Source organism: Caballeronia sordidicola (genome assembly GCF_000729995.1).
Taxonomy (GTDB): Bacteria; Pseudomonadota; Gammaproteobacteria; order Burkholderiales; family Burkholderiaceae; genus Caballeronia; species Caballeronia sordidicola_A.
Genome location: NZ_JNFG01000045.1, coordinates 1 through 51,950 on the forward strand (window position 1 = coordinate 1; position 51,950 = coordinate 51,950).

At 60.8% G+C, this 51,950-nt stretch carries 48 protein-coding genes; 31 read left to right on the forward strand and 17 right to left on the reverse strand.

What is annotated here, in order from left to right; genetic code table 11:
* Window positions 1–586: 586 nt before the first annotated feature.
* From FH08_RS0130535 to FH08_RS0130560, 6 genes are all read left to right on the forward strand, one after another.
* Complete coding sequence (locus FH08_RS0130535; RefSeq protein WP_063771244.1) at window positions 587–964, forward strand: hypothetical protein; 378 nt, start codon at window positions 587–589, stop codon at window positions 962–964.
* Window positions 965–1,058: 94 nt separating this feature from the next.
* Window positions 1,059–1,343: a hypothetical protein gene (locus FH08_RS0130540; RefSeq protein WP_031361998.1), complete on the forward strand. Its 285-nt coding sequence runs from the start codon at window positions 1,059–1,061 to the stop codon at window positions 1,341–1,343.
* Window positions 1,340–1,624 (forward strand): DUF6723 family protein, encoded by a 285-nt coding sequence (locus tag FH08_RS0130545; RefSeq protein WP_031361999.1) that lies wholly within the window; start codon window positions 1,340–1,342, stop codon window positions 1,622–1,624. The genes FH08_RS0130540 and FH08_RS0130545 overlap by 4 nt, the downstream gene beginning before the upstream one ends.
* 290 nt (window positions 1,625–1,914) lie before the next feature.
* The gene (locus FH08_RS0130550) at window positions 1,915–2,118 is read left to right on the forward strand and encodes a cold-shock protein (protein ID WP_031362000.1); all 204 of its coding nucleotides are present in this window, start codon (window positions 1,915–1,917) and stop codon (window positions 2,116–2,118) included.
* A gap of 414 nt (window positions 2,119–2,532) precedes the next feature.
* The gene (locus FH08_RS0130555; protein WP_031362001.1) at window positions 2,533–2,757 is read left to right on the forward strand and encodes a hypothetical protein; all 225 of its coding nucleotides are present in this window, start codon (window positions 2,533–2,535) and stop codon (window positions 2,755–2,757) included.
* Between the two features lie 563 nt (window positions 2,758–3,320).
* Entirely contained in the window at window positions 3,321–5,039 is a 1,719-nt protein-coding gene (locus FH08_RS0130560) for a methyl-accepting chemotaxis protein (protein ID WP_081889628.1), read from the forward strand.
* 371 nt (window positions 5,040–5,410) lie between these two features.
* Here the strand turns inward: FH08_RS0130560 and FH08_RS0130565 are convergent, their stop codons facing one another.
* A complete protein-coding gene (locus FH08_RS0130565) occupies window positions 5,411–5,872 on the reverse strand; it encodes a response regulator (RefSeq protein ID WP_031362003.1) in 462 nt (153 codons plus the stop codon).
* A gap of 278 nt (window positions 5,873–6,150) precedes the next feature.
* Between FH08_RS0130565 and FH08_RS0130570 the strand changes: the two genes are divergently transcribed.
* The gene (locus FH08_RS0130570; protein WP_031362004.1) at window positions 6,151–6,855 is read left to right on the forward strand and encodes a response regulator; all 705 of its coding nucleotides are present in this window, start codon (window positions 6,151–6,153) and stop codon (window positions 6,853–6,855) included.
* A 109-nt stretch (window positions 6,856–6,964) separates the two neighbouring features.
* On the forward strand, window positions 6,965–7,162 hold the full coding sequence (locus FH08_RS53020) for a hypothetical protein (RefSeq protein WP_031362005.1): 198 nt from the start codon (window positions 6,965–6,967) through the stop codon (window positions 7,160–7,162).
* Between the two features lie 75 nt (window positions 7,163–7,237).
* Here the strand turns inward: FH08_RS53020 and FH08_RS0130580 are convergent, their stop codons facing one another.
* Window positions 7,238–9,268, reverse strand: a complete 2,031-nt coding sequence (locus FH08_RS0130580) for a hybrid sensor histidine kinase/response regulator (RefSeq protein WP_031362006.1) — start codon at window positions 9,266–9,268, stop codon at window positions 7,238–7,240.
* A 233-nt stretch (window positions 9,269–9,501) separates the two neighbouring features.
* Here FH08_RS0130580 and FH08_RS0130585 point away from each other — a divergent pair, with 233 nt between their 5' ends.
* A complete protein-coding gene (locus tag FH08_RS0130585) occupies window positions 9,502–10,275 on the forward strand; it encodes an SDR family NAD(P)-dependent oxidoreductase (RefSeq protein WP_031362007.1) in 774 nt (257 codons plus the stop codon).
* 141 nt (window positions 10,276–10,416) lie between these two features.
* Here FH08_RS0130585 and FH08_RS0130590 read toward each other — a convergent pair whose 3' ends face one another.
* Window positions 10,417–10,800 carry a VOC family protein gene (locus FH08_RS0130590; RefSeq protein WP_031362008.1) on the reverse strand — a complete coding sequence of 128 codons (384 nt, stop codon included), beginning with the start codon at window positions 10,798–10,800 and terminating at the stop codon, window positions 10,417–10,419.
* Window positions 10,801–10,810: 10 nt separating this feature from the next.
* Window positions 10,811–11,776, reverse strand: coding sequence for a hydroxymethylglutaryl-CoA lyase (locus FH08_RS0130595; RefSeq protein ID WP_031362009.1), 966 nt, complete (start codon window positions 11,774–11,776; stop codon window positions 10,811–10,813).
* Between the two features lie 189 nt (window positions 11,777–11,965).
* On the opposite strand from FH08_RS0130595, the gene FH08_RS0130600 reads away from it, so the two are divergent.
* Both FH08_RS0130600 and FH08_RS0130610 read left to right on the forward strand, forming a co-directional pair.
* Window positions 11,966–12,370 carry a PaaI family thioesterase gene (locus FH08_RS0130600; protein ID WP_031362010.1) on the forward strand — a complete coding sequence of 135 codons (405 nt, stop codon included), beginning with the start codon at window positions 11,966–11,968 and terminating at the stop codon, window positions 12,368–12,370.
* Between the two features lie 467 nt (window positions 12,371–12,837).
* Complete coding sequence (locus FH08_RS0130610) at window positions 12,838–14,208, forward strand: MFS transporter (RefSeq protein ID WP_031362011.1); 1,371 nt, start codon at window positions 12,838–12,840, stop codon at window positions 14,206–14,208.
* Here the strand turns inward: FH08_RS0130610 and FH08_RS0130615 are convergent.
* The 8 genes from FH08_RS0130615 to FH08_RS0130650 form a co-directional block, all read right to left on the reverse strand.
* Window positions 14,205–15,323, reverse strand: coding sequence for a zinc-binding metallopeptidase family protein (locus FH08_RS0130615; protein WP_063771245.1), 1,119 nt, complete (start codon window positions 15,321–15,323; stop codon window positions 14,205–14,207). The genes FH08_RS0130610 and FH08_RS0130615 overlap by 4 nt on opposite strands.
* Before the next feature lie 285 nt (window positions 15,324–15,608).
* Window positions 15,609–17,111: an efflux transporter outer membrane subunit gene (locus FH08_RS0130620; protein ID WP_031362013.1), complete on the reverse strand. Its 1,503-nt coding sequence runs from the start codon at window positions 17,109–17,111 to the stop codon at window positions 15,609–15,611.
* Window positions 17,108–18,139: an efflux RND transporter periplasmic adaptor subunit gene (locus FH08_RS0130625; RefSeq protein WP_031362014.1), complete on the reverse strand. Its 1,032-nt coding sequence runs from the start codon at window positions 18,137–18,139 to the stop codon at window positions 17,108–17,110. The genes FH08_RS0130620 and FH08_RS0130625 overlap by 4 nt, the downstream gene beginning before the upstream one ends.
* A gap of 7 nt (window positions 18,140–18,146) precedes the next feature.
* Window positions 18,147–18,356: a DUF1656 domain-containing protein gene (locus tag FH08_RS0130630; RefSeq protein WP_031362015.1), complete on the reverse strand. Its 210-nt coding sequence runs from the start codon at window positions 18,354–18,356 to the stop codon at window positions 18,147–18,149.
* A gap of 39 nt (window positions 18,357–18,395) precedes the next feature.
* Window positions 18,396–20,543, reverse strand: a complete 2,148-nt coding sequence (locus tag FH08_RS0130635; RefSeq protein ID WP_031362016.1) for an FUSC family protein — start codon at window positions 20,541–20,543, stop codon at window positions 18,396–18,398.
* A 6-nt stretch (window positions 20,544–20,549) separates the two neighbouring features.
* Window positions 20,550–21,068 (reverse strand): MarR family winged helix-turn-helix transcriptional regulator, encoded by a 519-nt coding sequence (locus FH08_RS0130640; RefSeq protein ID WP_075583401.1) that lies wholly within the window; start codon window positions 21,066–21,068, stop codon window positions 20,550–20,552.
* 107 nt (window positions 21,069–21,175) lie between these two features.
* Window positions 21,176–22,885, reverse strand: a complete 1,710-nt coding sequence (locus tag FH08_RS0130645; RefSeq protein WP_326928988.1) for a cobaltochelatase CobT-related protein — start codon at window positions 22,883–22,885, stop codon at window positions 21,176–21,178.
* Window positions 22,886–23,012: 127 nt separating this feature from the next.
* The gene (locus FH08_RS0130650; RefSeq protein WP_031362019.1) at window positions 23,013–24,224 is read right to left on the reverse strand and encodes an AAA family ATPase; all 1,212 of its coding nucleotides are present in this window, start codon (window positions 24,222–24,224) and stop codon (window positions 23,013–23,015) included.
* A 596-nt stretch (window positions 24,225–24,820) separates the two neighbouring features.
* Between FH08_RS0130650 and ltaE the strand changes: the two genes are divergently transcribed.
* Window positions 24,821–25,852 carry a low-specificity L-threonine aldolase gene (gene ltaE / locus FH08_RS0130655; RefSeq protein WP_031362020.1) on the forward strand — a complete coding sequence of 344 codons (1,032 nt, stop codon included), beginning with the start codon at window positions 24,821–24,823 and terminating at the stop codon, window positions 25,850–25,852.
* Between the two features lie 15 nt (window positions 25,853–25,867).
* On the opposite strand, the gene FH08_RS0130660 is transcribed toward ltaE, so the two are convergent.
* The gene (locus FH08_RS0130660; protein WP_031362021.1) at window positions 25,868–26,758 is read right to left on the reverse strand and encodes a LysR family transcriptional regulator; all 891 of its coding nucleotides are present in this window, start codon (window positions 26,756–26,758) and stop codon (window positions 25,868–25,870) included.
* Between the two features lie 116 nt (window positions 26,759–26,874).
* Here FH08_RS0130660 and FH08_RS0130665 point away from each other — a divergent pair, with 116 nt between their 5' ends.
* From FH08_RS0130665 to FH08_RS0130675, 3 genes are all read left to right on the forward strand, one after another.
* Window positions 26,875–27,879: an aldo/keto reductase gene (locus tag FH08_RS0130665; protein ID WP_031362022.1), complete on the forward strand. Its 1,005-nt coding sequence runs from the start codon at window positions 26,875–26,877 to the stop codon at window positions 27,877–27,879.
* A 137-nt stretch (window positions 27,880–28,016) separates the two neighbouring features.
* Window positions 28,017–28,901 carry an oxidoreductase gene (locus FH08_RS0130670; RefSeq protein WP_035567484.1) on the forward strand — a complete coding sequence of 295 codons (885 nt, stop codon included), beginning with the start codon at window positions 28,017–28,019 and terminating at the stop codon, window positions 28,899–28,901.
* Between the two features lie 6 nt (window positions 28,902–28,907).
* Entirely contained in the window at window positions 28,908–29,948 is a 1,041-nt protein-coding gene (locus FH08_RS0130675; protein WP_051888668.1) for an AraC family transcriptional regulator, read from the forward strand.
* A gap of 95 nt (window positions 29,949–30,043) precedes the next feature.
* On the opposite strand, the gene FH08_RS0130680 is transcribed toward FH08_RS0130675, so the two are convergent.
* A complete protein-coding gene (locus tag FH08_RS0130680; protein ID WP_031362025.1) occupies window positions 30,044–30,790 on the reverse strand; it encodes an alpha/beta fold hydrolase in 747 nt (248 codons plus the stop codon).
* 371 nt (window positions 30,791–31,161) lie between these two features.
* Between FH08_RS0130680 and FH08_RS0130685 the strand changes: the two genes are divergently transcribed.
* Window positions 31,162–32,070 carry a pyridoxal-phosphate dependent enzyme gene (locus FH08_RS0130685; protein ID WP_031362026.1) on the forward strand — a complete coding sequence of 303 codons (909 nt, stop codon included), beginning with the start codon at window positions 31,162–31,164 and terminating at the stop codon, window positions 32,068–32,070.
* 57 nt (window positions 32,071–32,127) lie between these two features.
* Here FH08_RS0130685 and FH08_RS0130690 read toward each other — a convergent pair whose 3' ends face one another.
* Window positions 32,128–33,192 (reverse strand): LacI family DNA-binding transcriptional regulator, encoded by a 1,065-nt coding sequence (locus tag FH08_RS0130690; protein WP_031362027.1) that lies wholly within the window; start codon window positions 33,190–33,192, stop codon window positions 32,128–32,130.
* Between the two features lie 239 nt (window positions 33,193–33,431).
* Here FH08_RS0130690 and FH08_RS0130695 point away from each other — a divergent pair, with 239 nt between their 5' ends.
* The 10 genes from FH08_RS0130695 (at window position 33,432) to FH08_RS0130740 (ending at window position 45,530) form a co-directional block, all read left to right on the forward strand.
* A complete protein-coding gene (locus tag FH08_RS0130695; RefSeq protein ID WP_031362028.1) occupies window positions 33,432–34,424 on the forward strand; it encodes a substrate-binding domain-containing protein in 993 nt (330 codons plus the stop codon).
* Between the two features lie 96 nt (window positions 34,425–34,520).
* Window positions 34,521–36,116, forward strand: a complete 1,596-nt coding sequence (locus FH08_RS0130700) for a sugar ABC transporter ATP-binding protein (protein WP_035567486.1) — start codon at window positions 34,521–34,523, stop codon at window positions 36,114–36,116.
* A complete protein-coding gene (locus FH08_RS0130705) occupies window positions 36,109–37,122 on the forward strand; it encodes an ABC transporter permease (RefSeq protein WP_031362030.1) in 1,014 nt (337 codons plus the stop codon). The genes FH08_RS0130700 and FH08_RS0130705 overlap by 8 nt, the downstream gene beginning before the upstream one ends.
* Window positions 37,119–38,150, forward strand: coding sequence for an ABC transporter permease (locus FH08_RS0130710; RefSeq protein WP_031362031.1), 1,032 nt, complete (start codon window positions 37,119–37,121; stop codon window positions 38,148–38,150). The genes FH08_RS0130705 and FH08_RS0130710 overlap by 4 nt, the downstream gene beginning before the upstream one ends.
* Window positions 38,147–39,022, forward strand: a complete 876-nt coding sequence (locus FH08_RS0130715; protein ID WP_031362032.1) for a sugar phosphate isomerase/epimerase family protein — start codon at window positions 38,147–38,149, stop codon at window positions 39,020–39,022. Before FH08_RS0130710 ends, FH08_RS0130715 begins: the two co-directional genes overlap by 4 nt.
* A 179-nt stretch (window positions 39,023–39,201) precedes the next feature.
* Window positions 39,202–39,822 carry a nucleoside/nucleotide kinase family protein gene (locus tag FH08_RS0130720; RefSeq protein WP_031362033.1) on the forward strand — a complete coding sequence of 207 codons (621 nt, stop codon included), beginning with the start codon at window positions 39,202–39,204 and terminating at the stop codon, window positions 39,820–39,822.
* A gap of 543 nt (window positions 39,823–40,365) precedes the next feature.
* Entirely contained in the window at window positions 40,366–42,120 is a 1,755-nt protein-coding gene (gene oxc, locus FH08_RS0130725; RefSeq protein WP_031362034.1) for an oxalyl-CoA decarboxylase, read from the forward strand.
* A gap of 111 nt (window positions 42,121–42,231) precedes the next feature.
* Window positions 42,232–43,482 (forward strand): formyl-CoA transferase, encoded by a 1,251-nt coding sequence (gene frc, locus FH08_RS0130730; RefSeq protein ID WP_031362035.1) that lies wholly within the window; start codon window positions 42,232–42,234, stop codon window positions 43,480–43,482.
* An 88-nt stretch (window positions 43,483–43,570) separates the two neighbouring features.
* Window positions 43,571–44,026, forward strand: a complete 456-nt coding sequence (locus FH08_RS0130735; protein ID WP_031362036.1) for a PAS domain S-box protein — start codon at window positions 43,571–43,573, stop codon at window positions 44,024–44,026.
* Between the two features lie 52 nt (window positions 44,027–44,078).
* Entirely contained in the window at window positions 44,079–45,530 is a 1,452-nt protein-coding gene (locus FH08_RS0130740) for an aldehyde dehydrogenase family protein (protein WP_031362037.1), read from the forward strand.
* 98 nt (window positions 45,531–45,628) lie between these two features.
* Here the strand turns inward: FH08_RS0130740 and FH08_RS0130745 are convergent, their stop codons facing one another.
* Entirely contained in the window at window positions 45,629–45,979 is a 351-nt protein-coding gene (locus tag FH08_RS0130745; RefSeq protein WP_031362038.1) for a hypothetical protein, read from the reverse strand.
* A 138-nt stretch (window positions 45,980–46,117) separates the two neighbouring features.
* Window positions 46,118–47,038 carry a LysR family transcriptional regulator gene (locus FH08_RS0130750; protein ID WP_031362039.1) on the reverse strand — a complete coding sequence of 307 codons (921 nt, stop codon included), beginning with the start codon at window positions 47,036–47,038 and terminating at the stop codon, window positions 46,118–46,120.
* A gap of 377 nt (window positions 47,039–47,415) precedes the next feature.
* Between FH08_RS0130750 and oxlT the strand changes: the two genes are divergently transcribed.
* The 5 genes from oxlT to FH08_RS0130775 all read left to right on the forward strand — a co-directional run.
* Window positions 47,416–48,768, forward strand: coding sequence for an oxalate/formate MFS antiporter (gene oxlT, locus FH08_RS0130755; protein ID WP_031362040.1), 1,353 nt, complete (start codon window positions 47,416–47,418; stop codon window positions 48,766–48,768).
* Window positions 48,765–49,742 (forward strand): LysR family transcriptional regulator, encoded by a 978-nt coding sequence (locus FH08_RS0130760; RefSeq protein ID WP_051888669.1) that lies wholly within the window; start codon window positions 48,765–48,767, stop codon window positions 49,740–49,742. The genes oxlT and FH08_RS0130760 overlap by 4 nt, the downstream gene beginning before the upstream one ends.
* Window positions 49,743–49,877: 135 nt before the next feature.
* Entirely contained in the window at window positions 49,878–50,906 is a 1,029-nt protein-coding gene (locus FH08_RS0130765; protein ID WP_051888670.1) for a 2-dehydropantoate 2-reductase, read from the forward strand.
* A 114-nt stretch (window positions 50,907–51,020) separates the two neighbouring features.
* Entirely contained in the window at window positions 51,021–51,242 is a 222-nt protein-coding gene (locus tag FH08_RS48705; RefSeq protein WP_035567489.1) for a hypothetical protein, read from the forward strand.
* Window positions 51,243–51,306: 64 nt separating this feature from the next.
* On the forward strand, window positions 51,307–51,950 hold a 644-nt coding region (locus tag FH08_RS0130775; RefSeq protein WP_031362044.1), incomplete at its 3' end, for an FCD domain-containing protein.

Genomic DNA, 51,950 nt, shown 5'->3' on the forward strand with positions numbered 1-51,950 from the left:
TTGGCGACCACTCCAAAACTCCCAGAATCTTTATCAGATCGATATTCGTTCTGGGAGTTCTATTGCCCTCCAACAAACTGCATCGCCAAGCCAGACGGGGCCTTACGCACTTCTGCAAGGCCGACTAAATATAGACAGGGTTTGTTGCAATGGGCCAATATAAATAAGTCGAAATGCCCGCGACGAGTATTCCTGAACGCTTTATTCAGTCGATTGGCCCGGTAGGGCAATTGGGTAGGCTTTCGCCTGAAAGCCTTGCTTCCGTTCGGTTTTTTACGCAGTAAAACACCCTTAGCCGGTCATCCCAATTTGGATCCGGCCAAAAATACCGTCTGTGGCGGAAGGTATGCAAACGCAGGAAAATGCGACCGGCTCACTTCATCCAATGCTTTAAAAACCATCATGGCACCGCCACTGGTCAAGCCCTTGCGTTATCCGCCAAATGCCGGGCAAACTCCGATTTGCCTTGCCTCACGCCACGATTCGGCGCATTCTTAATCGTTCCGATGCTAATGACCGTCAGTTTGCATATCGGTCTTCAGCAAATTTCCACGACGGTCAGCGCAGTGTGTCCAGCGAGTGCGTTATGACCATCCATACCATCGAATATCGCGGCTATGCATTGCGCGCTTATTCGCAGCAGATTTTCCCGCCGCATGGCGATCCGTTTGCAAAAGGTCCCAAGCGGTTTTCTGCGATTGTTCAGATAGATACAGTACCGACCGACAGCGCAACGTCCAAGCGCTATTCGCCAGCGATCAAGGGCGCCGAGCCGGCCAATGCCGACGACGCTATCGAGCTGGCCATGCAATATGGTCGAGATATCATCGACGGCAAGGTTCAGGCAGGTGCACTCTACAACGCGCGAAGCGGGCGCTTTTCCCGCTCGGTGCGGCGGTTTCAGCCATCGGCGGCTGCACCGTCCGCGCCTTTGCAGCCAGGCGGCGCTGACAACGCCACATGAGCGGCAACGCTCGAAGTACGCAATACATAATACGCAGTAGCCACGCGTGACAAGATCTCGGGGCGTCGCGCAATAACTGAAATTGAAGAAAATCATGAACGACACTGTAAGAAGCTATCGCGGCCTCGAAATTTATCCGCTGATCTATCCGCACAAGCCGCGCGGTGCAGACGGCTCCCGCCATTACGACTCGGGTTTCGACGCCGCCGTGAAGATCTCTCGCCGCGGCGTTGACGACAGCACGACCACCAGCCGCGTGTATCGCGTGCCGGGCACCGGCCCATTCAGCGGCTCGGGTGAAGCGCGGCTGGCGTCCACGCGTTATGCAGAACGGCTGATCGACGGCAACGTCGCCGGCGAATCGATTGCCGATCTATGAGTTATTCGCTCGATCATCCGCCCATGGGCTCTTCGCTCGATAACCGGACGGCCGACAAGCCGGCCGGATGGGCCAATTACAACGTGGCGGCCTCGTCAAGGCGCGCAACGGGCGGCACCATGCCCACGCTGCGTGTGACGCGGCTGAGCGACAAACGCGTGATCTATCCGTTTGTCGGCTGTGCGGATATGCCGCTTTTCCCCGACGCACAAGGAGCACGCGATTACGCAGAGCACTATGGCGCAAGCCTGGTGGACGGTGATATCGCCGTGCCTGAGTGACGACAGGGTGACCAGACAGGGTGCCAAACAGCACTTGCCGGGCTCGCGAAGCGGCGGCAATCATGGCAATTCGTCTATGATCGTTTCATTGTGTGACTAGGCGCGGTCCGAAATAGCTTGACACGTTACCCCGCGCCACGTAATCTGAGCGTCGAAGTATTCAAGAAGCTCGATTGCTGTTCATCATTCTGCCTCGTTATCTCCGCGGTATTTGTTGTCCTCTCACTTCCTTGAAGCTTCTCTCGCCTCAATACGGGGTTGCATCATTTTTATATTTTCAAGGATTTATCATGGATACCGGTATCGTCAAGTGGTTCAACGACAGCAAGGGCTTCGGCTTTATTACGCCTGACGCAGGCGGCGACGACCTCTTCGCCCACTTTTCGGAAATTCGTAGCGACGGCTTCAAGACGCTCGCCGAAAACCAAAAGGTTAGCTTCGAAACCAAGCAAGGCCCGAAGGGTCTGCAAGCTTCGAACATTACCCCGCTGTAATTAGTGGTGTAGTCGATTTATCGCGTAAATTGGCACGAGCCGATTTACGCGAGCAGTAAATGTTTTCGCGGAGCTTCGGTTCCCGGTTGCGGCAGTTGCCTTTAGTGAACGACGCCGCCACCACCAGCATTGCACCTGTCTGCCTCTGCTTGCATCTGTTTGCACTTCCACTTTAGTCCGCTTTAGTTAGTCTGCTTTAGTCCCTCTGCAATCTCCTGCAACTTCGCTGCCACACGTCGCGAAGCAATACGAACGCTAATTGTTCGAATTGTTCGTTAAGGCGCTTGTGATTTCGGCTGCTTTCCGCTGTTTTTCTGCTGTTTCCTCTGCGAATTTTTAAGGCCTGGTGCCTGTTATCAACGCGTCCTGACAATCAATGTTTGTCGGACCCGCGTTTGTTCGTGTGTATCACTTATGCATAACTCTAATATTTATTTGTACAACGGCTATAAAGTCGTTCCTTCCGCGCATCGTCTGCCTGATGGATCCTTCGCGTCGAACCTATTGCTCGAGCGCCACAGCGGCACCGAGAAGGGCAACCGCTACCAGTTCCACGTTCTCGATTATTTCAAGAACGAGGCGCAAGCACTCGGCCATTCGCGCAAGTGGGCACGTCAATGGGTGGATACCCGCGGCTGATCGTCCGCAGCGGGTCATTTTGCGATCCATCGAAATGGCCAGCCAACGGCTTGCTGTTAAAAAGCATGGCCCAGACATCCGTTTTCTCAAGTTCGATCTAGTCGGCTTGCTCTTATAGTCTCCTGGCACGCGCAACAAGCGCATGTGTCCGTCGGCGCACCATCGAGTGCGCCGTTTTTGTTTCAAGCCCACCGAATAAGCGTTTGCTCCACGGGGACGCCGTTGCGCTTGTCCTGCATTGGCCTACAAAACGAATCCAAAAATACTTGTAGAAACTTTGCATCTTTACCCTTAAGCAATCCCCCGGTGCGGTCGATAAACCCTCTGCCTGAGTCGACAAATGTGTGACGGAGCATTAGCAAAAGAAGTTAGCGCGTTCGAGGGGTGAGAGCCTCGCCGTCAACGAACACTTTGCGACAGGCACGGCGCGCGGACACACGAAAATCGATGTGCCCGCGCTGCACTCAACCCGCTGCCGGTACCTTGGGGGGCCAAGGACGGCAGCGGCTATTCAGCCGTCAAGAGCCCGTTCGGGCAGGAGTCACCACGTGAATCTCAAACACATGAGCATCAAGAGCAAACTCGTTGCTGGATTTGGCGTGCTCTCAGTTATCGTGCTCGGTGTGTCAGCGATGTCGCTGCACGCGCTGAGCAGTTCCACCGATGGTTTTTCGAACTATGTCCATGGTCCTGGCGCGCGGGCCGACATGGCAGCACAGGTTCGCACGGCAGTGGACCGCCGTGCCATTGCGGCTCGCAATCTTGTGCTGGTGACGAAACCGGTGGACCTGGAAATAGAGAAGGCCGATGTCACGCGGGCGTCGGACGACGTGCAGTCGAGGCTGAAACTGTTGAAAACCATGGTCGCAAACGGACCCGGCAGCAGCGACACCGCCCGCAGTCTGGTGGCCGAAATCGATCGTGTGGAGACGCTGTATGGGCCGGTCGCCAACAACATCGTGGCGCTCGCGCTGGCGGGCAAGCACGACGAGGCCATCGTCAAGATGGATGATGAATGCCGGCCGCTGCTGGCCGCGCTCGTGAAAGCGACGGACGCCTACGCCGACTTCACGCGCGGCCGCCAGGAACAGTTGGTGCGCGACGCCGAAGATCAGTACCAACTGCAGCGCAACCTGCTGATCGCCATTTGCGTGGCCGCGATCGCGGCGGCATTGGCCGCGGGCGTGTTCATCACGCGCTCGATCACACTGCCGATCCGGCGTGCCGTCGATGTCGCGAGCACGGTGGCTCGCGGCGATCTTCGCAGTTGCATCGTGGTCACTCAGAACGATGAGACCGGGCAGTTGCTCGGCGCGCTCGCCGACATGAACGCGCGGCTGATCGAAACGGTGAGCCGCGTGCGTGAGAGCAGCGGCAGCATCGCGAGTGCGTCGTCGGAGATTGCGACGGGGAACACCGATCTCAGCCAGCGCACGGAGGAACAGGCTGCGTCGCTGGAGGAAACGGCGGCGAGCATGGAAGAGCTGACATCGACGGTCAAGCAGAACACCGAAAACGCGCAGCAGGCCAGCGCGCTGGCGACAAGCGCTTCGGATGTTGCCCAGCGTGGCAACAAGGTGGTCGGGCAGGTGGTCGATACCATGCACGGTATCAGCGAGAGCTCGGCGAAGATTGCGGAGATCACGGGGATTATCGAAGGGATTGCGTTTCAGACCAATATCCTGGCGTTGAACGCGGCGGTTGAAGCGGCGCGGGCCGGGGAACAGGGCCGTGGCTTCGCGGTGGTCGCGAGCGAAGTGCGCAGTCTCGCGCAACGGTCGTCGAATGCGGCCAAGGAGATCAAGGACCTGATTGCGAACTCGGTGCTGCAGGTCCAGACCGGTTCGGCGCTTGCCAGCCAGGCTGGCGAGACGATGTCGGAGGTGACGCAGGCGGTCGCGCGCGTGACTGACATCATGGAGGAGATTGCGGCGGCATCGATTGAACAGGGCCGCGGCATAGAACAGGTGAACCATGCCATCACACAGATGGACGAAGTCACGCAGCAGAACGCGGCGCTGGTGGAAGAAGCGGCGGCGGCATCGCAGTCACTGCAGGATCAGGGCCGGCAGTTGACAGAGGCCGTGGCGTTCTTCCAGATGGAGGCCACGACGGTTGCATCCCGTCCAGCGGCTAAGCCGACGCATAAGCCAACGCATAAGCCGACGGTTCGTGCGGCGGCCTCGCCGGTTGCCAAACGAGCTATTAAACGCTCGCCCGCCGTGCTGATTGCACCGCTGAAAACGGCGAGCGCCGGCGAAGAGGGCTGGAGCACGTTCTGACGCATTGTTACTGTCTGGCAGGCGGATGAGGTGGCGCGACTGCGGTCGCGCCGCTTTCAGCGGGTGGCGCATGTGGTTTTATAGGCTGATCGCGTTAAGTCTTTAAATCCGTATGACGCTGCCGATCAAATTATGATTCGTTATCCAGATGACTATTTTTAGATTGGTCTCGTCGCGCTGTATTCTTTGTATCGATTCGCTGGCTTGCAAATGAGGGCCGCGATCTGCCGGCGGCGCTGATAGAAGACGTGGTGGTCGGCGGCGCGGTGTTGATCGTCACTGCGTTTGCTTGATCTGCCTCAACAGCGCTACCGGTGTAACTGGCGTCGACGTCGGCATCGGCGCAGGTTCAGCTTAAATTCGGCCCGGTTTCAATAATGGCACCGCTTGGGTATCGAGAAGTAGGTGGCCAGCATCTCTGCCAGGCGCCAGGTGGCGCAGGGCCGCCGGCAGTGGGCGTCAAAGCCTGCATCTTTCAGGGTTTCTACCGGATCGGCCGGCCAGACGTTGCTGATTGCGACCAGCAGGCGGCCGGTGATGTCGGCATCGGGGCGCAGGGCGCTAATGAAGGCATAACCGGATTCGCTGTCGAGCCGCGTATCCAGTATCAATGCCTGAGGTTTCCAGTTCTGCAGCAGCGAACGCGCCGATTTCAGGCTCTGGGTATGCATGACCTGCAGCCCGGTCAGCCGCAGCAGCGCGGCCAGCGATTCCCCGATCAGTTTGTCCTGATGGGCGATCAGTACCCGCGGTGAGCCGATCGGCATGCGTGCCTGTTTCTTGCTCCATAGTGCAAAGTGTCTCTCGTCATCCGTGCCTGAACGATTGCTCATAGTGCCTCCTCCTGGTCTTATGGTGTGGGCGGGGCGCCGGAGCCGTTACTGGAACCGAATGAGCTCCATGGACGGCAACTGCGGGTCCGGCGTTGGGAGTGCTGCGGAATCGATGAGTGAGTGTCGCGATTAAACGTTTGCCGCAAAACCCGGTCGATGAGGGGACGCACGCAAACTTTTCGGGGGGGTCGCAGACCCCCCTTCGTATCCCTGCGAAAGGGGGGGTGGCGACGCCCCGACATGCCGTTACCATCTGGTTGTGATTTATGGGAATGGCAATGGAAAACGGTAATTTCAAAACGGTGTTGCTGGTCGAGGATGAGGGGCTTACGAGAAGCGCCATGAAAAGCCTGATCCTGGCCAACGAACCGTTGCTCGATATCGATGAGGCTGACGGCTTCGAACAGGCCACGGAGAAGCTGTCCGAGCGCTCGTACGATCTCGTTTTCCTCGACTATCAATTACGGGGTAATTCCACGGGACTCGATCTGCTGAACTGGATCGGGGAGCAGGAGCGCGAGGTACAGACCATCATGCTGTCCGCACAAGACGACCGCGATACGGTGCTGGAATGCATCAGGAGCGGCGCATGCGGCTTTATTTCGAAGGCGAGTGAGCAAGGGCCGGGCGTGTTCCGCGAGGCCCTCAAGACGATTTTGAGCGGCCGGGTGTATTTGCCCAATAGCGTGCTGGGAAAGGGCGGCCACAGCCCCAAGCCGGTCTCCACCCATTCCGGGGTGACGGTGGAGTCGCTGAACCTGCCGCCGCGGCTGACGGAGACGCTGCGCTATTTGTTGCAGGGTTTGTCGAACAAGGCGATCGCGAGAAAAATGAATATCAGCGAGAACACCGCCAAGGAGTATTCAAGCGATCTCCTCGCCCGGTTTCACGTGACGCGGCGCACGTTCCTGATCGTGGAAATGGCGCGGCGCGGAATCGAGATGCCGATGGGCAACACGGCGACGGCAGCCGCGTCACGGTAGCGTTAGCTGGACCTGAGAGATTTATAAAAACAAGTGTGGACAGGGCTTTGCCGGTATTTGTGCCTCTACAATACCGCCAAGGTCTTGCCGCCGTGGCAGGACGAGGGCAATGCCGGGATTCCACATGCGTGTAGTGATAAAAAAACCGGAAACACCGCTTGTTGCAAATGGGGAAGCTGGATGCATTGCCACGATGCCTGCGCGTTTCGCCGAGTACGAGCTCAATCACCTGTTGGCTGGCATTACCCAGGACAACTTGCATGCCGAGATCGGCTTCGGCCTGGCGGTTGGCGCTGAAGTCTTCTGAAGTTCCCTTTTGCCGGCGATACTTGCCGACACGTCAACGACCGCCCGCGCTCCGGGCGGTCGATTTCATCTCCCCTCAGCAAGCCCTCGCTGTCTCGCCCTCCTGGCGCCCCGATATCAGCGACGCAATCTGCCGCCGCAATTCAAATGGGCTAACCGGCTTGCTCAGCACGTCGTGATCGCATGCGAGCGGCACGATGGTCGCAGCCGGCTCGCCGGTGACGACCAGGCATGGGCAGCGCCGCCCGATTCTCGCGGCACTGAGCATGGCCACATCGCGTGCTGTTTTCGAATCGCGCAAACGGAAATCCGTGATGATGAGATCCGGATAACGTTCGATGGTATTCAGCGTCTCCTCAAACTCCTCGAAGCTGCTCGCGGAGTCGAACAGCATGCCCCATTGCACGAGCAACGCTTCCGTCGATGCCCGCACGAGGCTGTCGTCTTCCACCAGCAGCACATAGAGCCCGTCTAGCGGCACCGTCTGTAAATCGGCGGCCTCATCACCGCGCGTGCGCGGCGCGGCTTCGCCGAGCGGCGAACCGCAAATGGGCATTTCGAGCGAGAAGCGCGAACCGCGTCCTTCCGTGGATTTCAATTCGATCCGATGTTCCTCCAGGATGGACACCACGGCGTTCACGATCGACAGCCCGAGGCCCAGTCCCCGGTCGTTGTCCTGCTCGGCGTTACCCACCTGGAAGAACGGCTGGAAGATCGAATCCCAATGTTCCGATGCAATGCCAATGCCGTTGTCCACCACATCAATACGCGTTCGCGTGGCCGAACGCACCACGCCCACAATAACCACGGGCTCGGCTTTCTTGCTGGCATCGGCGTAACGAATGCCGTTCGACACCAGGTTCACAATCGCCCGCCCCAGCCAATGCGCGTCGCTGCGTACGTACACGGGCGCCTGAGGCATGCGCAGGCGCAACTCGACGCCGTGCATGGTCGCGAGCGGGCGCAACTGCTCGGCCGCTTCAAGCACGGCGATCTTGAGATCGAACACGTGATAGCGGGGCACGACGCGGCCCGACTCGAGCCGGGACAGATCGAGCACTGCGTTCAGGAAGCGCGCAAGGATCACCGATGAACGGCCGGATTCATCGATCAGCCGGGCGGCTTCGGTTACATCATCGTGATGCAGCGCTTCGGCGGCAGCTTGCAGGAAGAGATTGAGCGCGTGCATGGGTTGCCGCAAATCGTGCGTGGCGGCGGCGAGGAAATTCGACTTCTCCTTGCTTGCAGTTTCCGCGGCCAGCATCTGCTGCTCCTTGAGTGCGAGCAATGCGTTGGTCTTGGTGTCCTGTTCTTTCTCCGAAGCAAGCAGGTCCAGGTTCTTTCGTTCCAGTTGAACGTTTGCGGTGGAGAGCTCGTTATTGAGCACACCGAGTGCACGCTCTGCGGCGAAGCGTTCACGCGACACCCGTTCCGCATGCACGCACACACCATGGCCGATCACGACCACGTTGAAGAGATAGAACATGCCCATGTAGAAGTCTTCGGGCGAGAGAATCCTGATGGTGAACTGCATCACGATCACCGATGAAAACGTGATCGCGGCGGCTGTCAGCGCCACCCCCGACATCAGGTAGAAGAAGCCGGACTGGAAGAAAAATACAAGGTAGAGCCCGACGAAATACCACGTGTAGTTGTACGGTCCTGGCGCCAGGGCCACCATCAGAACCAGCAGCACGTTACAGCCGTAGACGCCGGTCAGAATCACGCGCTGCGACGTGGCATGCGTCGCGAACGACGCCCTCAAGGTCAGGCTGCCGACGAATCCCAGCAACACGATGCCGGCCAGCCGCAGCACCATGATCTGCATGAAGACGGGGGCAAGCACCGCGCTTTCACGGCCGAAACTGAAGTCGTACCAGAGGAAGCAGATCCACACAGTCAGCGCGAGAAGCGCCGATGCACGGCGAAACGCGCAGAAACGACGGCAATGGTCTTCGAGGAACTGGGCTTCGAAGGCGGCGTCGGGAAACGGCTTCGGTACCGAGAGATTGCGGACGAGACTTAAGCCAGCATCGCGCGCGGACGAGGAAAAGAGCCGCGACGGTTTGGGCGCGGCCATGTCAACCACATGCTCGGGGACGTCCATGATTCGCTCACTCGAAAAAGGGCGTGATCGATTACTTTAGCTGACCATTCGCCTGAAGCAAACATCGTTTTTTACGAAGTATTCCAGATGTTTACCGTTCATGACAGCACGTCATCGGCTTGATGACTGGCGCGCGCTCGCTAACGGCAAGCTCTCACGCTACGCTTGGCTTTCATCGTTGCCAGATAGATAGCCCTACTGCGTTATTCGTCTGATCTTTAAAAGGTACCGCTATGTCACGCATTTTCATTACAGGGTCCGCCGATGGGCTCGGTCAAATGGCCGCCCGTTTGTTGGTGGCGCAAGGGCATCGGGTGGTCCTGCATGCCCGCCATGAAGAGCGCGCGCATCAAGCCATGCAAGCCGTACCGGGCGCAGAGGCTGCCGTGTCCGGCGATTTGTCGAGTATCGAAGAGACTACCCACGTGGCGCTTCAGGTGAACCGGCTAGGACACTTCGATGCCGCGATCCATAACGCAGCCGTGGGGTATCGCGAGCCGCGGCGCATTGAGACCGTTGATGGCTTGCCGCACGTCTTCGCCATCAACACGCTCGCGCCCTACATCCTGACCGCATTGATCGATAAACCCCAACGCCTGGTCTATCTCAGCTCGGGCATGCATGAAGGCGGTGATACCCGTCTCGACGATCTGCTTTGGCAGCAGCGGTCCTGGCAAGGCTCAAGCGCCTATTCCGATTCAAAATTGCACGACGTCCTCCTCGCGTTCGGCATGGCGCGCCGCTGGCCCGGCGTGTTGTCCAATGCCGTGCATCCCGGTTGGGTGCCGACCAAAATGGGCGGCTCGGCTGCGCCCGATGACCTGAAGGCCGCGCCGCAGACACAGGCCTGGCTCGCCGTCAGCGATGACCCTGCCGCAAGAGTGACGGGCGAATATTTCTTCCATATGAAACGGCGGCAGGCGAGCGCGGCCGCCCGCGATGCGGATTTGCAGGATCGGATGATCGAGGCGTGTGAGCGTTTGTCGGGGATACGGTTGCCCGAGTGAGGGGCGCGTGGGTGCGGGGCTTACCGCAAACGCGTGAATGCATCGGGCGCTGTTCGTTGCTATTCGTTGTCGTTCGTTGTCGCTAATAGGGGCGTATTCGGACGCGAGGAGAGCGATTGCATGACAAGCCCTGCCGAGCCCTTAAATCAACTCGGAAATCTCGATCAGGTTCAGATCGGGATCGCGGACATAAACTGAACGAATCTTCTGCGTGGCGCCGGTACGCTCGACTGGCCCTTCGATAATCGGCCACTCGAATTGCTCGAGGCGCGCGATCACATCGTCCAGCGGCACGGCTGCGATGAAGCACAGGTCCAGCGCGCCCGGCACCGGCACATGCGCCTTCGGCTCGAACTCCTTGCCGCGCACATGCAGGTTGATTTTCTGGTTGCCGAACTTGAACGCAGTCCTTCCCGCACCGAAGGTTTCGAGCTTCATCTGCAGGACTTCGGTGTAGAAATGGCGCGTCGCGGCTTCATCGACGCAAGTCAGGACGAGGTGATCCAGGTGATCGATGATGGCCATGTCAGGCTCCCTAATTGGCAAATGCGTGTTGTGCGGGGGCGCCGCTTGCGTCCATCGGCGGCGCGTCGTGCAGGTCGAGCCGGCGGCCGGCCTTGAGGATCTGGCTCGGTACGTCGTGACCTATCAGGCCCGGTAACAACGCTGCTGCATTGAGTACCGAGGTGAGATCGACGGCGGTGTCGTAGCCGTCCAGTTGCAGCATATGGACCAGTTCCTCCGTACATACGTTGCCGCTTGCGCCGGGCGCGTAAGGACACCCACCAATGCCGCCAAGCGATGCATCGAAACGATCGATGCCTGCATCCAGCGCCGCCAGCGTGTTGGCTAGCGCCATACCGCGCGTGTTGTGGAAGTGCAGCGTGAGTTCGAGCGCGGGGAATGCCTCACGCACGCGTTCGCAAAGTGCTTTCACCTGTGAGGGGAACGCCATGCCGGTGGTGTCGCAGAGGGTCACGCCGTGCACGCCGAGTCCGGCGAAACGCTCGGTCCAGCGCAGCACTTCTTCCACGGCGACGTCGCCCTCCATGGGGCAACCCATCGATGTGGACAGCGACACGTTGATCGCTACCGGCGTTGCCTTCACCACGCCGATCACTTCACGCAATTGCGCGAACGACTGCTCGCGGCTCATGCGCAGGTTCGCGCGGTTGTGGGTCTCGCTAACCGACATCACGAGGTTGACTTCATCGACACCGCACGACAAAGCGCGTTCCGCCCCGCGCACGTTCGGCACTAGCACGGTGTAGACCACGCCTTCGCGCCGCGCGATGCCATGCATTACGGCTTCAGCGTCGCGCAGCGCGGGAATGGCTTTCGGCGATGTGAACGACGTCACTTCGATCTTCGCGAATCCGCAGGCGCTCAGGGCGTTGACCAAGGCGATCTTCGCGTCGGTATCGACGAATTGCTTTTCGTTCTGAAAGCCGTCGCGGGTCGCGACTTCCTGGATATACAGGCGTTTCATGGGGCTCCTCATGTCGGATGATGACGCGTTATAGGGACATGATGGACCCGCGTCGGGGCCTTGAAAATCGGTGGATTTTCCACGACCGTTTCCAAATTGGAAAGGCTTGCGGAAGGCTCATGCAAGTGCCTTCGCACGCAAAACACTTCGTCATGGCACAGTCTTGCATAAACCCCACTTCCAAGGCTGGAGCTTTTTCCGATGTCTGATTTCGTTCTCGACAATCCGTTTCTCGAATTCCTCGATGCACGCCTGGTTGCGTGGACACGCGGTTATGCCGAGTTTCGCATGCCGATTCAAGCGCGTAACCTGAATCGGCAGGGCGTGTTGCAAGGCGGCGCGGTAGCGACCTTACTCGATGCCGCATGCGGTTACGCAGGTCTCTACGCAGAAGAAGCCGAACCGGCCATTCACGGTTTCACGCTTTCGCTGACGGTCAATTATCTCGACACGGGGTTGGGCCAAAGCGTGACAGCGAAGGGGTTTATCGAGCGGCAGGGGCGCAGTATCTTTTTCTCTCGTGGCGAAGCGTGGGTCGACGACAAGCTCCTGATTGCGAGCGCGCAAGGGACGTTCAAATATGCCGGCACACACGGCAAGAAGTGATTTTTTTCAGGCGGCACGCAGCAAAACAAGCGCCGGTTTCCCGGCGCTTCGTCCTTGACCAACATGCATGCGTACGACGAACTCAAGCCGCCGGCTTGAGCACCACCTTGGGTCCAGCCGTCGTCACGCGCATCGAAGTCCGCGAAATCTTCGGGCACTTTCTCAAGCGGCAACTCATGCGAAACAATCACCGATGGTTTCGCTCGATCCGCGCCTTCGCCACCGGTCAGCCGATTTTGCAAATGGCAGGCAGTGCTCCTGTTCGTTAGGACCGCTGTGCTGGCGTCGGCGGCACGCATAGCCGGTGGCACCAATGTCGCTTCGGTCCTATCACCATGACGCGATCGTTCTAGGAGCGGGGTTTATGGTCGCATCTACTCGAAGGAACCCATCCAGCGCGTTTCCGGTATGCCGGCTCGCTAAAAAAAACCATCCTGCATCACCGTTCCTTTCCCGGGAGTCATCGAATGTCGAGAACGTTGGAAGCATCGCCCCCTGAAGTCGATCTGCAAACGCTGCGCAAGGTGATCTTCGCGGCATCGATCGGCAACTTCGTCGAATGGTTCGACTTTGCCGCGTATGGTTTTCTCGCGACCATCCTCACGCGGGAGTTTTTCCCAAGCGGCGATCCGGCAGTCGGGCTGCTCAAGACCTTTGCCGTTTTCGCCGTGGCGTTCGCATTCCGGCCACTGGGCGGCATTGTGTTCGGCGTGATTGGTGACCGCATCGGCCGCAAGCGCACGCTTGCATTGACGATCCTGATGATGGCCGGGGCGACCACCTTGATCGGTTTGTTGCCGACATATGCTGCGATCGGCGCGTTCGCGCCGTTCCTGCTGACGGTCATCCGCTGCGTGCAGGGGTTCTCCGCGGGCGGCGAATATGCAGGCGCATGCGCCTACGTGATGGAGCATGCGCCGCAGGAAAAGCGTGCGCGTTACGGCAGCTTCGTGCCGGTATCGACGTTCTCGTCCTTCGCCGTGGCTGCGATCGTGGCTTACGCGCTCGACGCTTCGCTTTCCGCCGATGCCATGAGCACCTGGGGCTGGCGGGTACCGTTCCTGGCCGCTGCGCCCATCGGCCTGATCGGTCTTTACCTGCGGATGAATCTCAGCGAAACCCCGGCTTTTCGCGCGCTCGAGGGCGAGCACAATGTGGCGCATGCACCGTTGCGCGACACGCTGCGCACGCAGGCAGCGGGCATTCTCAAACTGGGGGCGTTCATCTCGGTGACAGCATTATCGTTCTACATGTTCACCACCTATTTCGCGACTTACCTGCAAGTGGCGGGCGGGTTGAATCGCGCAACGTCGCTGCTGATCACGGTGATTGCGTTGTTTTTCGCGGCGGCGCTGTGTCCGCTGGCGGGTCTCTATTCAGACTGGGCGGGCCGCCGGAAGACCGTGTTGACGGCGTGCGTCATCCTGATCGTCATGGTCTATCCATCGTTCTCGCTGGCGGGGTCGGGACACTTTCTGCCGTCGGTAATCGGCGTGGGCATGCTGGCGATTGGCGCGGTATTGGCGAACGTGGTCACCGCGCCGCTGTTATCCGAGGTGTTCCCGACGCGCACGCGCTATACGGCTTCCGCCATCACCTACAACCTGGCCTATACGGTGTTTGGCGGCACGGCGCCCCTCGTTGCCACGTGGCTGATCACGACGACGGGCAACAACATGTCGCCTGCCTTGTATCTGGTCGTGATCGCGGTGATGGGATTGATCGGTGGATTGATGTTGCCGGAGACGTCGAAGGTCTCGCTGCACGGCGCGGGTGCGGCTCATCCCGATGCGACGAACGCCGCTGCATTGAAAAGCGCACCGGGGTCGGCGGCTTAAACCTTGGGGGCCGCTGACGGTTTGATAACCGCCGCAACGGCTACGTCTGGCGATTGCTGGGCCTGCCCCGACGCTGCGATTACCCGATCCACGAAGCGCAGTTTTTCGACGACGGGCGGCGCGAGCGCGAACGGGTAGGCGTCCGGCATGCCGAGACTGCGATTCAGGCTGTTTAACGCGTAGGTGAGCGGAAACCACTGTTTCATCAGATGATTGAAGGTTGCTTCACCGGGTGGCACCTCGACCGAAAGCGTAGGATCCAGCGAGTTCCCCGGCATCAGCGCGACGCCGCAGGCCTTGGCGGTATCGACGGTATCCACGATGTGCAGGTAGTGCGCCCAGGTTTCCGCCCAGTCTTCCCACGGATGCATGGTCGCGTAGGCGCTGACAAACGATTTGCCCCAGTGCGGCGGTGCTCCTTCCTTGTAATGCTTCGCCAGCGCTTCGCGATAACTCGCCCGCTCGTCGCCGAATAGCTTACGAAAGCCCGTGATCCACCGCGTATTGGCGACCAGTCGATCGAAATAGTAGTGGCCAATCTCGTGCCGGAAATGGCCCAGCAAAGTCCGGTAGGGCTCGCCCATCGAAAGTCGGACGCGTTCGCGCTGCGCGTCATCGGCTTCCGCGATGTTCATGGTGATCAGGCCTCTGTCGTGACCGGTCAGCACTCGCTTGCCGCGTTTATCTTCCAGGAATTTGAACTGCAGCCCCGTTTTCGGGTTGTCCTGGCGCGATTCCACGCGCAGTCCCAGCGCGCCGAGCGTGTAGAGCAGCCGGCGTTTGGCCGCTTCCAGCTTGAACCAGTAGTACCGGCGGTTCGCCACGCCCAGGTTGGGAATGGTGTGCGTCAGGCGGCAGGCGTGGCACAGCGGGTCGGTGGAATCGGCAGGCACCATCCAGTTGCAGACTTTTTCGACTTCGTAGTTGTGACAGCGTTTGTACAGCGTGTCCCGGTGCTCAGGGTGCCGGCTGCGCCAGAGACCGTCGCCGGCGTCTTCGAAAGCGCTGATTTCAGCGATCTCCGGGATAAAACCAAGCAGCGATTCGCAGCGTTCGCAGCGAAAATTCTCGAAGAACACCAGCTGATTGCAATGATTGCAATGGAACGTTTTCATAGGCCGGGGGTATCGAAGTACATGGTGCATGTTCCCCCAGTATGGGCATGCGCGCTGGAAGTTCTTCGAAACAACCTGTATTGCGCCGGGGGAAGTGGCTCCAGAGGCGGCTTGGGCCTAGCTTACGCGTTCTTGCTGAGGGATGCGTCGTAGCGGACTGTGAGGGGACGCTCGAATTACAAAAGAGTGATTCGTGCGCCGACCCAGACAGGCGCAGCGTGATCCGGTAGATAGGATGACGACATAATTATCGACTCACAGAAGCAATCAACCCGTCCAACCGCTTTACTGACTCGGAGCGCCCGCACTTGCTCCCACCGGCGCAGCGGCTGCCTTGGCCGCTGCCTGGTTCGGGTCCATTTCCCATCCGCCGCCCAGCGCGAGGAACAAGTTGACCTGATCGAGCGCGACCTGGCTTCTCGCCGCAGCCAACTGCCCATTCGTCGATGTCAACGTCCGCGTGGCATCCAGATCGGCGATAAACGACTCCCGTCCGGCGACATAGAGACGATGAGTCTGATCGGCGGATTGGGCCGCTGATTTCTGCGCGGCCGTCAATGCATCCGCGCGAGTGTAATCGGCGGCATACGTGGCGAGGCTGGACTGGGTTTCTCGCAGCGCCTTCAGCACGACGCCATCGAACTGGGCAAGCGCGGCATCCGCGCCGTATTGCGCTTCCTGAACCCGTCCGCGCTGACCGTTCACCGGGAAGCTCCAACTGATCAGCGGACCGAAGCCCCATCGTGCGGTCGGTTGTGTGCCGAGATCCTCGAGAATCCCCGTCAACCCCGCCGATGCCCCGATGCTCACCGTTGGAAACAGCGCACCCGTGGCCACGCCGATCCTCGCTGTCGATCCAGCGAGCTTGCGTTCCGCCTCGCGTACGTCGGGGCGCCGGCGCAGCAGCGCGGCGCCGTCGCCGACGGGCAGCGGCTGTGCGATCACCGGCGTCTTGTGGCAGGCAAACACGCCCTTGGGCAGGTCGGCGGGCGCACGCGCCAGCAGCGTGGCGAGCTGGTATTGCGCGATCCGACGGCGTGCCGTGAAGGCCGGAATAGTCGCCGAGAGCGATTCAACTTGCGTCTGGCCGCTGGTGACATCGGGCACATTTCCTCGACCCGCCTGCTGCAAGCGCCGCGATACGGATACACGCTCGCGCTGCAAGTCGAGCGAGCGCTGCGCAATGCCGAGCTCTTCCGCTGCTGAGCAATTCTGCACGTAGGCACGCACCACATCCGCTACTACCGTAATGCGGGCGAGATCGGCCGCGGCCTGCGTCGCGTCGCTATCGGCGCGTGCGGCCTCCACGCCCCGGCGAAGCGTGCCGAACAGATCGAGTTCATAGGAAATGTTGATGCCGATATCGCCTTCATTCGCGACGGGGATCTTTTCCGTCAGCAGGTACTGCTCCGCCGATTCCTGCGCGCGCTTGAACGCAGCCGATGTACCGCCTGAAAAACCGCCTTGCGCCTGCGCCACGCCGAGCGCGGCGCGCGAGCGGCCGAGATTGGCCGCGGCCACGCGCAAGTCCGTGTTCGACGCCATGGCTTGCTGGACCAGATCGTCGAGGACGGGGTCGTCGTAAAGACGCCACCAGTGCGTGGGCACCGCGCCGGCCGATATGGTCAGCTGACCCGACGCGCCATCGAGCGGGGCGTTGGTGAACGGCGCATTGACGACGGCGTCTTTCGGCACCGAGTAGTCGGGACCGACCGTAAAGCACGCGGCTAGCGCGAGCACGAACGGCGTCAGGACGAGAGCGCGCGGCATCTTCATCGACTTCTTCATTGACTTGCACCCGGCGCGGAGGCGGTCGCAGTGCCGCTGCCCACGCCGCTAACCGGCGAGACTCCCACAGCGCTCACGGGAGCCACCGCGGAAGCACCTGACGCAGCGACGCCGCCGCTCGCGCCGTCTGCACTCGCCGCCGTGTTCGATTTGCCGAGCGGCGCGAGATCACGCACCGACACCGTCGCCGTGCGCCCCGCGATCATGCGAAAGTCTGCGGGCACCTCATCCAGCGCGATGCGCACCGGAATCCGCTGCGCCAGCCGCACCCAGCTGAACGCCGGATTCACGTTCGGCAGCAGATTCGATCCCTGCACCCGGTCGCGATCCTCGATCCCCGCCACGATGCTCTGCACGTGCCCGTGCAGCATCTTCGCCTCGCCCATTATTTTGATGTCCACCGGTTGCCCGATATCGATCCCGTGCAGCTTGGTCTCTTCGAAATAACCATCGACGCGAAACGAGTGCAGGTCGACCACCGACAGCACCGAGCGTCCCGAGCTCACATATTCGCCCGTACGCGGTGCGCGATCGTTGAGATAACCATCGACGGGACTCACCACCGTCGTGCGCTGCAAATTGAGCTTGGCAGTATCGATAGCGACATTCGCATCGGCCAGCGCCGCTTCCGCCGTCTGCACGCGCGATTGGCTTTCCTCGGTCACTTCACGCGCGACAAGATCGCCGAGCGTGCGGTTGCGAGCGTCCTCGCGACGCGCCTGATCGAGCGTTGCGTGGCGCTGCAGTGCTGTTGCCTGCGCCTGGCGCAGCGCGAGTTCGTAGCGCGCCTGATCGATGACAAACAGCACCTGGCCGGCGCTCACCGGCTGGCTGTCGATCACGTTCACCTTCACAATCAGCCCGCCCACGTCCGGCGCCACTTGCACGACGTCGGCGCGCACATGGCCGTCGCGGGTCCAGGGCGCGTACATGTAGTAGTCGACCAGCCGCCACAACACAAACGCGGCGATCGCCACGACGACGAGCGTAAAGAGGATCTGTCCAACGGAGAACCAGGCTTTTTTCACGATGATTTCAAGGTATTAGCCGATGCGAAACAATGACCACGACGCCGAGCACGATCACGTAGATCGCGAGGTCGAAAATGGAGCGATGCCAGACGAAACGGTACAGGCCGACGCGGTCGAAGACCCGCGTGACGACCAGGCAGAACAGGTACGCAACCAGCATCAGTACCAGCGCGGCGGGCAAATACACACCGTAGATATCGACTTCACCGATCATCGCGGGTGCTTTGTAAAATGGAGTTGAAGGAGCGGCGTGTCATGCGGCAGGCCCCGGTTCGGGCGGCAGGGCGGACGCGAGCGTCTCCGGAAACAACGACAAACGCATGCCCACCAGCGCATGCAGCGCGTCGCGGATCTGGCGGCCGGCAACAGCGGGCGAGCGCTCCGGCTGCGCGGCCTCGGCGGCTGCTTCCGCCGCCGCTTCCGCCTGCACCGCGCCGCCGCGCCTTGTAATGCGATCCAGCGCTATATCGATAGCCGCTTCCAGGCTCAGCGGCACAGGCAAACGCGCGCCGCGCTCCACGCACTGCTGGAAATACGCGCGCACACCTTCCAGCACGCGATCGACCGACGCGAGATCGGCGTCGTGCAGACGTTGGCGCAGGCGCCGCAGATCGAGCGAGTTGAAGGCAATCCGCAGATCGCGAAAACTTTCGATGGACGGATGACGCTGGTCGTCGCTGGCGGCGAGGCGCGGGATGACCTGCATGAGACGGTCGATCATGCGCGCGGTGAGATTTTTCTGGTCATCCACAGGCCGGGTCGATGCGCTCAGCGCCACGTCGCGCCAGCCCGAGCGGATCAGCCGCGCTGCCGCCAGTTCGGCGCCGAACGGCCGCGTCACGCGGGTCCAGACGAACGCGAATAACAAACCCGCCGGTCCCGCCAGGTTGCTGTTCATGAAGGTCAGGAAGTTCGCGTCGTAGGTTCCCTGGATGCTGATGAACGTGGCTGTGTTCACGGCGGTCAGCATGGTCGCGAGGTTGTATTGCGGGCGCGGGATCAGCGTGCCGATCAGGATGAAGGGAGTCGCGAACATGATCACGAGCATGGGGAAGTCGTGCACCGTCGGCAGGATGACGAATAGATACAGGCCGGCCAGCACCACGGCAAGACAGGTGTAGGTGAAGAACGCAAACACCTGGGGCGCGGGTTCATCGAGGGCGGCGAAGAAACAGCACGCAATCGCGGCCAATGTGACCGCACCCGCGCCGTCGTTCCAGCCGGACGCAATCCAGAGGCTCGACGAGATGAAAATGGCCAGCACGGCGGACCCTGCCGAGAACAGCAGCATGCCGCGATCGAAGTACTGCTGCGTGCCGCCCAGCCGCCAGTGGCGGTAACGGGGCCGCCAACTGCCTTCTTCGTTCGTGATGATCACCCGCAGCGTGCGGCAATCCTGCCAGACATCGACGAGTTGTTTCAAGCGCCACAGGGTGTTCGACAGCAGCGCACCATCCCAGGTCCGCAGCGAGTCCGCGTCGGGTTGCAGGCTCGCGATCCGGCTGCGCAGGGTGTCGGCCCTGGGGTCGTTATTGGCCTGCGCGGCTGAGGCTGCGTCAGCGCGCGTGGACAGTGGTTCGTCGAACCATGTGACGATATCGGCGAGTAGCGCTTCGAGGCCCGGCGGCGCTGGGTTCCGGCCGTTGAACAACGCGGCCAGGGGGTCGCTGATCGCCGACATGATCGGCATCAGCAGCTGCATCCGGCCACGCAGCGCCTGTGTCCGCGCGAGCACGTCGGGCCGGGTGTGATCGTAGGCAAGCTGGCTCAGCAGGAACTCGAGCGCGTTGACAGTGACCGCGAGCCGCTGCCGGCACCCCGAGATGCCCTTGCCGCCCGTGCGCCCTGAGAGCGTTTCTTTCGCGTAGAAAGCGGCGTCGCGGAACCACGCGTTGGTCCGTTCGATGAGCGTGGGCGCGAGACGGCTCGGCAAGATGGCGCCGCCGACCACGCTGGCGCACACGATGCCAAGCACGATCTCTTCGGTCCGCGATACGGCGAGATCGAAGACGCCCGCCGGGTTCATCACGGAGGGCAGTGCGATCAGCGGCATCGTGTAGGCGGCCAGCATGAACACATAGCTGCGTGCGGTGCGGTCGGAGATGGCGAGCAGCAGCAGCGTGCCCGTCCATAACGCGACGACCGCGCTGAACCAGTAGGGCGACTCAACGAACGGCGGCACGAGCAGCACGGCGGCCGATGCGCCGATCATGGTGCCCAGCGCGCGGTACAGCGCCTTGGAACGCGTCGCTCCCACGAACGGATTCGACACGATATAGACCGTCGCCATCGCCCAGTAAGGACGCGGCAGCTCCAGCTTGAGGCCGATATACAACGCCAGCATGGAAGCCGCGAAGGTCTTGACCGAAAATATCCATTCGCGTGAAGTGGGGTACGTCATGGTGCGCTAGACGCCTTCTTCTGTGTCGGTTTCGGTCGGGCCGATGGTAGGGCCTTGGTGTGACGCCGGTGTTGAAGCTGGTTGCGTTTGACTGGACGCGCCAAGTTTAAACGCAGCGAATACCCGCAGGGTTGCTTCCAGGTCTTCGCGGCTCACATCGTTGAGAACGCCGGCGCGCAGTCCGATCAGTTCCTTCTCGATCTTGGCGGTCACTGACCGGCCTTCGTCAGTGAGCGAGATGATTTTCGCGCGGCGGTCGTCGGGGTCTTCGTCGCGGCGCACGAGGTTGGCCGCACATAACTGATCGAGCAGACGCACCAGCGACGGTCCTTCGATTCCTGTCAACTCTGCCAGTGCCACCTGCCGGACAGGCGCGTCAAGCCGCGCTGCGATCAGCAGCGGCGTCGCGCACGCTTCGGAGACGTTATAGCCCGCGATTACTTCGTGGCTCGTGCGCCGCCACTGGCGCGCCGCAATCACGAGCGCGCTGCTGACGGATTGACGAAGGACATCGATGGTTGGCATGGCGCGCATTGTATTTCGATGACAATTCGTTAGCAAGCTATTGAATTAATTTTCGGGGCGGGATGATCCAGTAGCGAAGTGAGGGCAGATAAAAGAGCGGCTTAACGTCAGTTGACGCGCTTGAGCAGCAGTTCGCTGAGTACCGTGAACGCCATCGTGGGAAGTTCATCAAGTTTGCGCACAACGATGTTATGCGCATAAAACTTTTCTACGGCGTCGTCGAGAAGTCCGATGCCGATCAGTTCTATGCCCCAGCTCGCGATTTCGTCTATCCGCGCCCGCAGGTCGGTTCGCAATATCACCGGATGGCCGTCGCCCGTGGCGGGATAGCCGTCAGACAGGACCATCAGGATGCGCCGGCCGGCGCGTTGTGCTGCCAGACGCTCAGCGGCCCACGCCAGCGCTTCGCCGTCCGGATTCTCATGACCGCAATCAATCGCGCTCAGACCTGCCGGATTGTTCGAGGCGAAGCGCTTGTAGATCTGCAGATCGAGCCGTTCGACGCGCCGGTTGAAACGGTTCAAATCCACGCCTTCGGCTAGCTTCTGCTCGTAAAGTGCGCGCATTTCTGGAGATTCGACCGAGCTGTAGCCAAGCACTTCGCACTTGAACGAAAGCTGCATCAGCGCGTCGCAGAGCGAGGCGGCGCAGAGCCGGGCGAGGGCGATTTTTGCGCCGGCCATGGAGCCGCTGCGGTCGATCAGCAGCGTGACGGCGGCATCGCGCCCTTCGGTTGTGCGCTTGACGCGAAATGGCGTTCGATATCCCGGCGATACAACCAGCTTCGCCAACGCCGGCCGGTCGATTTCTCCGCGTTCCTGCTCGCGTTTCCAGTGCGTCTGTTCATCCGCTTTCAGCACACGTTCAAGGCGAGCGGTCAGCGGCGCGGTTTCCGCGCGTGCGAGCGCGCGCAGGTTGCGCCACGCGGCGGCGTCGCCCAGGCCGGTGAGATCGGTGATGAGATCGAATTCGGTCGTGAGCGGAATGGACAGGCGAGGGCGGCCATCGATCATGTCGATATCGAAGGTCATTGGTGGCGTCGGGGAGCTGGCTTCCAAAGCCTCCGCGCTGGCATCCGACGGCGCTTGGGCGATGCTGGCGGCGTCCGGTGATGCTGCGTCGGAAATCTCCTGCGACGCCCCGTCTGGATCGCCCGATACTTGCTCGGCGTCGAGCGCTTCGTCGGCGTCAGCGGAAAACATCATGGTGTTGACGTCGCCGGCTGCCAGCGACCTGATCCGTCCCACGAGCGCTCGCGCGCCCGCCACGCTTTCAGCAGTCGAACGGCTGGCGCGGGTGGTCTGCAGCAACTCGCTCACGGCGCCGAGCGTGGCGATGAGGGCTGGAGTTCGCTCGGTCACGTCGGGCGCTTCGTCCCAGAGCGCGCGTTCGATGAACCAGATCAGCTTGTCGCGCCAGGCCAAGGTTGGCCAGCGCGCGTGCGTATTTCGCCCCGTTTGTTCGCGCAGCTTGCCGACAAACCTGCGTGCACCCGGATAGTCGTTGAACAGCCGCTCACATACGCGCCGATCTTCGATCGCTTGCGCAATCTGCCGGGTCACGTCGGAATCGAGCACGCTGATTTCGCTGTTGGTGGAGTACTTCGAGCGCGCCACAAGCAGGTCGAGTTGCCCGGTGAGCGCGTCCAGATCAATCGCGCCGGCAGCGTCCGGGGCGATTTCCGGCAACACGATGCGGTCGCGTTCCACCCGCGGCCCGGATGTGTCGAACGATACCGTCACGCCGTATCGGCCCGTCAGTACGCGGGCTATCTTGCCGAGCATCGAGTCTGAATGGGTCAGGTTGGAGGCGGACACATCGATTACCGGTTAAGCGCACGGGCGCTGCGCTTCGCGCTATTTTCCGCTTGGGCCGACGTGAAAGCCGCGCCGGCGCTCGGTGAATATCGCCTGTTACGGCTGCATTTGCGCATAAGCACGCCGTTCATTCGTCGAACGCAATGTGATGCCGAATGATGCTGCGGATCAGCGCGGCGTCCTCGACGCTCACTTTCGCGTAGATCGCCGGGCCGGCGGCGCGCTCCGGGTCGCCGGAACGCAGCATCAGGTCGGCCCAGTCGAGCAGGCGCCGGGTGGAAAACGCGCTCGCCAGATCTTCGCGGGCGAACGCCGCGCGGCAATCGGCGGCAATGGCGGCGAGCGTTTGCGCCATCGGCCGCGTGAAGCGGCTCCCAAGCGTGCGCATCAACACTTCCGCCTCTTCCTCGGGCGACAGGTAATTCATCAAATACACGCGCCAGCGATCGAGAAACGCCTCGTTCATCAGGTTGGCGCCCTGATACAGATGCCGATACACGCTCATGGCGCCGACCGCGTTCGCGGTTGCGAACAGGCGGAAGGACGGATGCGGCGCCACCAGTTCGTTGCCTTTTTCCTTCAGCAATAAACGACCGTTGGGTTCGAGCACGGCGGTGAGAACAGCGAGTATCGAGGGCTCGGCGAAGTCGATTTCATCGACTACAAGCCACAGGCCTTCACGCAAGGCAGTTGGCAACACACCATCGACCCAAAGCGTTTCGCCGCCTTTCACGGTCCAGAAACCCACGAAATCGCCGATGGTCGTCTGACCGTTCATATTCGCCCGCAGCACGCCGTGTTGCGTACGGGCCGCGACCTGCTCGATCAGGCTGGTCTTGCCCGCGCCGGTATGGCCGATCAGCAGCACGCGCCGGTTCTCCACGATGTCCTGGAGGATGTCGCTGAAACGCTCGGGGAAGAGGTAGGCAGGGTTTAGGCGCGGCACGAGTGGACCCGGTTGGCCGAGCGGCATGTCCACCGGGCCGATCGTCGTGGTTGCTTCGTTTGAATCCGGATTCGCGTCTTGAGGTGCTTGCCGCGCGGCGTGTCGAAGTTCCTTCAGAAAGCCGGTTCGTCCTTGCGCGGGCAGCGGTGCGAGCGCGGGATCATCGGGTCGAAAAAACCCCTCCCGATGCCACTTTTGCAACTTCGACCTGAGGTTTTCAAGGTCGACGACGGTATCGATATTGGCCGGCCCGTCGCCGACTCCATGTTCGATCCGATACATCTGCGGACGATCGGAGAGCGTCACCAGCCACCACTCGGCGGCCTGTCCCGTCGAGCGCTCGTAGCGGCCAATGTGAGGATCGTCTTGCAACTTCGGTTCGGGCGCGTTCATTGGCTTGGCAGGGCATTGGCGGGTGAATGGGTGAGGCTGAATGTTCGAAACTTTACACGGTCGAGGGCTGAACTCGGTGTGGCGGAGCGGTTTCGGGATTCGCGGCCAGGGAATTTTTGGGGCGGGAACAGTGGATCATTTTCAACGCCGATCTATTCGATAAATTGAATTATGAATGAAACGTAAGCTATTGATAATTAATAAATTTATAGCATAATATGCCAACAATTTTTTGGGTCTCGAAATGAGTTTAGAATAAGTCCATAAATTTATGTTTTATAAAGGAAAAATTGGTTTTTGAGATGTTAGTTCCTAAGGTGTTTTCTCAAACACTCCTCATGCTCCTGCTTAACTGTAGAAATGTGGATTAGATCGCTGATTCCACTGAAAAAACTTGGTTTATTGAGACTTTTAATGAGATGTAAGAAATATCTATATGTTTACAAAGGATTAAATGAGGGATTGAAAGCAATACCCCGTCCACCGTCTCGAAACCCGATGATCTGCCGTCCGTACAAGCTTCATCTCCCAACGCACGCTGCCACGCCTTGCTCCTCCCGATGGCAAAATACCAGCTCCACCCACCAGGAGCCGCAATGAGTACCCCGATCCAGCACGATTTCCGTTCCGATACCGTCACGCGACCCAGCCCGGCCATGCGCGCCGCGATGGCATCGGCGGAAGTCGGTGACGACGTTTTCCGCGACGATCCCACTGTCACACAACTGGAAGCCGTGATGGCCGAACGCTTTGGCAAGGAAGCGGCGGTGTTCCTGACCTCGGGTACGCAATCGAATCTGGTCGCGCTGATGGCGCATTGCGAGCGTGGCGACGAGTACATCGTCGGGCAGCAGGCGCATTGCTATCGCTGGGAAGCGGGCGGCGCGGCCGTTCTGGGCAGCATCCAGCCGCAGCCGCTGAACAATCAGGCGGACGGTTCGCTGCTGCTGGCCGAGATCGAGGACTCGATCAAGCCCGATGATTCGCATTACGCGCGCACCCGGCTGCTGGCGCTGGAGAACACGATCGGCGGGAAGGTTTTGTCGCAGGAGTACATGGAAGCGGCGACGGCGCTGGCGCGTCGGCACGGCCTCGCGACGCATCTGGACGGGGCGCGTATTTTTAACGCCGCGACGGCGCTCAATACCCCCGTCGCCACGCTGACGCGCTCCTTCGATACGGTGTCCGTGTGTTTATCGAAGGGATTGGGTGCGCCGGTGGGTTCAGTGCTGGTCGGTAGCGCGCCGTTAATCGCGAAGGCGCGGCGCACGCGCAAGATGGTTGGCGGCGGTTTGCGGCAAGTCGGCATTCTCGCCGCGGCCGGGCTTTACGCGCTGGAGCACAACGTGACGCGTCTCGCCGACGACCACGCCAACGCGACAACCCTGGCTAAAGGCCTGGCAGCCTACGAGCAGTTGAAGGTCACGATGCCGCACACGAACATCGTGTTCGTGGAAGTGGACGGCGCGATCGCTGCTGACTTCAAGACCCATCTGGCGGCGCGCGGAATTGGTATCACGTCTGCCTATAGCGCGACGAAACAGCGCTGGGTCACGCATCTGGACGTGGACAGCGCGGCGGTGGAAGACGCACTGGCGGCGGTCCGGGCGTTTTTCTCCGAACGGTAATTGCCCCGCGCGCGTTCAATCCTCCCTGATGAAATCGATGAACGCGCGCAACGGCGCAGGCATGTGCGTGCGGCTCTGGTAGTAGAGAAACGGCCCGGAAAAACTCTCCCACCATTCGTGCAGCACGGGCACGAGTGCGCCGCTTTGTAGCGCGGGCCGCAAGAACTCCTCGAACGTATAAATCATCCCCAGGCCCGCTGTCGCGGCGCCGACTTCAAGCTCAATCACCGACGCCACCAGCGGCCCGTTCGGCGTAAATCGCACTTGTTCGCCATCGCGCTCGAAGCGCCACGCCGCCAGCACGCCGCTTGCGAACCGATGCCCAATGCACGCGTGTTCCAGCAAATCGCGCGGATGTTCAGGCCAGCCGTGCGCATCAAAATAAGCTGGCGCGCCCGCTGCCACGAAATGCTGTGTGCGCGGGCCGATGGGCACGGCGATCATGTCGCGTTCCAGCCGTTCGTCGTAGCGGATGCCGGCATCGAAACCTGCTGCCAGCACGTCGATAAACGTATCGTTCGATACCACCTCCAGCGTGATCCCCGGATGCACGGCGAGAAAGCGCGCGACGATCGGCGGCAACACATGCATGGCCACGATAGTCGGCACGTTCAGCCGCAAGGTGCCGGTCGGGCTGTCGCGAAAACTGTTGATCGCATCGAGCGCGCCGGCAATCTCGCCGAGCGCTGGCGCGAGCCGTTCCAGCAGGCGCTGGCCGGCTTCCGTGACCGTAACGCTGCGGGTGGTGCGATTTAGGAGACGCACGCCGAGCCGCGCTTCAAGCCGGCGAATCGCCTCGCTCAAAGCGGAGGCCGAGACCCCGCGCAAACGCGCCGCGGCCCTGAAACTGCGCACTTTGGTGATGGCCACGAAGGCGCTGAGATCGGAGAGATCGGGATCGTTCATTGTGCGTTTTTTCGTACAGCCCGTGCTGTGAAGGCCGGATTGTCGCACGACAAAACGCCTCGCATACTCTCTCCAACGCTCGCAATCACGCGACGCCAGACCTCAAGGGACTTGACATGAACCATCGGCAACTCGGCGCGACCGGACCACGCGTATCAGCATTGGGACTTGGCTGCATGGGCATGTCCGGCATGTACGGACCAGCCGACCGGAGCGAAAGCATTGCCACGATTCACGCCGCGCTCGACGCCGGCATCAACCTGCTAGATACCGGCGATTTCTACGGCAGCGGCCACAACGAAGCGTTGATCGGCGAAGCACTGAAGGGCACGAAACGCGACGCCGCCGTCATCAGCGTGAAATTCGGCGCACTGCGAGATCCGGCCGGCGGCTGGGTCGGTTATGACGCACGGCCGGCGGCTGTAAAGAACTTCCTGACCTATTCGATACAGCGCCTCGGGGTGGATTACATCGATATCTATCGACCCGCGCGGCTTGATCCGAATGTGCCGATTGAAGACACCGTGGGCGCGATTGCGGACATGGTGAAAGCAGGTTATGTGCGTCACGTCGGGCTCTCCGAGGTCGGCGCCGAGACGATCCGGCGCGCGGCTGCAGTACACGCAATCGCCGATCTGCAGATCGAGTACTCGCTGATTTCACGGGGTATTGAAGGCGATATTCTCTCGACGTGCCGCGAACTCGGCATCGGCGTGACGGCTTACGGCGTGTTGTCGCGCGGGCTGATCAGCGGTCATTGGCAGGCGGCGCAAAATCTGGCCGGCAACGATTTTCGCGCCTACAGCCCGCGTTTTCAGGGCGAAAACGCTGAGCGGAACCTGCAGTTGGTCGAAGCGTTGCGGCGGATCGCGGAAGCCAAGGGCGTGTCGGTGGCGCAGATCGCGATTGCATGGGTCGCAGCGCAGGGCGAGGATATCGTGCCGCTGGTTGGCGCGCGGCGGCGGGACCGGTTGACGGAAGCGCTGGGGGCGCTGGATGTCGTGCTGACGCCGGATGATCTCAGCGCGATCGAATATGCCGTGCCGAAGGGCGCCGCAGCCGGTGACCGGTACGCTGCCGCGCAAATGGCCCATCTCGACAGCGAAGTCCGTCAAGGATAACTGTCTAGGTCTTCAAGTTCGAAGCCGTTGGCGCGATCCGATTGCAAGTTGGCGCGATCGGATTAGTGTCGCGGAGAGCGTGCTTCTAGAATCCGGTGAACGCAGCAATTTTCGTTCACTGTTAAAGGAAGCACCTCATGTCTTCAGTCTGGTTTATTACGGGCAGTTCCCGCGGCATCGGCTATGAATTGGCGAAGGCCGTCCTGGCTGCAGGTCATCGCCTGGTTGCGACTGCGCGCCGTCCCGAGGATCTGGCCGCGCTCGTCGCGCAGTACGGCGAGCGCGTGCGCGCTGTCGCACTCGATGTGACCGATCCGGCTTCGGCGCGGGCCGGCGTGCAGCAGGCCGTTGAGGCGTTCGGCCGTCTGGATGTGGTCGTCAACAATGCGGGTTACGGCAACATCGCGTCGATCGAGGAAGGCGACGACGCCGATTTCCGCGCGCAGATGGAAACCAATTTCTACGGCGTCGTCAACGTGACGCGCGCCGCGTTGCCGGTCCTGCGCACGCAGCGCAGCGGCCACATCATCCAGATTTCATCGATAGGCGGACGCGTCGGCTCGCCCGGCCTCGCCGCGTATCAATCGGCGAAATGGGCCGTGGAGGGGTTCTCCGAGGTGTTGTCGAAGGAAGTCGCGCCGCTCGGGATCAAGGTGACGATTGTCGAGCCGGGCGGCTTTCGCACGGATTGGGCCGGGTCGTCGATGACCATCCACACGCCCGGCCCGGACTATGCCGCGAGCATTGCGCCCTTGCTCGAATATCGCGCGTCGCATCGGCCAGTCGGTGATCCCGCGAAAGCCGCGCAAGCGATCCTCGGCATAGCGGGACTGGACGAACCGCCGCTGCGATTGCTGCTCGGCAGCGACGCAGTGCATATTGCGGGACAAGTGCATGAAGCGCGCGGCGCGATGGATGCCAAGTGGCGTCACGTAAGCCTGTCGACCGATGCCGGCGATGCCACCGAATGGCGCGGGCTGGTCGATAAACTCGAGATCGTGAAGCAGCCGGCAAGGGACTAAAAGCGTATGAAAACCGATGGCGTTCCGGTCAGTCCGGCGTTGTTCGCACGGCTCAAGACGCTGGGCGTGGACGTGCCGCGCACGTTCCGGGCCGCTGGCTTGCCTTTACCGGCGACGGCGAACGCCGAGCCGGGCCGGATGCGGCTCACGACGCAGAAATACTTCGCGCTGTGGGAGGCTATCGCGCAGGTGAGCGGGGATCCGGCCATCGGCTTGCGCATTGGTGCTGAAACCTCGCACGGGCAGCTTGACGCCATGTCGCTTGCGGCGCTCCATTCCGCCAATTTCGGCGAGGCGCTGGCGAAGCTCGGGCGTTACAAGCGGTTGAGTTGTCCGGAGGAGGTGGTGGTCACCGTGCAGCGTGACGAAGCGGCTGTGACGTTCCGCTGGTTACTTGCCGACGGTTTTGTCCCCGAGTTGCTGGCGGACGCGATGTTCGCGTCTGCGCTGGCCATGGCGCGGCGTGGATCGGGTACTGCGATCAAACCGCGTCGCGTGGAGCTGACACGGCGGCCGGCCAACCGGACGATGTTCGCGCGCCACTACGGCTGCGAGATCGTGTTCGATGCCCCGAACGATGTGCTCGTATTCGATGCAGCAACGCTCGCGCTGCCTTTCGTGACGCATAACGTCGATTTGCTTGCTGCTGTGCTACCGCAACTCGATGCAGGTCTGGCCGCGCTTGCCCGCGAGCAAACGTTCTCAGATCACGTCGATGCCGTTCTCGCACGGAGCATGCGCGGCCAGCGGCCGAGCGTTGAAGCGCTGGCGCGTGAGTTGGGGATTAGCACACGCACGCTGCAGCGCAAGCTTGCACTCGATGGAACAAGTTATCAGCAGCAGCTCGACCGCGTGCGCAATCGGATAGCGCGCCGCTTGTTGGGTAGCACCGATCTGGCGGCTGGCGAGATCGCGTGGTTCTTAGGCTTTGAAGAGGTCAACTCGTTTTCCCGGGCGTTCAACCAGTGGGAAGGGATGACGCCTCAGCGATGGAGAGGGAACGAGGGGGTTAGTCGCGACCGGTCGTTTGCGGAACCTGTTGTTTGATTCGGAATGCTGATCAGATGATGCTGGTGTTCCCTGAGCCGCCGCTAATATTAAATTCCCCGCGGGACGAAGCTTCATCCCGGTGCGCGGTTACGTCAGCGCTCAATCATGGCGCGAACAATGTCGCAGAATGCCTCTGGCTGCTCAAGCATCATCATGTGGCCGGTATCGGGCTGGATCTCGTAGCTTAGCGACGCACTCTTGACCCAATCCGGTACATCCCACCCCGACGCCGATCTTTCTCCTGCAAGCAAGTGGATCGGCGTTCCATTGTCAACGACCGTGCGAGCGTGCTCAAGGAACTCCGGCGAGCCCGTTTCTTTCACCACCGCGCGAGACATCGCGGCGATGGTTGAACGAGGCTGGTTGCGCAGGATATCGTTGGCCCAGACGATTCGCTGCGGGCTGAGCGTCACACCGCTGTTTTGAAGCCACGCGGCGGGATCGTCGAGCATCCGTTGATGTTCGGCGCACCACGCTTCGTCACTGAGCGCGGCGATTTTCCGGCACCAGAAGGCGTCGCTAAGCGTGAAGTTGCCTTCGACGCTGATGAGCCCGCGCACCATGCTCGGCGCTTTTGCTGCGACCAGCATCGCAACCGCTCCGCCGACACTGTGGCCCAGCAACCAGCATGGTTCTCCGACTTGCTCTTCCACGTACCGGATAACCGATGCTGCCTGATTGTCGAGCGTAATCGCGCCAGCGTCGGTGTCTGCAAGTGAGCCGTATCCGATCAGGTCGGGCGTATGGACGCTTACACCAGGCATCCGTACGTCGGGTGAAAAATAGGCGATAGATCCCATCAAGCCGTGGATCATGACGAGCGGTGTTGCTTTGTCCATCTTCTTCAGTTCCTCAAGCATCTCTAGTGATACGAATTGAGCAGCAGGCACGACAAATACGAGTCAGATTTGTATGTTGATGCAGGCATCTGGGTGGACGAATACTAGCGCGACTCGCAACCTGCCAGCTACGCAATCGGCCCTTTAGCGGGGCGCGGAAAATCAGGCGAAACCATCGCAAACATCGCAAGGCCTGGCCGGATGTCGCGGCGGCAGGCGAACTCACGCGCTCGTGTGGGCCCCAACCGGCCACACTCTACGACGCACAACGATAAAATCTCCAGCCTGCAATAAACTATGACACTTGAAGCCAGCCGCGGCCGACATGGCGGTGGCCTGGTTCCGCAATTCCCGTTTGAAAAGGACCGATCTTGCTTCACATCGAAACCCCGTTGATCCTGCATCCCGGCCTGTCCACGTCCGCACGCCGCATCTGGCTCAAGCTCGAAAATCTCCAGCCCAGCGGCTCATTCAAAATGCGCGGGATGGGCTTGCTATGTTCGCGCGCGAAAGCGGCTGGCAAGCTCCGCGTGGTTTGCCCGTCGGGCGGCAACGCCGGTTTTGCAACCGCATTTGTAGCGCGCTTGCTTGGCATGCAGGCTGACATCGTGGTCCCTTCCACGACCCCCGAAAGCACCCGCAAGCGGATCGCCGCGCTCGGCGCGACGGTGATCGTCCATGGCGATGTCTGGGACGAAGCGAACGAGCATGCGCTGGCGCTCTCAGCATCCGATGAAGTCGAGTACGTGCCGGCGTTCGATCACCCCGTCTTATGGGAAGGCCATAGCACGATGATCGACGAAATTATCACTGTCCTGCCGCAAGTGGATGCCGTCGTGGCCAGCGTGGGCGGGGGCGGTTTGCTCGCGGGTATCCTGACGGGTTTGTTGCGCCATGGCCGCACGGATTGCCGCGTGATCGCGTGCGAGACGACGGGCGCGGCGTCATTTCGCGCGGCGCTCGATGCCGGGCATCCGGTGAAACTGGATCGCATCGACAGCATCGCAAAATCGCTTGCCGCGCTTCAGGTGGCGAGCTGGCCGGTCGACGCCATCAAGCAGTTCCCGCACGAGTCGGTGGTCTTGTCCGATGCCGATGCAATCATGGGCGTGACGCGTTTCGCCGATGACCATCGGCAGCTCGTGGAACCGGCTTGCGGAGTATCGCTTGCTGTCGGGTACCTTGATCATCCGGCGATTGCCGGAGCGCACGACGTGGTGATCGTGGTGTGCGGCGGAGTCAGTGTCGATGCGCGGATGGTGGCGGACTGGGCGAGCTGACTCGTTCATGCAGGGGACGCGTCACGTTGCAAAAACACAAACACGCCAACGCAACTCTCACCGGTCGTATGCGTGTTTGCTCGCCTGATCGTCCTCGTCCATCACGTCTCCGAAGCCGGTCGGTACGACGACCAGCGGATGGGTACCCGCCGCATCATGGTTATCGGCAAGTGCAAAGGCCTCCGAAATAATTTTATCTACGTCCTGCCGCATCATCGTCACCTCAAACGGTAGATGCGCAGCGAACGGGTCCCAGTCGAAGCACCCGACAACCGTCGATTGCAACGCGTCCCGGGACAATTGCGACGTGAACTGCACCAGCCCTTCGAATGCAGTAATCGAATTGATGAACAAACCAGCGGGCAGCCTGCCAAGGCTCTCGTAGCTATGAGCAAGCGCTTGCCGCGCAGCGGAAGCGTTGTATCCGCAGCAATCCACCGCATCGGCTGCCGGGCTGATTCCGCCGGCCTCGAATGCGTCGCGGAAGCCGAGAATGCGCTCTTCCGTTGCGTACTCGCCGGCCACCCCACCGAGGAAGGCTAATTCTTCAGGGGCACCACCCCGCGCCTTCATTTTATCGATCAACACTTCAGTCAGCGCGCGCGCGCCGCCGCGGTTGTCCGAGACGACCGACGGCGCGCCGGAGCCGGGCAAGTCGACATTGATGCACGTCACGCCTGCCGCCGCACACAATGAGTTGAGAGGCGTGGGGTTGCGCACGCCGGCAATGAAGAGCACTTCGACCCGTTGCGACAGCAGTGTCTCCGTGACGCTTGTCTCGACCGCCGGATCCCGCTGCGTACTGACGACGATAGGGCACAGACCCCGGCTTCTCGCCTGTTCTTCGAAGGTCTCCGCAAGCCCTGCAAAAAAACGATTGCGATAGTGCGGAAGAATCATCCCGGCTAGCCCGGAACGCGAGAGCCTCAGCCCTCTGGCACGCATGTTGACGTTGTACCCGAGCTGCTGCGCGCTCTCCAGAATGCGGTTGGCAGTTTCCTCCTTGATGCGATAACGCATCCAACTGCCGTTTAGCACCATGCTCACCGCCGTGACCGACGTGCCGGTCGCCTCGGAAATATCGTAGATCGTGGACTTGCGTCCCTTGCTACTGCGGACCATCTGAGTTTCCCCATTCAATTGCGTTGCATCGTCACCCGGAGGCTGACCTGCTTCGGCCGGAAACCATACTAGGGTATTCGAGAGTTGACCATCATGCTAAATGGATTCAGCATCGGTCCCGTCATTAGCTGAATGGATTTAGCAAACTGCTAAAAATTTAGCGACCCGGCAAATTGTCCACAATCAAACCAACGGACTTCGCCTGAGCGAGCGCTCACGGCGGTCCACGCGGAGGAGACATGTCAAGGTACTTCGTACGCGCCGTGTGCGTAGGCGTCGCTGCATTCGCGTTGGCAACAGGCCTGGCTTTGGCCTCACCCGACAAACCCGTCATTGGGGTCGTTGTAAAAATCGGCGGGATTCCGTGGTTCAACGCCATGGACGCCGGCATCAAGAAGCGAGCGGAGCAACTTGGCGTCAAGGCGTTCATGGTCGGCCCGACTAGCGCGGATCCTGCGCTGCAGGTGCGGGCGATCGAAGATCTGATCGCGCAGCACGTGGATGTGATCGGCGTTGTGCCGAACGACGCCGAGGTGTTGGAGCCGGTGCTGGCGCGGGCCCGCGCTGCGGGCATCAAGGTCATCACGCACGAGTCGCCGAAGCAGAAGAATGCTGATTGGGACTTCGAACTCGCGTCGGTCAAAGGCTTCGGCGAAGCGTACGCAAAGCGCATGGCGACCGCGTTGGGCGGCAAGGGCGAATACGCTGTCTTTGTCGGCTCGCTGACCGTTCCTTTGCATAACGCGTGGGCCGATGCGGCAATCGCTTATCTCAAGGCGAACGATCCCGGCATGACGCTGGTCGGCGATCGTTACGGTGTTGCCGAAGATGTGGACGCGTCGCGCAAGACCGCACTCGACCTGATGCGTGCGCATCCGAACCTCAAGGGCATCCTTGCCTTCGGCAGTCAGGGCCCGATCGGGGCGGCCCGCGCGGTTGCGGAAAAGCATGAACAGGGAAATATCCTCGTGCTCGGTCCGTTTTCGCCGGGGCAGGGCAAGCGTCTCGTGCACGACGGCGTGCTTTCTGGCGGCTATATGTGGAATCCCGAGATTGCCGGCGAAGTGTTCGTGACCCTGGGTGTGATGGTCGCGAAGGGTGAACCGATCAAGGACGGTACGAAGATCGAAGGCCTGGGTGTCGTCCATCCCGACGGCCATAACCTGATCGTCGATCAACTCGTGGATCTCAACGCGAAAACCGTCGACGACCTCGCGAAGATGGGGCTCTGAACGCGATCGTTAGTTTCTCTGGTAGGGCGAAGGGCGGCTGAGGCTGTCCTTCACTTAAGCGGTCAGGCCGGGTATGGGTAGCATCGGAGTGTTTTCATGGTTCCAGCGGCTTCGAAGGACCGCCTCGCGCCCTCGCGAGGCAACGCGAGCGAGATGCCGGCGGCTGTCGACGCCGGCGGCGTTGGCGGCATTGCCGACATTGGCGGCGCACCGCTGCTCAAGCTTGAAAATGTCACCAAGATATTTGGTGGCGTAAAGGCGCTGCAGGCCGTGAAGTTTGACGTCATGCCGGGCGAGGTGGTGTGCCTCGCGGGTGAAAACGGCTGCGGCAAGAGCACCCTGATCAAGGTGATCAGCGGCGTCTATCAGCCAGAAGCCGACGCGGTCATGCTGATGGACGGACAGTCGATCGCTGGTCTGGAGCCGTCAAAGGCCCGGGACCTCGGGATTCAGGTGATATGGCAGGACCTTGCACTGTTTCCCGAGATGACCGTGGCGGAGAACATTGCTTTTGAGCGCAACCTCGGTCCTCGTCCGCGCCTGGTCAACTACCGCCAGATGAAAATCGCCGCTCGTCGCATCCTGGAGCGCTTGGGCGTTGCAATTGATCTCGGCCGCTCCGTGCGCTCGCTGTCGATCGCCCAGCGGCAGATCGTGGCCATCGCCCGCGCACTTGTTGCCGATGCCCGGCTGGTGTTCATGGATGAACCGACTGCATCGCTCAGTCACGCTGAAACCAAAGCATTGCTGACGATCGTGCGCCGCCTCTCGGCTGACGGGATTGCAGTCGTGTTCGTCAGTCACCGGCTTGCCGAAGTGCTCGACGTATGTACGCGCGTGACGGTGTTGCGGGACGGGCAGTACGTCGGCACGTTCCCGACTGCTGGCATGACGCAAACCCGTCTCACGGAACTCATGACCGGCCGCACATTCGACTATGCGGTGCGGACCACGGACTTGTCCGCTGCGCCGATTGTGCTGAATGTCGAAGGCCTGTCACGGCGCAATGAATACGATGAAGCCTCCTTCTGCGTGAAGAAGGGCGAGATTCTTGGCATCACCGGCCGCCTTGGCGCAGGGCGAACGGAACTGGCGCTGTCGTTGTTCGGCATGACGCGGCCGGGTGCCGGGACGGTCAGCCTCGACGGAAAAAAGGTATCGCTGGGTTCGAACCGGGACGCGATCCGGGCTGGCATTGCCTATGTTTCCGAAGATCGACTTCAGCTAGGTTTAGTGCAGCAGCAGTCTATTGGCGACAACACCGTTGCCGCCGTACTGGACGATCTGCTCGATGCCGCCCGTCTGATCGCTCCTCGCAAACGGGATGCCCTGATTCACGATTGGATTCAGCAACTGGCGGTCAAGATCGGCAAGCCCGACGATGCTGTCTCAACGCTTTCCGGGGGCAATCAGCAACGCATCGTGCTCGCGAAATGGCTGGCGACGAACCCGAAACTGCTGATCCTGGATTCGCCCACTGTAGGGGTCGACGTGGGTGCGCGAGCCGGCATCTTTGCCATCATCCACAAGCTCGCCGAGCAGGGCATGGCCATCTTGCTGATCTCCGATGAGATCCCTGAAGTCTATTTCAACGCCGACCGTATTCTGCATATGCGCAATGGGCGCATGGTCGCGGAGTACGTGCCGGGAACCACGACCATCGACCAAATCGAGCGAGACGTCCATGCCTGATCTTCGCAAATGGGGGATTGGTTCGATCGAGGCCCTGCTGATTCTCGTGATCGCTGCCATGGTGATCGGGCTCGGCGCGACCACCTCAACGTTCCTCACGCTGCCCAACCTGTTCGACCTGCTTAACCAAAGCGCGGTCAACATCATTTTTGCAGCTGGACTGCTGGTCGTGCTCATTGCCGGTGGGATCGACATCTCGTTCGCCGTGGGCGCGTCCGTGGTCCAGTACCTGACCGCGCTCACCGTCATGCGGCTCGGTGGCGGCGACTGGGCACTGGGCTTCCTGGTGGCCGCCGGGTTTGGCTGTCTGCTTGGCGCCATTAATGCCACCATCATTTATCACTTTCGCATCGTATCGATCGTCGTGACCATCGCGACCTTCAACGTATTCTTCGGCGGCCTGATGTTCCTGACGGGCGGCGTGTCCATCTACGACCTTCCGGACTGGTGGATGAACCGCGTTTCGCTGGTCTCGTTCAAGACGTCGAGCGGCGTCGCCGAGCTCGCGCTGCCTGTCGCGGTCATGGCAGTCATGGTCGTGGCCACCTGGTTCTTGCTCCGGCGCACGACTATCGGCCGGCAACTCTACGCCATGGGCGACAACCCTGAGGCGGCCCGGCGCGTGGGCATCAACATGGGTGCGATGCATTACGTGGCCTTTGGCTGGCTCGGCATGATGGCTGGTATTGCAGGGCTGATGCAGGCTCACTATGTGCAAGAGGTCGTGCCCAACGCGCTGTACGGCCGCGAACTTGATGTACTTGCGGCCGTGGTGCTCGGCGGTGCCCGCCTTGGCGGCGGGCGCGGCACGATCCTCGGCGCCATCCTTGGCGTCCTGCTGACGGCCATCACCGCGAACGGGTTGAATCTGCTTGGGATTTCGCCGTACGCGTTCAAGATGATCATTGGCGCCATTATTTTGATCGCCATCACCTTGTCGAGCGACGGCCTGGCCAAGCTGTTCGGATCGCGATTCACGCTGCCACGCGCAAAGGTCTCGTCATGAAACCTTCCTTACCGCATCGCTCCGCTTTACCGCTCGTGCAAGCCGATGTTGTCGGCCTGTTAGGGTTCCTTGCCATTGTGATCGTGGCCATGAGCTTCGCCTCGGATCGCTTCTTTACCACCGGCACCTTTGTTTCAGTGGCGTTCCAGTTGCCCGAACTCGGGCTCTTTACGCTGGCCATGCTGATGCCGTTGATTTCCGGCGGCTTTAATCTGGCCGTCACGTTCACCGCGAACATAGCCGGGCTCGCAATGGCCTGGGTGCTGCATTCACAAGGCGGCGCGGATGCCGGCGCCGGCGCAATCGTGCTTGGGATCTGCGCTGCACTTGCTACGGGCGCGGCGGCTGGATGGATCATGGGGGCCATCATCGCGCGTACCGGCGCAAGCCCGATCCTGGTGTCCCTTTCAATGATGATCTTTCTACGCGGGCTTGGAGAATTCATGACCCACGGCGGAGACATTTCGGGCTTTCCGCCGTTCGTGTTGAAACTGGGCAACGGCCTACTGCTCGGCGTTCCCGTCCCGCTCTGGATCTTCGCCGGCTGTGCGGCTATCTGGCATGTCGTCATGACGCGCTCGCGACTCGGTTTCGCCACACGCATGATCGGCTCGAATATAGAGGCAACCCGCTATTCGGGTATCGACACCCGGCGCGCAGTGACGCGGATCTACATGCTCTCCGGCCTGATGTGCGGCGTGGCGGGCGTAGTGATGCTGGCCAGTTTCAACTCGGTGCGCGTCGGGCACGGCGAGGCATTCCTATTGATCGCCGTGCTGGCCTGCTTCCTCGGGCGCGTGGATCCGTTCGGCGGATTTGGGCGCGTCGTTCCAGTTGTAATTGCGCTGGTCATCCTGCAGGTCATCGCCTCCGGCCTGAACTTGCTCGGCGCCAACCAGCATCTCGCCACCGCTTTGTGGGGCGTGTTTTTACTTGCCGTGATGTTCCTGCGTTGGGCATGGGCACGCGGCTATTTTCAAGCTTTGGTCCGCAGACGCGCGACCGCTACCGGAGGAGTGACTCAATGAATAAGCTCGGTGTTCATGCATTGGTATGGGCCGGCGACCTGACGCCGGAGTCGACGCGCAAGGTCATCAGCCAGACCAAGGCAGCCGGTTTTGATCTGGTTGAGCTGTCCCTTCACGGGCCCAAGGTCATGGACCTGGCGCTTACGCGCGACCTCCTGCAGGAGCATGGCCTGGAGATCGGCTGTTCGCGTGGTCTTACATTGGATGCCGACGTATCCAGCGACAATCCTGAGTCAGTTGCACGGGGTCTGGCATTGCTGGAAGAGGGCGTCAGCATCACGGCGGAACTCGGCGGCAAGTACTTCGGCGGCATCCTGTACGGTGCAATGGCGAAGTACCAGGCGCCGCTCACCGCTCAAGGCAGGCGCAACGCGGTTGACTCGCTGAAGCGGATTGCCGATTTTGCGTTGAAGAAAGATGTCACCCTCGGCCTCGAAGTCGTGAATCGCTACGAAAGCAACCTGCTCAACACGGCATCACAAGCGCTCGGCATGCTGGATGAAGTCGATGCGCCCAACGTCGTGGTGCATCTCGATACCTATCACATGAATATTGAGGAATCCGACTTTATGCAGCCGGTTCTGGCATGCGGGAAACGTTTAGGCTATGTCCACATCGGCGAAAGTAATCGGGGCTACCTGGGATCGGGGACTATTGATTTTGCACAGTTCTTTCATGCACTATCCATGATTGGCTATGAGGGCGTGGTCACGTTTGAAAGCTTCTCGTCGACTGTTGTGAACGAGCAGTTGTCGAACGCCCTGGCGATCTGGCGGAACCTGTGGGACGACAGCATGGATCTCGCCACGCATGCGCGGACGTTCATCGCCGGCGGCATCAACGCTGCGGCCAAAGCAAGGGCGCATCATTAGCGAGATGTTTAGCCGAGCGACTCGGCAGAGCGCAGACATGGCCCGCGAGCATGACCGCTGAACGCGCGCGGTTATGATGCGCTACCAGACCGCGTCCCTGCTTCATTTTCGTGGTGGACGTCCCCAGCCACTTGGAGACGGGCGCGGTGCAATTAAGAAAATCACACAGGATTGTGCCGATGATCGAAGACCGTTTTCTTGTGCGACTGGAGCAGCTTGTGTCGGATGGCCAGCGTCGAATTCTTGGGCTGGTGGGTGCGCCGGGTGCAGGCAAATCAACGCTGGCACAGGCCATTCTGGAAGCACTGCCGGGCCGCGCGGTGGTCGTGCCGATGGACGGGTTTCATCTTGCGAACGTCGAACTCGAACGTCTTGGCCGCGCGTCCCGCAAGGGCGCCGAGGATACATTCGACAGCGCCGGTTACGTCGCATTGCTTGCGCGCCTGCGCGCGCAGCGTCACGACGAGATGATCTATGCGCCCATGTTTCGCCGGGAGATCGAGGAGCCCATTGCCGGCGCCATTCCGGTGATGCCTCACATACCCCTTGTCATCACCGAAGGCAACTATCTGCTGTTGCAGCACGGTCAATGGAACGCCGTTCGCCCCTTGCTCGACGAAGCCTGGTATGTCGATGTCGATCCAGCATTGCGCCTGCAGCGGCTCATAGCGCGCCACGTGAAGTTCGGTCGCGATGAAGACGCCGCCCGCGAATGGGTTCAACGCACCGACGAAGTAAACGCGGCGCTGATTGATACGACGCGCGGACGCGCCGATCTCGTCTACCACTGGTCGTCATAGAACGTGTGACGGCGCAGAAAGCCGACATCTCATAGCGCCCGGACGAAGGCGGGACACGGTAAGTCGTGCTCCGACGCCGATCCGTTCGGTGCCTTGCGGACAGCGAACCTACCGCCGCGCGGAGGGGTTCGCATACGCACCGTAATCAGGTTCCCGGCGTTCCCGCAGCGGACAGCCGCGCCGCGCGTCTTGCGAACGGCAGACCGCGGCATCGATCCGACCTGGATCGTCGAAACAACCGCAGATATCCGCCTTTAAGTGCTGGTATACCCGCCCCTCGTGCGAGTAACAAACACCTGCGCCGCACCTCCTCAACGCAAGCCCCGTTCGCCTCAAATTCCGACCGCGAAATCTCCGGCATCGCTTAAACGCCCTCATCGCATCGCAGCAAAAAAAAACGGCAAACCTGCCGTAGCGCTAGCGTTTTCAACCCAATCGCACTGCATCACTCCTGCGTCGTCAAACAAATCCGCTTGACTAATACTGTGTGTGGAATATTGTATATCACAAACCAAACAACGCCAGCCAAGGAGGAGAGACGTTATGGCAGAAGTACTGAACGACCCGCAGACCGCCACTGCAGCCGAGACAGCGAAGCAGGAAACACCGGCGACGACCGACGGTTTCCATCTGGTTATCGATGCCCTGAAACTGAACGACCTCAACACGATCTTCGGGTTGGTCGGTATTCCCATTACCGACCTGGCGCGCCTGGCGCAGGCCGAAGGCATGCGTTTCATCGGTTTTCGCCATGAACAGCACGCGGGCAATGCGGCGGCCATCGCCGGCTACATGACGCAAAAGCCGGGCATCTGCATGACCGTGTCGGCACCGGGTTTCCTGAACGGCCTGACAGCACTGGCCAACGCGACCACCAATTGCTTCCCCATGATCCTGATCAGCGGATCCAGCGAGCGTGAGATCGTCGACTTGCAGCAGGGCGATTACGAGGAAATGGATCAGCTCAACGCCGCCAAGCCGTACGCGAAGGCCGCATACCGCGTCCTGCACGCGGAAGACATTGGCATCGGCATTGCGCGCGCAATTCGTGCAGCCGTGTCGGGCCGTCCCGGTGGCGTCTATTTGGACTTGCCGGCGAAACTGCTGTCCCAGACCATCGATGCCGTGAAGGGCAAGCAGTCCCTCGTACGCGTGGTCGACGCAGCGCCGCGCCAGCTTCCGGCGCCTGACTCGGTCAAGCGTGCGCTCGACGTGCTGAAGGGCGCGAAGCGTCCGCTGATCCTTCTCGGCAAGGGCGCGGCTTACGCCCAGGCCGACGCACAGATTCGCGCGCTTGTGGAAAAGAGCGGCATCCCTTATCTGCCGATGTCGATGGCCAAGGGATTGCTGCCCGATACGCACGAGCAATCGGCATCGGCCGCGCGTTCGTTCGTGCTGCAGGAAGCCGACGTCGTGCTGCTGATCGGCGCACGCCTGAACTGGCTGTTGTCGCACGGCAAGGGCAAGACGTGGGGCGCGGTACCGAAGCAATTCATCCAAATCGACATCTCGCCGACGGAAATCGACAGCAATGTGGCGATCGCCGCGCCGGTGATCGGCGATATCGGCTCGTGCGTGTCGGCCTTGCTCGGCGGTATCGATGCCAGCTTCCCGAAGCCGAGCACCGAATGGACTGGTGCAATCTCCGAGCGCAAGAACAAGAACCTCGAAAAGATGGCCGCGACGCTCGCCAAGAATCCGTCGCCGATGAATTTCCACAGCGCGCTGCGTGCGATCCGCGACGTGTTGAAGACGCGCCCGGACATCAACGTCGTCAACGAAGGCGCGAACACCCTCGACTACGCCCGCAGCATCATCGACATGTATGAGCCGCGCAAGCGTTTCGACTCGGGTACGTGGGGAATCATGGGTATCGGCATGGGCTTCGCGATTGGCGCGGCGGTGACGAGCGGCAAGCCGGTCGTCGCCATTGAAGGCGATAGCGCGTTCGGTTTCAGCGGCATGGAACTCGAGACCATCTGCCGCTACGACCTGCCGGTCTGCACCATCGTGTTCAACAACAACGGCGTGTATCGCGGCACGGATGTGAACCCGACCGGCGGCAAGGACGTTGCCCCGACCGTGTTCGTCAAGAACGCGCGCTACGACAAGATGATTGAAGCGTTCGGTGGCATCGGCCGCCACGCGACGACGCCGGAAGAGTTGACGCAGGCACTGCAGGAAGCCATTGCGTCCGGCAAGCCGACCCTCATCAATGCGGTTATCGATGAAGCCGCCGGCACCGAGAGCGGCCGCCTGACCAATCTGAATCCGCAAAGCACGGCGATGAAAAAGTAATCCGCTTGGAAGTTACCGCCGGCATTGGCGGTTTCGCCAAAACGCACCGCCGATGCCGCCGCAAGAACATGAGTAACCCACCTTTAGCCAGTGAGTCAGGAGACAGGAACCATGAGCAAGCCACTTGAGGGAATCAAGATTATCGACTTCACGCACGTGCAGGCAGGCCCGGCCTGCACGCAGTTGCTAGCGTGGTTCGGCGCCGACGTGATTAAGGTTGAACGCCCGGGTTCGGGCGATGTCACCCGCACGCAATTGCGCGATATCCCGGACGTCGATGCGCTGTATTTCACGATGCTCAACAGCAACAAGAAGTCCCTCACGCTCGACACCAAGAAGCCCGAAGGCAAGGCGGTCCTGGAGAAGCTTATTAAGGAATCCGATGTGATGGTGGAAAACTTCGGTCCGGGCGCGCTCGACCGGATGGGTTTCCCATGGCATACCATCAAGGAACTGAATCCGAAGATGATCCTGGCGTCGGTGAAGGGCTTCAGCGACGGCCACCATTACGACGACCTGAAGGTCTACGAAAACGTCGCGCAATGCGCGGGTGGTGCGGCATCGACCACCGGTTTCTGGGACGGTCCGCCGACCATCAGCGCAGCGGCGCTGGGCGACAGCAACACTGGTATGCACCTCGCTATCGGCATCCTGACGGCGCTGATCGGACGCGACAAGACGGGCAAGGGACAGAAGGTCGCGGTATCGATGCAGGACAGCGTGCTCAACCTGTGCCGCGTGAAGCTGCGCGATCAGCAACGCCTGGACCGGCTCGGTTACCTGGAGGAATATCCGCAATACCCGCATGGTGAATTCAGCGATGTCGTTCCGCGCGGCGGCAATGCCGGCGGCGGCGGTCAGCCGGGCTGGGTGCTGAAATGCAAGGGCTGGGAAACCGATCCGAACTCGTACATTTACTTCACGATCCAGGGTCACGCGTGGGCGCCGATTTGCCGCGCGATCGGCAAACCCGAATGGATCGAAGATTCGAACTACAACACGGCGAGTGCGCGTCAGCCGCACATCTTCGACATCTTCAAGACGATTGAAGAATGGCTCGCCGATAAAACCAAGTTCGAGGCGGTGGATATCCTGCGCAAGTTCGATATTCCATGCGCGCCCGTGCTGACGATGAAAGAACTGGCCAACGATCCTTCGTTGCGTGAAAGCGGCACGATTGCCGAAGTCCCGCACAAGGAGCGCGGTACATATCTGACGGTGGGCAGCCCGATCAAGTTCTCGGACATGAAGCCGGAGATCACGGCATCGCCGTTGCTGGGCGAGCATACGGACGAAGTGCTCGAGAGCCTGGGTTACAGCAGCGCGGAAATTGCAAACCTGCATCAGCAACAAGCCGTTTAAACGCGAGAAGCTCAGCGCCGTGGATTGCCTTGACGGACCCACGGCGTGGACAGAATCGCTACCTGAAAAGACCAAGGCCATTTCAATCATGAATAGCGCCGTGCATGCAAAACCCCCAATCGATTTCGAACAACTGGTCGACGTGATCGGCGACGCGGTTGTCATCTCAGACGCCAGTGGCGCCATCACCTTATGGAACCCCGCTGCCGAGCGCATGTTCGGGTTCACGCCTGAAGAAGCGCTGGGCAATTCTCTGGACCTCATCATTCCCGAACGCTTGCGAGGACGTCACTGGAGCGGCTACGAAAAAACCATGGCGACCGGTGAGACCCGTTACGGACACGATGTTTTGCGCGTGCCCGCTGTGCACAAGGACGGCCGGTCTCTATCGATTGCATTCACGGTCGCGCTGCTGCAGGCAGAGGGACCGGAAAAGAAAGTGACCGGCATCGTGGCCGTCATACGCGATGAAACCAGCCGCTTCACGGAAGAGCGAAACCTGCGCAAGCGCCTGGCTGAACTCGAAGCAAAATCCGGCGCGTGATCCGAATACAGGGACTGCGCGGGGGACCGCACTACGGTAAAAGGAGACAACAATGACCGCCCAAGCGGACGTGAAACGTTACGAGCTGCTGATTGGTGGCGAAGCAGTGGCGCCCGGTGGAGGCGCGTATTCCAGCATCATCGATCCATCGACCGAGACGCCGATAGCGAGCGTTGCCCAGGGCACGGCGGCTGATGTCGACCGCGCCGTGCAAGCGGCGCGCGCCGCGTTGAAACCGTGGAACGCGATCAGGGCATCCGAGCGCGGCCGGATCCTGATGCGCTTTGCAGAATTGATGCGTACGCATCAGGATGAAATTGCTGCGGTAGAAAGTCTCGACGCCGGCAAGCCGATCTCCGGCGTCCGGCGACAGGATGTCCCGGCTGCCATCGACACCCTCGCGTATTACGCGGGCTGGTGCGACAAGATCAATGGGCAAGTGGTGCCCACGCGCCCGGACGCGCTGACCTACACCGTGCGCGAACCGGTCGGCGTAGTCGCGGCTATCGTGCCGTGGAATTTCCCGTTGATGATCGGCATGTGGAAGATCGCGCCCGCGCTTGCCTGCGGCTGCACGCTGGTCGTCAAGCCCGCGGAGCTGACGCCGTTATCGGCGTTGATGCTCGGCCGTCTCGCGCTGGAAGCAGGCGTGCCGCCGGGCGTACTCAATATTGTGACCGGCAAGGGCTCGGTGGTCGGCGACGCGCTCGTGGCGCATCCGGGTGTGGACAAGGTTACGTTCACCGGTTCGCCATCTGTTGGCCGGGGAATCTTGCAGGGCGCGGCGGTCAACTTCAAGCGAGTCACGCTCGAGCTGGGCGGCAAGTCCGCCAACGTCATTTTCGCCGATGCCAATCTCGATCAGGCCGCTCGCGCGGCTGCGTCGGGGATCTTTTTCAACGCGGGGCAGGTGTGTTCGGCGGGCTCGCGGGTGCTGGTCCAGCGAGCTGTATATGACGAGGTCGTCGACCGTCTGGCGCAGCGTGCGAAGTCGATCACGCTGGGGGACCCATCGCAGAAAGACACCTCCATGGGACCACTCATTTCCGCGAAGCAGATGCAGACGGTGCTCGATTACGTGGACATCGGGAAGAACGAAGGGGCGTCGGTTGTATCGGGTGGGAAGCGATGGGGCGAGCGGGGCTATTTTGTCGAGCCCACGGTGTTTGCCAACGTCGAGCACGAGATGCGCATCTCGCAAGAAGAGATCTTCGGCCCGGTGGTCAGCGTGATTCCCTTCGACGATGAAGCGGATGCCGTGCGCATTGCCAACGGGACGCTCTATAGCCTCGCGGCGGGCGTGTGGAGCGCAGATATAGGCCGGGTGCACAGGATGGCCTCAGCGCTCAGGGCCGGCACGGTGTGGGTGAATACGTACGGATATACGGACGTCCGGTTGCCGTGGGGAGGCTCAGGTGATTCGGGCTTTGGCCGCGAGCACGGGGACGTGGCTATCGAGAACTTTACGGAGCCTAAGAGCGTGTGGGTGTCGCTGACGCAATGAGGTGGACGCAATGAAAAGAGGGGCGGGTTGATTAACCCGCCCCTCTTTGAAAGCTGAGTACCTGAGGCATGACCTTGGGCACTCAGCAGCATCAAGCATCAAGCAGCTTTAGCCTGAGGACTGTCGCAGTCCGGGCGCCACATCCGTGCGCCGCGCGTATCGTCGGCCCGGGCGATGGTTGTAGCGCGGCACGCCTCGTAATACGCGTTTTTCCTGTCGACGATGGCCTCGCACAGGAACTCCGCGCTGTAAGCCTTGAGCAGGTGGGGGCAATGCAATTCGATGTACTGCGCAATGCGCGCCTGATCGCTGGGTGCGTGCGCCAGCGACTGAAGTGTTTCGACGTCCCAGCGGAACATCAGGTCAAGTTCTTCGAAGGCGCTGTTGTAGGCGCAAAGCTGCGACTGAAGTTCGCGCGCATCGGCGATCGTGGCTTGTGAACGGTTCATGGTCGTCTCCTCATCCTAAGTTAGCCATGAATGACAGCGTGCGTTTGCTGCGTGGCTTAACTGCAGGATAGAAAGAACCATCCATATACGATAGTCACTTGTTTTTTGCCTAACTATTAAAGATACCTAATAGATGGTTTACCCGATATGCGTGATGGCCGAGATTTGCGCCGCCCCTTCGTCGATGAGGAATTGCTTGAACGCCATCGCCACTGCCGGAAGCCGCTTGTTATGACGATGCACGAGGTACCAGTTGAGCATCACGGGAAAACCCGCTATGTCGAGCACGGCCAGTCGTCCGATCTGCAACTCCATGCTGACCGTGTGCGCCGACAAAAAACTGATCCCCATGCCCGCGATGACCGCCTGCTTGATGGTCTCCGTGCTGGTGATTTCCATGGCGATGTTCAGCGGCTTGAGTCTTCCCGCGAAACCTTCTTCCATCGAATTCCAGGTGTCGGAACCGCGCTCCCTGACGATAAACGGCTCCTCGACAAGCGACTCCAGCGCAATGTTCTTCTTGCCCACCAGCGGATGATCCGGGGGCGCCACGATCACGTAAGGGTGCGGGGCAAACGACACGTTCTCGGTGTCCATGTCCTTCGGCGGGCGAACCATGATCGCGAGGTCGGTGAGGTTGTCGGTGAGCTGGTGCAGCAGTTCTTCGCGATTGTGGACGGCGAGCTTCAGCTTGACGTCGGGATTGCGTTTAGTGAATTCGGCCAGCAGGCGCGGAAAGAAATAGTCCCCGGCGCTGATCACGGCCACGTTCAGCGTGCCTCCGGAAATACCCTTGAGCCGGGCCATGGCGTCGTCGGCTTCGCGGAACTGTTCGAGGATCGCGCGGCTGTGGTGGAGCATTTCCTGACCGGCAGATGTCAGGTAGATCCTCTTGCCGAGCTGCTCGAAAAGCGGCAGACCCGCGTGCTCCTCGAGCTGCTTGACCTGCGTGGAGACGGCCGGCTGGGTGAGGTAGAGCTCTTCGGCGGCGCGCGAGAAGCTGAGCCGCCGTGCGACGGTTTCGAATATTTTCAGTTGCCTGAGCGTCGCATTACGCATCATGACGGATCTCCACCTATAAACGATCCTGAATTTATACAATAAATTTTTCTAACTTTCCCTAATCGTTTTTCTGCCGCAGGATGCTTTCAACGTGCGGTAGTTTCGTAAGGTGCACGCGGGGAAAGGGCAGAGGCAGGGTCAACCCCTACAAACATCAGAACACTGGGAATCGCTTAAAAATGATTCTTCTTTTCACCGCTTTTACCTTTACGGCCCGCAGGAAGGGCGTGGCCGTATCCGGCGCCGCAACGCCACGAACATGTTTCCTGACCGACCAAGACCCCTCTCACACCGGTGATCAAGACACGGTGTGCCGCAGTCGATTACGTACTTGAATACGCGCCGCACGAGCGCTGTAAATAACGGAGACAGACATGGCAAACGCAGCGACGGCACCGGCCGCTGGTCAGCCCAAAATGGGGTGGCACAACAATCGGTGGGCACAGCTCGCCATCGGCATCATCTGCATGGGCTTGGTCGCCAATCTGCAGTACGCGTGGACTTTGTTCGTTGTCCCGATGGATGCGAAACATCACTGGGGCCAGGCGGCGATTCAAACCGCGTTCACCATTTTCATTGTCACGGAAACCTGGCTGGTGCCGCTGGAAGGCTGGCTCGTCGATAAATTCGGCCCGCGGCCGGTCGTGATCGGCGGCTCGATCTGTGCGGCGCTGGGCTGGATCATCGATGCAAACGCGACCAGCCTGATTCATCTCTACATTGCGGCCGTGATTGCCGGCGTGGGCGCGGGTTGCGTGTACGGCACCTGCGTGGGCACGGCGCTCAAGTGGTTCCCGGATAAGCGCGGCCTGGCTGCCGGTTTGACGGCGGCAGGTTTCGGCGCAGGCGCGGCGGTCACGGTCATCCCCATCTCGAACATGATCCAGCGCTCGGGTTACGAACACACCTTCGTATTCTTCGGCATCTTCCAGGGCGTCTGCATCCTGTTGCTCGGCATGCTGCTGGTCCGTCCGAGACCGCCCGCTCATGCAGTCCCGGCCAAGCGCGTGGTGGCATCGAAGATCGACTACACGACGGGCCAGATGGTGCGCTCGCCGCTCTTCTGGGTGCTGTACATGATGTTCGTGTTCGTCGCCGCGGGCGGCGTGATCGCGACCGCACAACTCGGCCCGATCGCCAAGGAATATGGCTTTGCCAAGATGCCGGTCAACCTGCTCGGCGTGACCTTGCCGCTCCTGACCATGGCGCTATCGATCGACAACCTGTGCAACGGCTTCACGCGTCCGCTATGCGGCTGGATCTCCGACAAGATCGGCCGCGAGAACACCATGTTCTTCATCTTCATCGGCGAAGGCGTGGCGTTGCTTGGCCTCATGGAGTTCGGCCACAACCCGTATCTGTTCATGTTTTTCGCGGCCATCACGTTCCTGTGCTGGGGCGAAATCTTCTCGATCTTCCCCGCCACATGCGCCGATACCTTCGGCAGCAAATACGCTGCCGCCAACGCCGGAACGTTGTATACGGCGAAGGGCACCGCATCGATGCTGGTGCCGCTTGCCTCGGTGCTGTCGGCCATCGGCTCATGGGACGCGGTGTTTATCGCAACAGCCACCGTCTCGATTGCCGCCGGCTTATGCGCCAAGTTCGTGCTCGCGCCGATGAGAAAGCGCTGGATCGATAACACGGTCGCCGAGTCGAGGCGGCTCGATGCCGCCATGTTTCAGACCGCCTGGACAGAAGCCCCACGCAACTCGTCGGCGCAATGAACCGTAGCAAGACCGATGCAGTGCAGGGGTTGAAGACGTCCGGCGTGTCGCTGCAGCAGTTGCGCCTGTTCGTGATCGTGGCGCAGCACCGGAGTTTCACGCAGGCGGGTAACGCGCTCGGCGTCACGCAGTCGGCGGCGAGCCGCAGCATCAGGGAACTGGAAGACCTGCTTGAACTGAGGCTGTTCGACCGCACGACGCGCCAGGTCGCGCTCACCGATACCGGCCGCGCGCTGCTTCCACGCATTGCGTTACTGGTCGATGAACTCGAAGCGGCGCTGCGGTTCGGGCAGCAGGTTTCTACGGTCGAAAGCGGCATGGTGTCGATAGCCAGCAGTTCCAGCCTGGTCGCTTCGGTGCTCCCGGCACTGCTCTCATCGTGCCGGGCGAGCTACCCCAATATCGCGTTGACGTTGGACGATGCGCCACAGGGCAGGGTGCTTGAACTCGTGCGCGCCGGTGATGCCGATATGGGCGTGCTCGCCGGACCACTAGACGTTAGTGATCCTGACGACCTCTGCGATTTGTCGATGAAAACGCTGTTCTCCGATCATGTCTGCGCGATCGTTCCCGCGCGGCATGCGCTGGCATCGCACGCGACGGTGCGATGGCGCGACCTGAGCGGCGCGAACCTGTTCCTGCTCGACGACGGCGCCGGCAGTTTCGATGTCATCGCGCGTGCGCTCGATGAACACGGTGCATCGAACGTGAGACTCCAGCTATTGACCCAGGCTGCGAGCGTCGAGCACATGGTCGCGGCTGGATTGGGCTTTGGCATCCAGCCGATGCACGCAGGCGCAGCTTCGGCGCAAGCGCTGGTTCAACCGGTGCCGCTATGGCCGCCTGTGATGCGAACCGTTGCGCTCGTGAAGCGCAAGAGCCGCACGTTGCCGGTGCAGGCAGCGCGTATCTGGACGCACGTCATTTCGTCCTATGATGAGGAACATAAGCCGTTGCAAACCGCTGACGCCTGACCCCAATCCACTGAGTATTCGAAGCGCGGCTCCCTAAAAAAGAGTCGCGCTTTTTTCTTGCGCTTTCTTCGTTGTTATCCAATACTGAATCTAATATGTTGTATATCAGAAGAGAGAATGGTCCAGGAGACGACAATGAAAATTTGCATTTACGGTGCCGGCGCGATCGGCGGTTACATGGGTGCGCAACTGGCCCGGGCTGGAGCGGATGTCAGTTTCGTCGCACGGGGGCCGCATCTGGCTGCCATGCAGGCGAACGGCGTGCGCTTGCAGATCGACGGTGAGGAACACACCGTCAAAGTCCGCTGCACGAACAATCCCGCGGAACTCGGGCCGCAGGATTATGTGGTGATTGCGCTCAAGGCGCATTCGGTGCCTGGCGTGGTGGACCTGATGCAACCGTTGCTGGGACCGGATACCGCCGTGGTCACGGCGGTGAACGGCCTGCCTTATTGGTATTTCCATGAGCACGGCGGCGCGTTGGCCGGTACTACGCTGGAGAGCGTCGATCCGGGCGGCCGCCAATGGCAGGTGCTTGGGCCCGAGCGGGCGATAGGCTGCGTGCTGATTCCCGCTGCTGAAATTGCGGAACCCGGCGTGATCCGTCATGTGTATGGCAAGAAATTTCCCATCGGCGAGCCGAGCGGGCTGGTTACGCCACGCCTGCAGGCGTTCCACGACATCATGAGCGCCGCCGACATGGAAGCGCCGATGCGCGACAACATCCGCGACGAGATCTGGCTGAAGCTGTGGGGCAACCTCTGTTTCAACCCCATCAGCGCGCTGACGGGCGCCACGCTCGATGTCCTTACCGCCGATCCTGCCGTGCGCACGCTGTCACGCCGGATGATGGAGGAGGCGCAGGGCATCGCTGAGCAACTGGGCGTCCATTTCCGTGTCGATGTGGAAAAACGCATCAACGGCGCGGCCGCGGTCGGCGCTCACAAGACGTCGATGCTGATGGATTGCGAAGCGCGCCGGCCGATGGAGATCGATCCGATTGTGACCGTCGTGCAGGAAATCGGCCGGAAACTGGGCGTCGACACGCCGATGATCGATACCGTCCTCGCACTGATCAAGTTGCGGGAAGGCGTCAACCAGGGAACGGCCAAGCCCGGTATCAAAACGATTGAATCTTTCACAGGTTCGCAAAAAGCCGCTTAAACTGCGAACACGGAAGGGCTGTTGTTTCTGATATATCACATACGAAATATGTTGCGTCGCGTTGCGACGCAACATATACTGAAGGCTCTTGGAGTAAACCACTAGGAGCCGGAAATGAGCATCGCTTTATTAGTCGTGATCGGAATTGCCTTGGTAGCGGGCGGTGTGGGTGTGACGTTTGCACTGGCATCGGCGGTGCCGCAAGACGTGTTGCAGCGCGCGCAGGACAATGGTCGGTACGCCGGATTGACGGCAGATGACCAGGGCGGCGGCACGGGTACACGGGCGACGACGGGCGCGCGGAATCTGGGACATCAAACCATCAATGCCATCTGATACTGAAGTTGCTGCAACCCCGGCTAGTCTTCTTGAGCCGCGGGCGGAAGGTAAGCCTGTTGGCGTGACGCTTTCGCTGGCGCCGATCAACGCGACGGTTTCGTTGCGGGACCAGGCGTATGCACGGCTGCGCCAGGCCATTTCCGAGGCGGATATTTATCGTTCGCGCGAAGAGATCCGGCTGGATGAGAAGGATTTGACTGAGGCGCTGGGCGTGAGTCGCACACCGATTCGCGAAGCCATGACGTTGCTCGAGCAGGAAGGGTTTCTGCGGACGGTGCCGCGTCGTGGGATTTATATCGTGCGCAAGACGAAGCACGAGATTGTCGAGATGATCAATATGTGGGCCGCGCTGGAAAGTATGGCGGCGAGGCTTGCGACGCAGCGTGCGACGGATGGGGAGATTGCATCGTTACGGCACATGTTCGACCATTTTCAGAATCAGGCGCCGGCGGAGCATATTGAAGAGTATTCGGAGGCGAATATTGCCTTTCACCAAGCGATTGTGCAGTTGAGCAAGTCGCAGATCATCTTCGATACGATCAAGAATATCTTCGTGCACGTGCGCGCGATCAGGAAGATGACGATTTCGCAAAGCGACCGGGCGGCAAGGTCGATTGAGGATCATATGAGGATTATTGAGGCGCTTGAAGCGCGTGATACCGAATTGGTCGAGAGGCTCGTGCGGCAGCATTCGCTGGATCTGGC

Coding starts and splice junctions, on each gene's coding strand:
- FH08_RS0130535 (WP_063771244.1), top strand. CDS start 587: ATGACCATCCATACCATCGAATATCGCGGCTATGCATTGCGCGCTTAT.
- FH08_RS0130540 (WP_031361998.1), top strand. CDS start 1,059: ATGAACGACACTGTAAGAAGCTATCGCGGCCTCGAAATTTATCCGCTG.
- FH08_RS0130545 (WP_031361999.1), top strand. CDS start 1,340: ATGAGTTATTCGCTCGATCATCCGCCCATGGGCTCTTCGCTCGATAAC.
- FH08_RS0130550 (WP_031362000.1), top strand. CDS start 1,915: ATGGATACCGGTATCGTCAAGTGGTTCAACGACAGCAAGGGCTTCGGC.
- FH08_RS0130555 (WP_031362001.1), top strand. CDS start 2,533: ATGCATAACTCTAATATTTATTTGTACAACGGCTATAAAGTCGTTCCT.
- FH08_RS0130560 (WP_081889628.1), top strand. CDS start 3,321: ATGAGCATCAAGAGCAAACTCGTTGCTGGATTTGGCGTGCTCTCAGTT.
- FH08_RS0130565 (WP_031362003.1), bottom strand. CDS start 5,872: ATGAGCAATCGTTCAGGCACGGATGACGAGAGACACTTTGCACTATGG.
- FH08_RS0130570 (WP_031362004.1), top strand. CDS start 6,151: ATGGAAAACGGTAATTTCAAAACGGTGTTGCTGGTCGAGGATGAGGGG.
- FH08_RS53020 (WP_031362005.1), top strand. CDS start 6,965: ATGCCGGGATTCCACATGCGTGTAGTGATAAAAAAACCGGAAACACCG.
- FH08_RS0130580 (WP_031362006.1), bottom strand. CDS start 9,268: ATGGACGTCCCCGAGCATGTGGTTGACATGGCCGCGCCCAAACCGTCG.
- FH08_RS0130585 (WP_031362007.1), top strand. CDS start 9,502: ATGTCACGCATTTTCATTACAGGGTCCGCCGATGGGCTCGGTCAAATG.
- FH08_RS0130590 (WP_031362008.1), bottom strand. CDS start 10,800: ATGGCCATCATCGATCACCTGGATCACCTCGTCCTGACTTGCGTCGAT.
- FH08_RS0130595 (WP_031362009.1), bottom strand. CDS start 11,776: ATGAGGAGCCCCATGAAACGCCTGTATATCCAGGAAGTCGCGACCCGC.
- FH08_RS0130600 (WP_031362010.1), top strand. CDS start 11,966: ATGTCTGATTTCGTTCTCGACAATCCGTTTCTCGAATTCCTCGATGCA.
- FH08_RS0130610 (WP_031362011.1), top strand. CDS start 12,838: ATGTCGAGAACGTTGGAAGCATCGCCCCCTGAAGTCGATCTGCAAACG.
- FH08_RS0130615 (WP_063771245.1), bottom strand. CDS start 15,323: ATGAAAACGTTCCATTGCAATCATTGCAATCAGCTGGTGTTCTTCGAG.
- FH08_RS0130620 (WP_031362013.1), bottom strand. CDS start 17,111: ATGAAGAAGTCGATGAAGATGCCGCGCGCTCTCGTCCTGACGCCGTTC.
- FH08_RS0130630 (WP_031362015.1), bottom strand. CDS start 18,356: ATGATCGGTGAAGTCGATATCTACGGTGTGTATTTGCCCGCCGCGCTG.
- FH08_RS0130635 (WP_031362016.1), bottom strand. CDS start 20,543: ATGACGTACCCCACTTCACGCGAATGGATATTTTCGGTCAAGACCTTC.
- FH08_RS0130640 (WP_075583401.1), bottom strand. CDS start 21,068: ATGCCAACCATCGATGTCCTTCGTCAATCCGTCAGCAGCGCGCTCGTG.
- FH08_RS0130650 (WP_031362019.1), bottom strand. CDS start 24,224: ATGAACGCGCCCGAACCGAAGTTGCAAGACGATCCTCACATTGGCCGC.
- ltaE (WP_031362020.1), top strand. CDS start 24,821: ATGAGTACCCCGATCCAGCACGATTTCCGTTCCGATACCGTCACGCGA.
- FH08_RS0130660 (WP_031362021.1), bottom strand. CDS start 26,758: ATGAACGATCCCGATCTCTCCGATCTCAGCGCCTTCGTGGCCATCACC.
- FH08_RS0130665 (WP_031362022.1), top strand. CDS start 26,875: ATGAACCATCGGCAACTCGGCGCGACCGGACCACGCGTATCAGCATTG.
- FH08_RS0130670 (WP_035567484.1), top strand. CDS start 28,017: ATGTCTTCAGTCTGGTTTATTACGGGCAGTTCCCGCGGCATCGGCTAT.
- FH08_RS0130675 (WP_051888668.1), top strand. CDS start 28,908: ATGAAAACCGATGGCGTTCCGGTCAGTCCGGCGTTGTTCGCACGGCTC.
- FH08_RS0130680 (WP_031362025.1), bottom strand. CDS start 30,790: ATGGACAAAGCAACACCGCTCGTCATGATCCACGGCTTGATGGGATCT.
- FH08_RS0130690 (WP_031362027.1), bottom strand. CDS start 33,192: ATGGTCCGCAGTAGCAAGGGACGCAAGTCCACGATCTACGATATTTCC.
- FH08_RS0130695 (WP_031362028.1), top strand. CDS start 33,432: ATGTCAAGGTACTTCGTACGCGCCGTGTGCGTAGGCGTCGCTGCATTC.
- FH08_RS0130700 (WP_035567486.1), top strand. CDS start 34,521: ATGGTTCCAGCGGCTTCGAAGGACCGCCTCGCGCCCTCGCGAGGCAAC.
- FH08_RS0130705 (WP_031362030.1), top strand. CDS start 36,109: ATGCCTGATCTTCGCAAATGGGGGATTGGTTCGATCGAGGCCCTGCTG.
- FH08_RS0130710 (WP_031362031.1), top strand. CDS start 37,119: ATGAAACCTTCCTTACCGCATCGCTCCGCTTTACCGCTCGTGCAAGCC.
- FH08_RS0130715 (WP_031362032.1), top strand. CDS start 38,147: ATGAATAAGCTCGGTGTTCATGCATTGGTATGGGCCGGCGACCTGACG.
- FH08_RS0130720 (WP_031362033.1), top strand. CDS start 39,202: ATGATCGAAGACCGTTTTCTTGTGCGACTGGAGCAGCTTGTGTCGGAT.
- oxc (WP_031362034.1), top strand. CDS start 40,366: ATGGCAGAAGTACTGAACGACCCGCAGACCGCCACTGCAGCCGAGACA.
- frc (WP_031362035.1), top strand. CDS start 42,232: ATGAGCAAGCCACTTGAGGGAATCAAGATTATCGACTTCACGCACGTG.
- FH08_RS0130735 (WP_031362036.1), top strand. CDS start 43,571: ATGAATAGCGCCGTGCATGCAAAACCCCCAATCGATTTCGAACAACTG.
- FH08_RS0130740 (WP_031362037.1), top strand. CDS start 44,079: ATGACCGCCCAAGCGGACGTGAAACGTTACGAGCTGCTGATTGGTGGC.
- FH08_RS0130745 (WP_031362038.1), bottom strand. CDS start 45,979: ATGAACCGTTCACAAGCCACGATCGCCGATGCGCGCGAACTTCAGTCG.
- FH08_RS0130750 (WP_031362039.1), bottom strand. CDS start 47,038: ATGCGTAATGCGACGCTCAGGCAACTGAAAATATTCGAAACCGTCGCA.
- oxlT (WP_031362040.1), top strand. CDS start 47,416: ATGGCAAACGCAGCGACGGCACCGGCCGCTGGTCAGCCCAAAATGGGG.
- FH08_RS0130760 (WP_051888669.1), top strand. CDS start 48,765: ATGAACCGTAGCAAGACCGATGCAGTGCAGGGGTTGAAGACGTCCGGC.
- FH08_RS0130765 (WP_051888670.1), top strand. CDS start 49,878: ATGAAAATTTGCATTTACGGTGCCGGCGCGATCGGCGGTTACATGGGT.
- FH08_RS48705 (WP_035567489.1), top strand. CDS start 51,021: ATGAGCATCGCTTTATTAGTCGTGATCGGAATTGCCTTGGTAGCGGGC.